This is a genomic window from Gammaproteobacteria bacterium (assembly GCA_013697705.1).
Taxonomy (GTDB): Bacteria; Pseudomonadota; Gammaproteobacteria; order UBA6002; family UBA6002; genus UBA6002.
The window spans coordinates 1-51985 of the sequence record JACCWJ010000023.1 but is presented as its reverse complement, the minus strand read 5'-3'; the positions used below and the strand labels follow the sequence as shown (position 1 = coordinate 51985).

The 51985-nt window shown below is 36.9% G+C and carries 51 protein-coding genes, 2 tRNA genes and 1 pseudogene; 17 read left to right on the top strand and 37 right to left on the bottom strand.

The features are described from left to right. Positions 1–213 precede the first annotated feature (213 nt). Positions 214–1485, top strand: coding sequence for a hypothetical protein (locus tag H0U71_04975; protein ID MBA2654405.1), 1272 nt, complete (start codon positions 214–216; stop codon positions 1483–1485). A 1335-nt stretch (positions 1486–2820) separates the two neighbouring features. On the opposite strand, the gene H0U71_04970 is transcribed toward H0U71_04975, so the two are convergent. The 9 genes from H0U71_04970 to H0U71_04930 form a co-directional block, all read right to left on the bottom strand. Then, a complete protein-coding gene (locus H0U71_04970) occupies positions 2821–3120 on the bottom strand; it encodes a hypothetical protein (protein MBA2654404.1) in 300 nt (99 codons plus the stop codon). A 9-nt stretch (positions 3121–3129) separates the two neighbouring features. Continuing rightward, positions 3130–3477: a hypothetical protein gene (locus H0U71_04965; protein ID MBA2654403.1), complete on the bottom strand. Its 348-nt coding sequence runs from the start codon at positions 3475–3477 to the stop codon at positions 3130–3132. A 22-nt stretch (positions 3478–3499) separates the two neighbouring features. Beyond that, positions 3500–5029 carry a hypothetical protein gene (locus H0U71_04960; GenBank protein MBA2654402.1) on the bottom strand — a complete coding sequence of 510 codons (1530 nt, stop codon included), beginning with the start codon at positions 5027–5029 and terminating at the stop codon, positions 3500–3502. Between the two features lie 209 nt (positions 5030–5238). Then, on the bottom strand, positions 5239–6975 hold the full coding sequence (locus tag H0U71_04955; GenBank protein ID MBA2654401.1) for a hypothetical protein: 1737 nt from the start codon (positions 6973–6975) through the stop codon (positions 5239–5241). Positions 6976–6998: 23 nt separating this feature from the next. Beyond that, positions 6999–7487, bottom strand: a complete 489-nt coding sequence (locus H0U71_04950; protein ID MBA2654400.1) for a hypothetical protein — start codon at positions 7485–7487, stop codon at positions 6999–7001. A gap of 45 nt (positions 7488–7532) precedes the next feature. Continuing rightward, positions 7533–8831 carry an ankyrin repeat domain-containing protein gene (locus H0U71_04945; GenBank protein MBA2654399.1) on the bottom strand — a complete coding sequence of 433 codons (1299 nt, stop codon included), beginning with the start codon at positions 8829–8831 and terminating at the stop codon, positions 7533–7535. Between the two features lie 108 nt (positions 8832–8939). Beyond that, positions 8940–10178 (bottom strand): hypothetical protein, encoded by a 1239-nt coding sequence (locus H0U71_04940; protein ID MBA2654398.1) that lies wholly within the window; start codon positions 10176–10178, stop codon positions 8940–8942. 263 nt (positions 10179–10441) lie between these two features. Beyond that, on the bottom strand, positions 10442–11122 hold the full coding sequence (locus tag H0U71_04935) for a hypothetical protein (GenBank protein MBA2654397.1): 681 nt from the start codon (positions 11120–11122) through the stop codon (positions 10442–10444). A gap of 171 nt (positions 11123–11293) precedes the next feature. Further along, a complete protein-coding gene (locus H0U71_04930; protein MBA2654396.1) occupies positions 11294–11596 on the bottom strand; it encodes a hypothetical protein in 303 nt (100 codons plus the stop codon). 357 nt (positions 11597–11953) lie between these two features. Here H0U71_04930 and H0U71_04925 point away from each other — a divergent pair, with 357 nt between their 5' ends. The 3 genes from H0U71_04925 (at position 11954) to H0U71_04915 (ending at position 14526) form a co-directional block, all read left to right on the top strand. Beyond that, on the top strand, positions 11954–12199 hold the full coding sequence (locus H0U71_04925) for a hypothetical protein (GenBank protein MBA2654395.1): 246 nt from the start codon (positions 11954–11956) through the stop codon (positions 12197–12199). A 516-nt stretch (positions 12200–12715) separates the two neighbouring features. Beyond that, a protein-coding gene (locus H0U71_04920) for an IS3 family transposase (GenBank protein ID MBA2654394.1) occupies positions 12716–13785 on the top strand; the annotation gives its coding sequence in 2 pieces (ribosomal slippage) (positions 12716–12965 and positions 12965–13785; 1071 coding nt in all). 66 nt (positions 13786–13851) lie between these two features. Then, positions 13852–14526, top strand: coding sequence for a hypothetical protein (locus H0U71_04915; protein MBA2654393.1), 675 nt, complete (start codon positions 13852–13854; stop codon positions 14524–14526). A gap of 398 nt (positions 14527–14924) precedes the next feature. Here the strand turns inward: H0U71_04915 and H0U71_04910 are convergent, their stop codons facing one another. The 9 genes from H0U71_04910 to H0U71_04870 all read right to left on the bottom strand — a co-directional run bounded on the left by H0U71_04910 (position 14925) and on the right by H0U71_04870 (position 20563). Next, positions 14925–15596, bottom strand: coding sequence for a hypothetical protein (locus tag H0U71_04910; protein MBA2654392.1), 672 nt, complete (start codon positions 15594–15596; stop codon positions 14925–14927). A 149-nt stretch (positions 15597–15745) separates the two neighbouring features. Beyond that, positions 15746–16249, bottom strand: coding sequence for a hypothetical protein (locus tag H0U71_04905; GenBank protein ID MBA2654391.1), 504 nt, complete (start codon positions 16247–16249; stop codon positions 15746–15748). A gap of 373 nt (positions 16250–16622) precedes the next feature. Next, entirely contained in the window at positions 16623–17288 is a 666-nt protein-coding gene (locus H0U71_04900; GenBank protein MBA2654390.1) for an SGNH/GDSL hydrolase family protein, read from the bottom strand. A gap of 25 nt (positions 17289–17313) precedes the next feature. Further along, entirely contained in the window at positions 17314–17784 is a 471-nt protein-coding gene (locus H0U71_04895) for a GNAT family N-acetyltransferase (GenBank protein MBA2654389.1), read from the bottom strand. 71 nt (positions 17785–17855) lie between these two features. Next, positions 17856–18011, bottom strand: coding sequence for a hypothetical protein (locus tag H0U71_04890; protein ID MBA2654388.1), 156 nt, complete (start codon positions 18009–18011; stop codon positions 17856–17858). Positions 18012–18521: 510 nt separating this feature from the next. Next, positions 18522–19001 carry a hypothetical protein gene (locus H0U71_04885; protein ID MBA2654387.1) on the bottom strand — a complete coding sequence of 160 codons (480 nt, stop codon included), beginning with the start codon at positions 18999–19001 and terminating at the stop codon, positions 18522–18524. A 198-nt stretch (positions 19002–19199) separates the two neighbouring features. Continuing rightward, positions 19200–19598, bottom strand: coding sequence for a hypothetical protein (locus tag H0U71_04880; GenBank protein ID MBA2654386.1), 399 nt, complete (start codon positions 19596–19598; stop codon positions 19200–19202). Positions 19599–19654: 56 nt separating this feature from the next. Beyond that, positions 19655–19966, bottom strand: a complete 312-nt coding sequence (locus H0U71_04875) for a hypothetical protein (protein ID MBA2654385.1) — start codon at positions 19964–19966, stop codon at positions 19655–19657. Positions 19967–20275: 309 nt separating this feature from the next. Continuing rightward, entirely contained in the window at positions 20276–20563 is a 288-nt protein-coding gene (locus tag H0U71_04870) for a hypothetical protein (GenBank protein ID MBA2654384.1), read from the bottom strand. 216 nt (positions 20564–20779) lie between these two features. On the opposite strand from H0U71_04870, the gene H0U71_04865 reads away from it, so the two are divergent. The 5 genes and pseudogenes from H0U71_04865 (at position 20780) to H0U71_04845 (ending at position 24707) form a co-directional block, all read left to right on the top strand. Next, on the top strand, positions 20780–21568 hold the full coding sequence (locus H0U71_04865; protein ID MBA2654383.1) for a hypothetical protein: 789 nt from the start codon (positions 20780–20782) through the stop codon (positions 21566–21568). Continuing rightward, positions 21555–21920 carry a nucleotidyl transferase AbiEii/AbiGii toxin family protein gene (locus H0U71_04860; protein MBA2654382.1) on the top strand — a complete coding sequence of 122 codons (366 nt, stop codon included), beginning with the start codon at positions 21555–21557 and terminating at the stop codon, positions 21918–21920. Before H0U71_04865 ends, H0U71_04860 begins: the two co-directional genes overlap by 14 nt. A 103-nt stretch (positions 21921–22023) precedes the next feature. Beyond that, on the top strand, positions 22024–22800 hold the full coding sequence (locus tag H0U71_04855) for a transglycosylase SLT domain-containing protein (GenBank protein ID MBA2654381.1): 777 nt from the start codon (positions 22024–22026) through the stop codon (positions 22798–22800). 1 nt (position 22801) lies between these two features. Further along, positions 22802–23356 (top strand): hypothetical protein, encoded by a 555-nt coding sequence (locus H0U71_04850; GenBank protein MBA2654380.1) that lies wholly within the window; start codon positions 22802–22804, stop codon positions 23354–23356. Between the two features lie 173 nt (positions 23357–23529). After that, positions 23530–24707: pseudogene (locus tag H0U71_04845) on the top strand (IS256 family transposase). Positions 24708–24808: 101 nt separating this feature from the next. Here H0U71_04845 and H0U71_04840 read toward each other — a convergent pair. The 3 genes from H0U71_04840 to H0U71_04830 are packed head-to-tail and all read right to left on the bottom strand — an operon-like array spanning position 24809 to position 26820. Beyond that, positions 24809–25123 (bottom strand): hypothetical protein, encoded by a 315-nt coding sequence (locus tag H0U71_04840; GenBank protein MBA2654379.1) that lies wholly within the window; start codon positions 25121–25123, stop codon positions 24809–24811. Between the two features lie 15 nt (positions 25124–25138). Next, positions 25139–26014, bottom strand: a complete 876-nt coding sequence (locus H0U71_04835) for a nucleotidyl transferase AbiEii/AbiGii toxin family protein (GenBank protein MBA2654378.1) — start codon at positions 26012–26014, stop codon at positions 25139–25141. Continuing rightward, complete coding sequence (locus tag H0U71_04830; protein MBA2654377.1) at positions 26011–26820, bottom strand: type IV toxin-antitoxin system AbiEi family antitoxin; 810 nt, start codon at positions 26818–26820, stop codon at positions 26011–26013. Before H0U71_04830 ends, H0U71_04835 begins: the two co-directional genes overlap by 4 nt. Before the next feature lie 762 nt (positions 26821–27582). Here H0U71_04830 and H0U71_04825 point away from each other — a divergent pair. After that, positions 27583–27882 (top strand): hypothetical protein, encoded by a 300-nt coding sequence (locus tag H0U71_04825; protein ID MBA2654376.1) that lies wholly within the window; start codon positions 27583–27585, stop codon positions 27880–27882. A gap of 447 nt (positions 27883–28329) precedes the next feature. On the opposite strand, the gene H0U71_04820 is transcribed toward H0U71_04825, so the two are convergent. Then, positions 28330–29343, bottom strand: coding sequence for an IS110 family transposase (locus H0U71_04820; GenBank protein ID MBA2654375.1), 1014 nt, complete (start codon positions 29341–29343; stop codon positions 28330–28332). A gap of 227 nt (positions 29344–29570) precedes the next feature. On the opposite strand from H0U71_04820, the gene H0U71_04815 reads away from it, so the two are divergent. Together H0U71_04815 and H0U71_04810 are read left to right on the top strand one after the other, a co-directional pair. Beyond that, positions 29571–30377, top strand: coding sequence for a transglycosylase SLT domain-containing protein (locus H0U71_04815; GenBank protein ID MBA2654374.1), 807 nt, complete (start codon positions 29571–29573; stop codon positions 30375–30377). Beyond that, positions 30331–30879, top strand: a complete 549-nt coding sequence (locus H0U71_04810) for a hypothetical protein (GenBank protein MBA2654373.1) — start codon at positions 30331–30333, stop codon at positions 30877–30879. The genes H0U71_04815 and H0U71_04810 overlap by 47 nt, the downstream gene beginning before the upstream one ends. Positions 30880–31217: 338 nt before the next feature. Here the strand turns inward: H0U71_04810 and H0U71_04805 are convergent, their stop codons facing one another. Continuing rightward, complete coding sequence (locus H0U71_04805) at positions 31218–31514, bottom strand: hypothetical protein (GenBank protein ID MBA2654372.1); 297 nt, start codon at positions 31512–31514, stop codon at positions 31218–31220. Positions 31515–31577: 63 nt separating this feature from the next. On the opposite strand from H0U71_04805, the gene H0U71_04800 reads away from it, so the two are divergent. Further along, positions 31578–32153, top strand: coding sequence for a GNAT family N-acetyltransferase (locus H0U71_04800; protein ID MBA2654371.1), 576 nt, complete (start codon positions 31578–31580; stop codon positions 32151–32153). 68 nt (positions 32154–32221) lie between these two features. Here the strand turns inward: H0U71_04800 and H0U71_04795 are convergent, their stop codons facing one another. Then, complete coding sequence (locus tag H0U71_04795) at positions 32222–32722, bottom strand: GNAT family N-acetyltransferase (GenBank protein ID MBA2654370.1); 501 nt, start codon at positions 32720–32722, stop codon at positions 32222–32224. Positions 32723–32960: 238 nt separating this feature from the next. Between H0U71_04795 and H0U71_04790 the strand changes: the two genes are divergently transcribed. Continuing rightward, complete coding sequence (locus H0U71_04790; protein MBA2654369.1) at positions 32961–33854, top strand: aminoglycoside phosphotransferase family protein; 894 nt, start codon at positions 32961–32963, stop codon at positions 33852–33854. A 221-nt stretch (positions 33855–34075) separates the two neighbouring features. Here H0U71_04790 and H0U71_04785 read toward each other — a convergent pair whose 3' ends face one another. From H0U71_04785 to H0U71_04765, 5 genes are all read right to left on the bottom strand, one after another. Further along, positions 34076–34474 (bottom strand): DUF4440 domain-containing protein, encoded by a 399-nt coding sequence (locus H0U71_04785; GenBank protein ID MBA2654368.1) that lies wholly within the window; start codon positions 34472–34474, stop codon positions 34076–34078. A gap of 519 nt (positions 34475–34993) precedes the next feature. Beyond that, complete coding sequence (locus H0U71_04780) at positions 34994–36781, bottom strand: ABC transporter ATP-binding protein (GenBank protein MBA2654367.1); 1788 nt, start codon at positions 36779–36781, stop codon at positions 34994–34996. 131 nt (positions 36782–36912) lie between these two features. Further along, positions 36913–37698: a class I SAM-dependent methyltransferase gene (locus H0U71_04775; protein ID MBA2654366.1), complete on the bottom strand. Its 786-nt coding sequence runs from the start codon at positions 37696–37698 to the stop codon at positions 36913–36915. A gap of 402 nt (positions 37699–38100) precedes the next feature. After that, positions 38101–39378, bottom strand: a complete 1278-nt coding sequence (locus H0U71_04770; protein ID MBA2654365.1) for a type II toxin-antitoxin system HipA family toxin — start codon at positions 39376–39378, stop codon at positions 38101–38103. After that, the gene (locus H0U71_04765) at positions 39365–39715 is read right to left on the bottom strand and encodes a helix-turn-helix domain-containing protein (protein ID MBA2654364.1); all 351 of its coding nucleotides are present in this window, start codon (positions 39713–39715) and stop codon (positions 39365–39367) included. The genes H0U71_04770 and H0U71_04765 overlap by 14 nt, the downstream gene beginning before the upstream one ends. Positions 39716–39780: 65 nt before the next feature. Here H0U71_04765 and H0U71_04760 point away from each other — a divergent pair, with 65 nt between their 5' ends. Together H0U71_04760 and H0U71_04755 are read left to right on the top strand one after the other, a co-directional pair. After that, positions 39781–40422, top strand: coding sequence for an SDR family NAD(P)-dependent oxidoreductase (locus H0U71_04760; protein ID MBA2654363.1), 642 nt, complete (start codon positions 39781–39783; stop codon positions 40420–40422). A gap of 595 nt (positions 40423–41017) precedes the next feature. After that, positions 41018–42043: a site-specific integrase gene (locus tag H0U71_04755; protein ID MBA2654362.1), complete on the top strand. Its 1026-nt coding sequence runs from the start codon at positions 41018–41020 to the stop codon at positions 42041–42043. Between the two features lie 13 nt (positions 42044–42056). Here the strand turns inward: H0U71_04755 and H0U71_04750 are convergent. The 8 genes from H0U71_04750 to H0U71_04715 form a co-directional block, all read right to left on the bottom strand. Beyond that, positions 42057–42133: transfer RNA gene (locus H0U71_04750), tRNA-Arg, on the bottom strand. A 5-nt stretch (positions 42134–42138) separates the two neighbouring features. Further along, a tRNA-Ser gene (locus tag H0U71_04745) sits at positions 42139–42230 on the bottom strand. A 165-nt stretch (positions 42231–42395) separates the two neighbouring features. Continuing rightward, the gene (gene csrA / locus H0U71_04740; GenBank protein ID MBA2654361.1) at positions 42396–42641 is read right to left on the bottom strand and encodes a carbon storage regulator CsrA; all 246 of its coding nucleotides are present in this window, start codon (positions 42639–42641) and stop codon (positions 42396–42398) included. A 256-nt stretch (positions 42642–42897) separates the two neighbouring features. Continuing rightward, positions 42898–44157: an aspartate kinase gene (locus H0U71_04735; protein ID MBA2654360.1), complete on the bottom strand. Its 1260-nt coding sequence runs from the start codon at positions 44155–44157 to the stop codon at positions 42898–42900. 28 nt (positions 44158–44185) lie between these two features. Then, entirely contained in the window at positions 44186–46777 is a 2592-nt protein-coding gene (gene alaS / locus H0U71_04730) for an alanine--tRNA ligase (GenBank protein MBA2654359.1), read from the bottom strand. A gap of 109 nt (positions 46778–46886) precedes the next feature. Continuing rightward, a complete protein-coding gene (locus tag H0U71_04725) occupies positions 46887–47342 on the bottom strand; it encodes a regulatory protein RecX (protein MBA2654358.1) in 456 nt (151 codons plus the stop codon). Continuing rightward, positions 47332–48372: a recombinase RecA gene (gene recA, locus H0U71_04720; GenBank protein ID MBA2654357.1), complete on the bottom strand. Its 1041-nt coding sequence runs from the start codon at positions 48370–48372 to the stop codon at positions 47332–47334. Before recA ends, H0U71_04725 begins: the two co-directional genes overlap by 11 nt. A 131-nt stretch (positions 48373–48503) precedes the next feature. Continuing rightward, positions 48504–49010: a CinA family protein gene (locus tag H0U71_04715; protein MBA2654356.1), complete on the bottom strand. Its 507-nt coding sequence runs from the start codon at positions 49008–49010 to the stop codon at positions 48504–48506. A gap of 127 nt (positions 49011–49137) precedes the next feature. Between H0U71_04715 and mutS the strand changes: the two genes are divergently transcribed. Beyond that, the gene (mutS, locus tag H0U71_04710; GenBank protein MBA2654355.1) at positions 49138–51675 is read left to right on the top strand and encodes a DNA mismatch repair protein MutS; all 2538 of its coding nucleotides are present in this window, start codon (positions 49138–49140) and stop codon (positions 51673–51675) included. The last annotated feature ends 310 nt before the right edge of the window (positions 51676–51985 follow it).

The following is a 51985-nucleotide window of genomic DNA, read 5'->3' as shown; positions in this document are numbered from 1 at the left end:
GTGGATAACTCTCGCAAGCTCGAGTTACCCACATACCCACAGGCTCAACAAATATTTTATTAATTTTAAGAGGGTGATATCTCCTAAAATTTAATTGGTTGCTGGTCTAGACATGGGGGTCACTTAACTCTTTTATTTAAAATAATAAACTAACCTAACTAAGAGCTTCTCACTATCATTAAATAAAAATATTTTAATATTGGAAATTTTGTTATGAAAAATAAAAATAGTAGATCTAAAATCAATAATCAATCTTATATATATTGGGCGATTGCAGGTTCGACTACGATGATCTTGCTCGCCGTAATTTATCATCAATATTATCAAAATAACACGACTTTATTACTTCGCTCTGGGGATGAGGATAAAAATATCTTAGCTAATCCAACTTTATTTTCTCAACCAACAAAGGATATATTTTTAACTACCACTGATCAAGATAACAGCACACCAGATACCAATGAAGCATGCGATAACGACTTGCAAATATTAAAATCGCAATCCACTTCTACTCATGAATGGATACAAAACTTTAAAATTTCCATTACTCAAGAGCTAGCAGATCAAAGTTACTTTCCCCAAGTGAAATTGCTCAAAAGAGCATTTATAGATATTCTTAAGGAAAATTCTTATTTTCCCAATATCATTAATCCTAAAACTTTTAAATTAATGTTTCTTTTACAAACCACGATGAATTCTAAGTTTGGCTTGGGAAAATTCGGAGATTATGATTTTCTTTATGATATTATTTCGATAGCACATACCTCGAAAGGAACATTATCAGAATATAAAAAAAGACTGCGCAATGAATTCTTTACTCACCAGATCGTTTTCAAAAATCTTTTAAGCGGTATTCAAGTTCAAGATAAGCTATTACTGGCTACTCCTTTTCTTAATAAGGCTGGTTATGTTGATCAAAATAAAGTTGCCAAATTCGAGTTAGCATTAAAAGAGGGAGAAAAGAGAGTTGACAATTTATTAAAATATTTTGCAGATTCCACAGCCATGCCTCAATTATTTACGAAAGCACAGAAGTTAATAGAGCTTTCTAAAGACTATGAACCCCATACTTCCAATCCCAAGGATCCAAATCATCGTGCCATAGCACTTTTAAAAGAAATTCAGGCGATGAAAAACGTAATCGATCACCACCCTGATTATCAGGGTCAGCTTAGAGAGATACGCCTTATTGAGCAAGCGAGCTATTATGCCGAATTTGATAGTGCTGTCCAGCTACTGCTATTTCCTGAAATGCATGCCTGCATAACTCATTTTTTTTGTGAGATGCCAACAAAAAACAATAATCCTCAACCAGAAAACAAATCCCGGCACTCTTATAAAGCAGAAAATTTGGCTGTAGATCCGGAGGGCAAGTTTAAGTTGATGTTTCATAATGAAGCACAAAAAAAGCAAGCCAAGGATAATCATCCTACTAAACAGAAGCAGGATCATCACGCTTCCCATCCAAATAAAAAATATCGCTGAGGCAACGTTGTAGGCTAATAAAAGAAATGTCACAAATCTGTCACACTCCTCTGCCCTTGCGCTAGGAAGCTATCTGAATTATATAAGTAACCTATTGAATCTAGATCAGAATTTTGGCGCGCCCGGAGAGACTGACTCAGGCCATCCTGGCCTTCGGCCCTTCGGGGCGTTTGCGCTGCAAACGTCCAAAAATGCTTTCCTGCATTTTTGCCGAACTCCCGACCACTGGTTCGTAGTCAGAACGGGCATAAATGTAACTTGTTATTAATCAAAGTCTTACGATACTTTAGAATCATCAAAAGTGCTATAAAGTGACATAAAACAACCGTAAATTGCTTTCACTTTGTCACGATTCTGTCACGGTCATAATTTATAGCGATTGCTCTTTCTTTCTGTATAACAACAATTTTTATTCAATAAATTACTCATCTGTCTTACCTTTTCTGCCACAACATAACCAAGCAGTCCATGATCTGTCACATCAAGATGTATGCCATCTAAACGCTTGAACCGACGATAAGACCAGCATCTATAAATTCACAATTTTCTTCCTTTGCCATCTGCTGATATGACCTTGCTAATTCTTTAGATTTTTGGATAGGCTGGCCGTCGTATTGTGGATGTAGATCAATAATTTTAATGATAGGTTGTGGTGCAATTACTATAATTTTGCGCCAAATAAAAGCGTTTTTAAAGTAATGATGTAGTCAACAAAAAAATCCGGGAGTGTTTAAATAACTGTGACAGCTTTCATAAATTGTTATTATTTTTATAACTTGAGAAAGCTGACATGATGAGTAACAAAAAATTGATTAGCAAATTTTGATTTTAGCCAATTTCAAAAAGAACCCATAGATCAACTTAAATCGGGTCAATCCTTGACCGGAAAAAATGGCGTTCTCACCCCGCTTATCAAGGAAATTCTAGAAGCTGCCTTAGAAGGCGAACTGGATTCTCATTTGCTGGACTGCAAAACGCAAGATCAAACTCTATTATGTCAACCAGCTTATGTTTAGTTCTTCCAATAACCCGGGGGTCTTCTAATGAAGAAAAACAGGTGATTATAGGTTGTGCTATGTCTCTTCTTTTAATATCCTTATCCATCTAAAGCGCTCCTTTTATGCTGATTTTGTTGAACTTATTGGGAGCGCTTTTTTTATTACTTTTTTTTATCTTTGTCTATTAATTCCCATTAATCATGGATTATTTTGGTGCAATCGCCCTGCTGAAAAACTGGGACGAAAATTTGATTCCCCAGCTGTCGTCCCGCGAGCTCGTGCAATTTCTTACTGTGAGGTGATGTGTGCTCGACCACTTTATTTCTAACTTACTTTGTTATCTTTCAGAACTATAAGGCTGGCGGGATAAAGTTAGAATATTAAAACTAACCAGTTGCGTCTTTATTTCTAATGTCAGATTTTCGATCTTAGTTTGATCAAAAAAATGGCTGTCGCTTAAGCGAGGCGTGATCATGACTTTTAACCACTTTGGAAACCCCTGCAGTTCGCCGTCTATTAATTTAACCAAGTTTAAATGGCTGTCTATAATGTTTAATTGTTTTGGAGTCAATTTGCTTGCATTGTTTTCTAGGGAAAAGAAGCCATCCAACCATAGACAAAATTCGCGATGTATCATTTTAAAGCCTTAGGTAGATGTTTCATCATGTGTTTTTTGTAACTTTTCTTTTGAATGAGCTGAGGAATAGCTATCATCAATCACGTGCTTGAAAATACTGGCCAAATTGAGACGTATTGGGTCTTCCCATTGCATAATGATCTCATTTTGGAAGTCATGCATCTCGATATCTTCAATTACTTCTATTAGCCAGGAGGTATATTCACCCAAGGGCTCGTTAATATCAGTCAATTTCTTTCGTATTATATCTATTTTCGACACATCTAAATTCGACAGTTCACTGATCTCAAAATAACCTTGTAACCAATAACAAAAATCTTGATTGGTGAATATGTCTTTATCCTCAACCCATTCCATAATTTACCCTAATTTGTAATGCCTAACATCTCATTCCAGGACCTGGAGTGGAATACGAATTATATGACTGATCAAAATAAGAAGGTGGTCTGGCAGAAGAAGATTCTTTTATAGCCCAATGATCAGGATTTGCATTTTTCTCATAAATGGCCTCGATATCTTTCTGACATTTTTTTAAACTAGCTTTGTATTTATTCTTAAATTCAGCTCTTTCCTTGGGTGAGTTACATGCATAGCTATAGAAGTGAATGGCTTGTGTTAATTTCTCACTTTGATCAGCAATCTCTTTTAAGGGGAGTTTATTTGCTATCGCTTGGCGTAAGTTAGAGACTGCATGAGTTAATTTCAATGTTGCTGCGCCATCCTTATTTGGACGCATTTCTTCTAACTCAATAGTCTCCGAATTATTATCAGGATCTCGGTTGGGTAAGCTAATTTTATATTTTAAAATTTCACCATTTTTAAATAGAGTTGCGCTATTTGCGACCATAGCATTCTCCTGACCCGCTAAGACACCACTCTTGTATATTGATTCCATTAAAGAGGGAACTTTAGGCGCTGTTCTATTGTTCTCATCTAAATAACAAGTCGAATTTCTCTTCGGCAATTTCGAAACAAGATCGGTAAAAACGGTATCCAAAATGGCGATAATTTCTTTTGTTGTTTGGGGTAATACGCCTGAAGCTTTACGATATAACTCAATAGCGTCAGGCTCAGTAATTAATCGAGAATATAGCATTGCGCTAAATTTGCCATAAAGATCCTTAAGAATTTTATTATCGATACGTACTCGTTGCAGGAGTAACTCACCTTTATCAGGTAATTTAACATCCTCCTCAATAATAACGGCTGAGTCCGCAGAAATGGCGTTAAAAAAATCTCTAAATTTTTCGGCATTTTCCACGCTAATTCCCAAATAAAAATCAGTTTTCCTGGGACTTTTACTCGGTTGAAAGCGACAAGTAGTCGTAGGGCTAGTAATCCCTGCTAATATTAAAAATGTTTCCTCAATAAAATCAGTTTTGCTAGCATCAAGGCCCAATTTATTGCCGAGCTTCATCAGTGGGCCCACAAAATCGTCATAACTGACATATCTTGTGAGATGTGGATTACATTGAGTTTTATAATCCTCAATAATGCCAGGATGGGTGAGAGCCATTTCCTTTAGTTTATTTTCAAAATCAGGCAATACTTTAGTGGCCAAAATATGGCTATCTAGTCGAATGAATATAGTGGATTGACCCTTGATCGTTACAGTATTTTCTGTACTCATTGATGCACTTTGATCATTGTAATGGTCACGGAAATATTTGTAAAATTTATTAGCGTCAACATAGGTAATACCTAAGTCAAAATTAGTTAGCGCACCTTGAGTGCTATTGTTCATAGAGAATTGACAGGCAGTAGGCTCGCTAGTGATTCCAGCCATTTTAAGCAATGTTTCTTCAAAAACATCACATCTTCCAGACAAATTAAACTTGTCCAATATAGTATCAAGCATTTCCTTCATATCTGAATATTTCAAGCGTTTCTGTTCTTCATTTTGTTGCATTATTATCTTCCTCTTTTAGTAAACAATAGAAGGGGTCACCATCTGGCTTTAAGTTTAGTATGTAACCCTAAGCATCCCAGAAAACTATGAGTGTCATGCTGTGGCCAATTTGTTTACACAGACCATTGATACCTTTCGGTTCAAGACCCTTCGTGGCTCACAACATGGCGTATCAGTATAAACTTTCTTAGCGTGAATTAAAATAATAGTCAGGGAGTAATGGTTGAGCTTTTTCTTTCTTCTACTAGGAGGACATCTTCGAACTCCTCGTCTTGGTTGACACAATTACGTGGCTGATTCTCGTCATTTTTAGCAAAGAAAGCTATTCTACCATCCGCAGGTGTAGGAAAGAAATTGCTATAAAAAGAAGAAGGATTTTTAATGCTTAATGCTAATTGAATTATAAAAGACGAAATCAATACCGAAAAAACTGAACTTAAAAAAGTTTTGGGAGATATACTTTTATTAAGGATAAAGTCTAAAGTGACAACTATTGCTAGGCAGAGGAAAAATATTATGGTTCTTTGCCTAAATTTATAGGGCAGAGACAATATATTATGATTAGCCATATTTATAGCTCTGTCATTAAACATGGTTACAGCATTCTTAACAATGCTATTACTAGATTGATAACGGTAGATATTGCTATAAGTTTGATGCGATCCAATCATATCAAAGATAAATTTATTGGCAATTTCTTGACTATCACTATTCTCAATATAAGTATTTCGCCAATGGAATATTTTCTTAAAAAAAGTAGACCCGTGGGGTATTAAAACTTGCTGTTTAAGAAATTGATTTATAACATCACCATAAGATAAATCATCATCGTTTGACAGGAGAGTCCAATCATTCTCCTTGTTGTTACTAGCCATAGAATGGAGTATTGGAGGTAAATGTTCTTGGAAATGGGATGTAATTTCATTCCAATCTTCAGCATCTATCTCTACCACACCTTCGGAATTCACTGCCATATTGGCTATTAAAGTATCATCATTAACCTCACCATTATAAGGCGTTTTAGCCAGCTGCCAATATCCGCTAATTAAGTTTAACCTCGGTGCTTTAGTAGGATTAACTTCATCAAAATCAGCTCTAATAATGGCTCTTGCTTTTGCAAGAAAGGACTTACCTTTAAATGGTATTAATTTAGATTGATGGCATGCTTGTATTAACATACCACTTAAATGAAATCGCGAACATGCGTCCCGCGAATAACTTCCATCTAAAATTAGTCCTATAACATTTAATAGATCATCTTTCGCTACAGTATGTACATGCTCTGAATGCGTGCCATCGGTCGGTTTGATAACATAATGATTAGCTTGACTGGAGGTTATAAATTCACTCACCTCTGATTTTATTTCTTCCTCTACATAGTAACGGTCGAAATCCAGGCATAGGGTTTTTGGATAGATTGGACTATGATACGCAAAATCATGCAATATCCTTTTATTATAAAATGATTGATGTAAAGTGCGGGAATAGTAATTAATCAGTTTAAGTTTATGATATTCATTGAGACCGGCAGGTATCTCATCAAAAATCTTGGGATGCCCCACCGCGATTACTAATAAACGGCTTTGTTCGGAGCGATTTACTGCATTTTGGATAGTTTTTATAATAAGATTGACAATAGTTGGAAAGGAATTGGATCTATGTTGAGGAGAATCATTAAATATATCTTCTTTGTCATAAGTTAGCATGGAAGTATTGTTTTCCAAATCGTCAATGTTCAGACCTGATGGAAGCACCTGCACCAGAAGTGCATTGGGATAACGTTTCTTTAGATCATTGATGAAATAAGTATAAGGAGATGATTTTTCTTTGCCTAATTTTTTTCCTGGATAATCAGAGTTAAAAGCATCCCCCAGCTCAAAAATTTTTACCGGATTTGGATGGCTCGGGTTATATGAAAAATCTGAAATAAAATAAACAGAATGCAAATTTTTATCCTCAAGTCATAACTTTACGTAAATTTAATTCTTGGCGAATGGCTTTTGGACTCCAAGTTGAATTCATTCAATCTGCTTTTAAATAACATAAGTCTTTCCAATTTTTTCTGAGTCGTTGTTTGATTATTATCATAAATAACACTAGCTCCAAAAGTAGTTATGCCAGCAGCGATACCTTGTGCTAAGGTGAATATAGGTGACAATTTTTGTGGTGAAAAAATATAATTAGCTATAATCATTACGCAAGCCAAGACACCCACTCTTTTCAACGCTTCACTACCATGTTGTAAAACTACGATGATATAAGGAGGAAGGCTTGTTGGATCAGGATGACATATAAAATGAAATTCGTTATCGATTCTTCTTTGCATATCAACTAGTTGGTCTTCTTCTAGCTCATCCAATTTCCCAAGAATGTTTTTGACATTCTTCTCTTTAGTCATTTTGGAAGTATGTATAAAATCTGTAACGTCACAATAAAACTTTTCGAAGTCCACTTGCATATAAAGCCTCAATTAGCTGTTATAAATTAAGTTATCAAGTAATAATTACGGAATGTTAATGCTAAGCTGTGAATTCTGATCAGAGCATTTATTCTCCAGAGCTTGTAACTCCCTCTCAATAGAGTTTAAGTTCGCAATTTGCAGGGAACGAGGACCCTCGGGTGCAAAAAAACGATTATGTTTCAGTAACTCATTCACTCTATCAGTTTGCACGCCTCTTTGCTTCACTTCTGCTTTATATGCTACCTCAGTTAAACATTGCCAAGCAAACATAGCAGATAGTGCGCCGACTAATACAGCAATTAAAATATCTTGAGCTGAATATTGAATTAATAGAAAAGAAACCAGCCCAATACCTACGCTTTGCTTTGTTATCTTAGCAAGCTGATCAGTGATAATCCCATATTTAAAACTCCAGGGCTCTGGTTTCTGCGAGGATATTATCCTCTGTAAATCATGCCACTCATTCTCACTTAGACTATCTAAAGAGGTGAATATTTGCTTTAAATTTGGGTAGCCGTAAGGCGTGGTTCCTTTCGCCACATGCTGACTTATCGCATATTCAAGCCTAAATACAGGGTAGTCTATAGGATGCGTTATAATAGTTTTAAAAAAGAACTGCCCCGTTTTATCAAACCGTATTCGTTCTAAAGTGTATAATTCTTGTTCCAAAATTGTTCTTACTTTATGCGCATAATTAGGTGCAGCGGTATAGGCAGTTAATCTTTTACCTATCATACTTTCAATCTTCAATGGAGCACCCAACTTTGCACAGACATATGGAGTTAATTGTTTCTTATTTTTTATTTTTATATCTGCACAATGTTGAATCAAATAAGTGGCAACTTCTTCGTGAGCGCTGCCAAAACTGCGCTTATTCACCGGATACGAATCCCCATAAACTACTTGATGTAAAGGCGTATTTCCATGCATATCTTGAGCATTTAAGTTTGCTAATTTTACCTCAGCTAAATAGCGGACTAAATCGATATGTCCATGAAATGCAGTAATACCTAATAAAGTTTTGCCATTGTCATCATCATTTTCAGCGTCAGCAGTTACAGAGGTTTCAAACAGAAGAAAATCATTTATATCATCAAGCTGGTTTAAGCTAAGTAACTGATGTAGTTCGGCGCCCATATTTAACTCAGCTGCTGTTTTAAGCAGAAAATGGACACACCGTTTTGAAGACTCGCTATCTCCTTCCCTAATATTACCAAGATAGCTATCCATCTTTCGGTTAACTTTGTCAACATCAGGCCTCACTATTAAATGATCTAAGAACATTTTATCCTGTAGTTTAGTTTTAATTTCAATAATAAGCTTCTCGATTGGTTGTTTCACAAGTCCGGCTCCAATAAGTTATATTTTCAATTTGTCAAAAATCAACAATGAGGGCAATCAAATCCAAGGCACAGCATTTATTTGGGTATTTTTTTCAAATTCCAATAATTAGGTTTTTTTATTATTGGTATTTTGATCATGATTTTTTTTATCAGACAATTGCTCTAGAACATTTATCCAGTCATTAAGCTTTGGCAAATTTGTCGACCTGAGAATGTCCAGTTCTTTTAAACCTAATTGGCCAACACGGTTATCACCGTTGCCTTGTATAAGACCATTTTTTGTATGAAGAAATGTATTATTACCACTGGCTGAGACATTAGCAACATCTGGCACACCCATAGCGAATAAATTATTCGATGATTGTCGATTTGCATTTCCCAATTGTCCATATTGATTATTTCCACAAGTAAAAACAGAGCCGTTTTCTAATTGAAAAACCGTATGTGAAAATCCTGCTGCCATTGCCACAACACTTCCGATAAACGTTGCAGTGGGAATTAATACTTCTTTTACATTATATAAACTCAGTTGACCATATTCATTACTACCACATACTTCAATTTTATTATTACTCTTAAGAAAGATGGTATAGCTATTGCCGACAGCAACATCTATCACTTCTGAGTAGCCAGGAATTTGAGTAGGTTGTTCACGATATTTTGTGTCACCTAGACCAAGCTGCCCCTCAAGGTTGCCACCATATACAAGGACTGTACCATTTCTTTTAAGAAGGATCCTATGAGTGTCACTGGCAGCGATATTAATAATGTCTGCTACGTTAGGCAGCTTAGTGGGTACTGAGTGAGGATTTTCATCACCCACTCCCAATTCTCCCCATTTATTTGCTCCACATGTATACACTGTGCCATTTTCCATAAGGAACAAACTAAAATTTTGGCCCGCAATAACTTTTATTACTCCTCTAAAATCAGGAATGAGCTGGGGTGTTGAATAATTTGTTAAGTTACCCATTCCAAGCTCACCATTTTGATTACCTCCCATCATGCAAACCGTGCGATTTTTTTTAAGAAATAGCAAATGATTCTCACTACCAGAAATTTGCTGAACATCATTTAATTTCAAAACCTCAAGAAAAATGCTATTTTTTGTTGATATATATTTATCAAAATTTCCTTTTAGAAAAACAGTGCCATTTTCTCGTAAATAAGCAACATAAGAGTGCCCCGCTACTGCTTGTATAATTTTTCTCTGTTTGATATGGTTCGATACATTTTCACAATAAAAATTATTAAAAAATCTACAACTTGCCTTTACGCTATTTAAATCGGGTAACGATAAATATGAACCTATGCCTTGTAGCAAATCAACTGGTAATTTTTGCATTTTATTACTCTTAAAGTGAAATTAATCCGTCAGGAGTCATTCCTATAATTTTGGTCCGGAAATTTGATGATATTTTTAATTTGAAGAAATAACATTAAACGTAGCTGAACTTTGAATGCCTGGTACAAATTGTACTATACAACAAATAGGCAAAAAGAGGTAGGCGCCATATGTAGTTTGAAAACAGAATGTGAAAAGGGGTCTGTTTACAAACACCTCCCCAACTGCTTTTTGACAGGAATTGAGGAAGTAACTTATTGAATTTACTTGAGTTCAATCCCTAATTTATCTTCTCTATTTTCTGCCATTTTAGCAATGGCGTCACCTAATCGATTTGTTTGTGCAATAGTAAAGTGATAAGGAACAGGTTGCTTCTGAGAATTCCAAAGAACATAATTATCACCGAAAACTTTCTTGGAATAGGCGTTCAATTTCTCTTGCATTTGAGGAGATAGCCTTATATTCATAATTGCATCTCTATTAAAACCGACTGTATTTGCTTTTGAGATTGAACCTTCAGACAATTTGACATCCTCTGTATTGCAGGTAGCTACCAGCTCGAAATCGTCTGGAGTAATTTCAAAATCAATGACTTCACCATGTAAAGATTCTGCAATGGCAACTTTATTATGGTCCACATCGTTAGCAATATTACGATCCAAACGAAAATCTGGGAAATTACCTAAGGCAATGTTGGAAATATCTTCCACATTTGGAGGAAGGCGCATTGCTTCGAAAAGGTCATTAAGGACTTGGCTTTGAACCATAACTTGTGGGAAAAAATCTCTCAAAGCTAAGAAGGCGTCTTTTGTTGTTTTGATTGGTTGCTCACCGATTTGTAGTATCTTAAGCGCCAAAAAGTAATCATTTTCGACTTTTTTAGTTACCCATAGCTCTTTTCTTCCCGAATCTTTAGATAAAATTATTTGACCTTGAACTTTCATTATAAGACCCTTCTTATTACAAAAAATATAATCTACGCTTGAATTTCATTTGATATCCAAATAAAATTTTTATTCGCCTATTTAACGATTTCAAATTATAACCCGACATCTTATTTTCATTTTATGACCCAAAGCGAATGGGCGCCGCCTATAAGTGAGAATTCAGGATTATTATGCATGTCCTTTATGCGGACTTAGAATATGTTTTTCCTCACTTGGGGAACCAAGTTGGCCAACAGTTCGCAAATCTTCGGGCTTAGGATTTAAAGCTAATTCTTTGAGTTTAATCCTAGCCATTTCTAAACATTTGGATTGCGTTTCGGCATGTGCGATAAGCTGATTGTTCCAGAAATATATAAAAGTACCTTTAGGTAAGCCTAAATTTCTTACTTCTCTTATTTGTATTGGATTGAGAGGGATACCACTTAACATATATTCAAATTGTGGTGTTACCGACGTTTTAAGAAATGCCATTCTATTTATCCTATTATAAAATTCAATGCTTAATACATTAAAAATTGTTGCAGGACAATTTAAAATAATTTATTCCGCATTAATTGAATGCTACAAGCTAGACTATTGATTTTGTGATTAACCCTGCAACCTTACTAGAAATAATTCGAGCTTGATAGCTTACCAAAGCATTGCTTCAAAATCAAACCTGGAAATCATGACCAACGCCTTATTACAAGCTGCATCAAATCACTAAGAACCTTGATTTCACTGCGTTGACTCAAGGCTACTTGTGTATTTTGTAGCCTTGAGTCAACGCAGTGAAATCAAGGAAACCTAAAAGGATTTAAATTTACCATAGTATTTAATGCAATCGCCATGTGTGAACCGCTCTGCGTGCAATTTCTCATTGAATTCGCGAATCCGCACACTAAAGTAATAGCTGATATTTTAGAAAGTAATTCACTTAAAAAGCTAATCAAGCGCCCTATGAGGCTTGGCTACTTAGCTTGCCATGGGCAAAACTCTGCCGCTAAGAAAATTATTGCAAGTCATTATGCCAATGAAATCATGTTCTATTTTAAAATTGCACCGAGACGTTCAGATGCCGAAACTCAAGATTAAAATCATTTTTTGCTAGAAGCATAGCAGCAAATAATAGCGGGATTAATTTTTATCAAGGTTTAATAACAGGAGGACAATTGAGTTATTATGATGCGCGTATAATAATAGAGGACGATTTCAATATTATACGACCCGCACTCAAAAAATTAAGTATAATAAATCCTCAAGTGATTTTTTCACATATAGATGAAAATCAATGCATTTTACGAAAGTGGACAAACAATCTTCCTAAAAATGAAACTAACCCATTCACTAGCCCAAAAAATCTCTATTTTAAATTGGATTGCCTCTGTTAATTATTTGTGCGATACTTTTAATTCAATTTGGTGTTAAATCACCTCCTGTAATTGCAGCCGTCCTTCTCGTTACATTATTCTTACCCCTAGCCCCCTCTTTATGAATTTACTAACGCTTAATGTTAAGTTACAACAAGCTGCTGATGAAATTGACCTGCCCCGGGATTTTCAAACCAAATTAAATTAGAGATAATGCTTCTTCCACTAAAAAGGAAAGAACATGAAAAAGTCTCGTTTAAAAGAAGAACAAATTGTTAGGATATTGAGAGAAGCCGACAGGGATCCTGTTGGTGAGGTGGCAAAGCGACACGGAATCTCTGAACAGTCAATCTATGCTTGGCGCAAGCGTTTCAGTGGGATGGATACGGATGATGTAAAAAAGCTAAAAGCACTTGAAACAGAAAATTCGCGTTTAAAAAAGATTTTAGCAGAACGCGACCTAGAAATTGAAATTATGAAAGAGATCAATTCAAAAAAGTGGTAAGCGTACAAGACCGTAAAGAGCAAGCAAAGTTGGCAATTAGTCTTGGACTGAGTCAGCGTAGAGCTTGTACGCTTTTAAAAATTAGTCGATCAATTTTGCATTACAGCCTAAAGATGCCGGAGAAAGATAAATCTGTTATTGAAGCTATGGGAGGTTTATCTAGCCAATATCCAAGATATGGTTATCGTCATATTCATATTTTTCTTCAACGAGAAGGAATAAAAATCGGCATAGAACGTTGTGGTCGATTATGGTCAAAGTCAGGATTTCAAGTACCTAAAAAGAAGCGGCGCAAGATAATAAATTCAACCGAACGTCCATGTAAAGCAATCGGTCCTAACTCTGTATGGTGTTATGATTTTGTTCATGATATGTGCGCCAACGGCCAAAAGATAAAATGTCTAACAGTAGTTGATGAGTATACAAGGGAATGTTTAGCGATAGAAATTGCAGGGTCAATACGTTCAAAAAATGTGATTGAAACTCTTTCCAGATTAATGAGCATACATGGCGTTCCTCGCTATGTTCGCTCCGACAATGGCCCCGAATTTGTTAGTAACGCTTTGTTGGAATGGGCTAAAGAATCACGACTTGAAGTTGTCTTAATAGAGCCGGGCAAACCTTGGCAGAATGGGACAAATGAAAGTTTTAATGGTAAATTTAGGGATGAATGTTTGTCAATGGAGTGGTTTAGAAATAGAGTAGAAGCGAAAGTTGTGATAGAAGACTGGATGCAACATTATAACAATATCAGGCCTCATTCAAGTTTGAATTACTTAACGCCTAATGAGTTTAAATTTTCATAGGGTAATGTAACAACTGGAGCATTTATTTCTATGTAGTTTTGGTACGAAAAAAACAGGCAGGTCAAAATGATTGAACTTGATATTGGGATGAGGCAACCAGAAGCATCGCTTAATCTTCATAAAAAAAATAAGTATAAGGGAAAGCAACCTAAAGAAAATTCTGAAGTGGCAAATATTACGCCTGTTAGCTATTTGTTTAAGAACGAAAATTCTTCTCACAACCAAAATAGCACATCAACTGAAAAAACAATTTTTATATTAAGAATAAAATCTGCTTCCATACATAAACAAAAGAAAATTGATCAGCTTAGAAATAACCATCAAAATAAAATTGAAACTTCGATTACACGGCCCGTTTTAACAATTGATAAAGTACGTGCTTATTCAAAACAACGGTTTGCTAATCTAAGAGAGGAATGTCTTGTCAAATTGGAAAGTCAGCGTGCCGGGTTGGATGAGAAATCTAATTTATATGGCATATGGGATGAGTCCTCAATTTTAAAAAACACCAATCAGAAGAAACATGAATTGATTTATTTGGCACTTTTCTCAATCTTTAAAAAGCATAAGATAGTAGGTCCAACTGGGGAAACTGGGATTAAATATCTGCCTAATATTAAAGCCTATGAAGTTAAGCTAACCACAGAAGACCCTCGTGTCATCTCAACTGACCAAATCAGCATTGAAGATAATAACTGCATTATATTTAACCAATTTGAAAAACATGGTCTCGGACACTAAAATGATATTTACCCGGCATCTTCTTCTAATCGATTAACTTCGCTTTTCAGTCTCGCAAGCTCCGCTTGCTGCAGTTTTTGTTATTCCAATGGTTGACCACCCTGACGTTGCTTAGCACGCCAGGAATAAAGCATTTGCTCCGGGATGCCCAGATCTCTCGCGGCTTGGAGAATCTCCTCTTTGCCGCATGCTCTAGGGCTTGATCTTGAATTGGGGGCTATGTTTCTTGCAAATTGGTCTTTGCTTCTTCGGATTAGTTTCGTTCATGTCTCCACCTCATTTTTGAGAATTCCACTCTTTTAATGGGGTGTCCGTGAAGTCGAGGCCAGATCAAAATTATACTCTCATAGCCAGCTGAATTTTTAGATTATTTTGAATAAAGAACGAAAAAGTTTACCTTAAATTAGACAACATGAATTTTCAGATGAGACATCAGTTGATATATCTTCTTCTTGCAGAAAAACATCTTCATCACCTTCATCATCACTGTTTGCTGGTGATGCTGTGGAGGGCGTAGGAGATCTACCATAAGTTATGTCGGCAAGTTCTTCCTCAAGGGTTTCGATAATAGCAATCGCTTCGTTGGTATAATTATTATTATTTTTAAGACCGTTTACTACCGTGTTTATTTGTGTTCTTACAGCTGCAGATACATCGTAGCCATAGTTTTTATGTAACTTGAGGGTAAATTGCATTAAACTAATAACCGCTAGCTCATGGCCAAATGAAAAAAGTTGCTGATATAATTTAAACATATCATTTATCATTTCTTGAGACTTCGATGACGCTAATTGAACAGTAAGCACAATTTGACTCTGTTTCAAGTTTATATTATGACAGATGGAATAAATTTTTTTAAAACTCAACGCAGGGGCTGAGACGTCCACAGACTGAAATAAATTCCCGGGAAAAATTTTATTTATTCTTGCCCTCCAATATACTTCATCATTTGTTAATTCATAATGCAATTTTGAAACTTCTGATAAAGGGGCTAATTCTCTTATTGTTAAGTTATCCATTACAATCAGAGCAACATCCATACTAAGAAAGCCAAAATATTTATCTATCATAAAAAACCTCATAATGAATCAGTTAGTAAATTTACAAGGAATAAATAATTATAATTAATAATCTATTAATTTGGGACTCATCTCAATTAAAAAAATTTGATATTATTTTATTTTTAGACAAAGTATCAAAGAAAATACCAGAGCGTCTATTATATCATTAACTGCGACATTACATCACTGAGATTAGATGTTTCTACCCTAGTCTCTTTTGAGTAATGCAAACATGCCTGATTTAAAAAATTATCAATCTTTAAATGCGTCAATGGATGATCTAAATTACCAGTTCTTATATTTTCATTAACATGGAAAGAATACTCCCCTTTTTTATTAACAAAGATAATTGTGGAATCATCGATATGCCAGACCGGGTATTCGTCATCACCGATACAACCTTTCTTAGCAATTTTTATTTGATAGATCATTCCTGATAGAGCATCATAATTTTGATAGCTATTGACACGTTGTATAGCTAAGGCACTTCTTCTGGGAGTATGCTTGGCATTCCCGTTCTCATCTCTAACTAAATTCAATAGTTCGTCATTAGTGATGTAACGCTGATAGTTTGGATCATTTTCAATTTTACGACATGAATAAATAAAATTTTCAAAAAAATTAAATGGAAAAAAATAAGATGATTGATTACGATGAAGCATTTTCTCTCCTTAATAATATTAGAATTTTAATTTACTTTTGCAAAAAAGTTGATTCTATGAGCTATTTTAACCTTACTATATTTTAATTGAAAAAATCAACCAAACCTTAAATTCAAAAGCCCTTGTGAAAAAAAATTCAGCCAATACCCCACGTTTTTCTTGCCAACGCCACCCATTAGAGTAACCTGTTTTCCTTGGCAAACTGAAGAACTCTCTATTATATTAGCAAGGTATGGGGAGGGTCACCAGTGCTTCTTGCTCATTTGATATTATTTTGAATTTCTATGCTAATGCTGCTTATTCAATTATTGCCTGCTACAATAATTGCAAAAGTCACTGCCTGCTTTTTCTGACTTTGAGTCTACAAAAATTTTTATTTCAATAAATTACTCATCTGTCTTACCTTTTCTGCCACAGCATAACCCAGCAGTCCATGATCTATCGCATCAAGATGTATACCATCTAAACGGCTTGAACTGACGATAAGACCAGCATCTATAAATTCACAATTCTCTTCCTTTGCCATCTGTTGATATGATTTTGCTAATTCTTTAGATTTTTGGATAGGCTGGGCGTCGTATTGTGGATGTAGATTAATAATTTTAATGATAGGTTGTGGTGCAATTACTATAATTTTGGGAGGTGCCGAAGCCGGACCTTTGTCACCTGTCTTGACTATTTTTACTAATTGTCTCATTCCCTCAGTAATTTCTTCCAATGTTCGATTAAATTGTAATTTTGTATCATTCGTTCCGAGCATAAAAATAACAATATCAATTGGATAATGAGATTCAAGACACACCGGTAGTTGTGTTAGACCGTTTCGGTAGGGTCTGCCCGGAATTTTTTCATCAAGTGTTGTGGTCCCGCCGTTAATACCTTCCTCAATTATATTATATTTCTCACCGAGGATAATTTGCAGCAGACCTGTCCACCGTTTGTCTTTTTCGAACCGATCTGATAGACCAGTACTTTCATTAAATGTTCCAGGAATAAATCCACGTAGATTTGAATCCCCGTAGCACAAAATTGTCTTCATTTATAATCCTTCTTAACCTATCCTTTTAAAGGCTTATGGCCATAATGAGGATACCCGGATCATTATCAGCGATACCGATTTTTTGCCAGCCTAATTTTTTATACCAGCTAGACAAGGCATCATCTGATAAAAGATAAAGTTCTGAGTAGTCTAATGTTCTTGCCTGTTCTTTGACAATAGATACCAATCTTTCACCTACTTTTTTTCTACGATAATCAGGATGAACCACAAGCCCGCCTAGCCATGGTGTTAAATTATCTAGAATTCCTTCTGTAATACGCAGACATATCATGCCAATAGGATTATTTTGATATATAGCAGCATATGCAAGCGGCAATTTTTCTTCATTACAATGTTCAATAAATCGTTGTATTACATGTTCAGTCCTGGGTCGTGGATCAGAATCTTTACCTACTTCATCAAGCCATAACTGAGCAAGTACAGAGGTATGTTGTTTGCACTTGGCAAGTAATTCTATTTTTAAATCCTCTATCATCTATACCTTCGAATCAATTATTTGTATATTATTGGACCCTTTATTTAACGAACTTGCAAAGGTAATATTTTTTAGCAAGAGAGGTGCTGCTTCAAGAATTTCTTGAATAAAAGGGTAAGAACACCATTTTTTCCGGTCAATGATCGCCCAGATTTAAGTTTATCAATGGCTTCTTTTTGAAATTGGCTGAAATCAAATTGATTAGAAAATTTTTTGTTACTCATCATGTCAGCTTTCCAAAGTTATAAAATTATAACAATTTAAGAAAATCTGATACAGTTATTTAAACACTACCCTATTTGCTGCGTGATATTGAGATTGATCATGTTGATCAGTGTGGAGTACGGACATCACTTATATTCGCATGCAACATGGCTTTGCTTATCTTGTTGCAATAATAGATTGGTTAGCCGTTATGTGCTAGGTTGAAAACTAAGTGTATCGTTAGAGGCAGATTTTTGTATTGATACGCTAAAACAGGTGCTTTCTGCCGGGGTAGGTGAGATTTTTAATACAGATCAAGGCGCACAATTTACAACGCCGCAATTTACGAATGTATTAATGGCGCGCGGCATTCAAGTGGGTAATGTTAAGATTTAATTAATAGGGTCACACTTGACGTGAACCATCCGCGAAAACAAATTCTCATTCGAACAAAGGGGGTACATCTTGAAATGTGAATTCTAATGCTAAGTTAAAATTTAAATTTTAAGATGCGACCTCCTTTATTCTTTATTTTACAAAGATAGACAATTTAATGACTTATAATATAGAACGTCCTCTTCTTGTACCCTTTGTTTTAATTCAGGGCTGTCTTTTAATAGCTCCTCTTCATACAATTGCAGAACATTTTGGCTGTCTTCAATTGGAAAATAATTATTTTTCTTAACAAAAAATGTTAGATAAGGATTAATGAATTTTTTTAGCTGCTTAACAAGAGTAGGATTTCTAGTAAATAGCGGATGTTGAAGAGCCGCATGAAGTAAATTAAATTTTTCCTCTGTACTTAGTTTTAACTTAGGCAGAACCTGAACAATATTACAAGCGATACCCACACATAAAATTCCCGTATAAAAGCTTTCATTCTTCTTAATTGAACGCCACAGTGTATCAAGCGCTTGTTCCAAACTATGGGGGTCTTTGAATGCATTTACGGATAGAAAATAAGTGGGTTCATCATCTATTTGAACTGCACTCTTATTAGCTTTGATCCCCATGAGCATATTGTATGTTTTTAATGAAAGGACCCAAAAAAAATTCTCAAGATTAGCATTAATAAAAAATCCGCCTCTTAACCTGACAAGACCTTCTAAAGCAGAGTTTAAATTGGATTCCGATAGGTCTACAAATCTTAAATCAACCCTATCGCCAAAACGAACCCTTTGTAAATTAATTCCACCCAGGTTAATAAAAGTTTAACTGCCAGGTATATTTTCATCCCCTCTACCTGCTTGATAGGAAAGTCTATAATTTAATTCTTGCGTAATAGCATTCTTGCGCTCAGGGTTATTAGTTATTTCGGAAAATTCAATTGCTAGTGACGTTATGATGAGACTATCAATAATACCTGTAGATAGTTCATTCTTAGTCTGTATGTTTTTTATGACCCTATTTAATTCTGTCGATGTAATTTTATATGTATCTTTTGGATCTCGAGTTAGGACAAAACAAGTAGCTTCAAGATCTGACATCTCATTAAATGAAATTTTGGCTAGTTCTGAATAACTCTCTTGAGTACGATAATATGACAGAAAACGCATTACCTCTAAAGGATCAATCAAATCACAAATAGCTTTAATTACTCTAGAAGGCAAAAAAGCCTCATAAAAAAACTGAAATAACATATTTTCTCTATATCTTTTCGATACGCTTAACTGAGATATTTTTTCCTCTTGGGATAGGTATGAAAAATTTTTTGTAATATCTCATTAGGCATATTAAGCAGATTAAACCTACCAGCAAATCCCATATTATTCATTATTTCAATAAAAAGTATTGCCGAAGCTATTTGGACAGTTAGTAACGTACTAAAATTGAAATCCAGGAATTGAGATAACTTAAGCGTAACCTGTTCTTTATATTGACTTGCACTTCTATCTTTGTATTTCATAATTTGTGCTGCTTGCTGCTCTCTATGACTATTATTGTTATTATTCTCATCTGTGCTTGATAAATCAGGCATACCTTATCCTCGTAATTAATTACGCCATTAACAATTGAAAAAAAAAATAAAGGGGGTCTCATTTCAAGAAATGACCCTCTTTATTTATGGCTAGTTACATTTTTGAATGAGCACCAGCTGAGAAGCATCCACATTATAATTCACCACATCGGGACATGAACAGCCAATTGTCTTTAATTTTATCATAAAATATTTTTTGAGCATTCAATTCATAAGCACTGATAAAAGATCTTTTATTCGAAGCTAATGTCTTGACCTTCAGCAGTCGAATTTGCGCGGGTTTTAACATGTTTTTTTGAATTATCCACACTAGAAAACTAGAATTATGGGCGCCACGGCCCACCAATTGGATAAATATGAATCTATTTGAGCAAAGCGAATACCGATCATAATTAAAAAAACCTGGTCGTCTGTAGATTGATCTAAAAATATATTCATAAACGCAGGCTCTCCCACTTTATCTTTTACAATAGCCCAAGCGCCGGAAAGATTGATTCGGGCCGTCCTGGCCTCCCCCTTCGGGGCGTTTGTGTTGCAAACATCCAAAAATGCTCCTGCATTTTTGTCGAACTCCCGCCCCCCTGGTTCGTAGCTCATTTGCCTATTTTTATCTTATTGATTTTATTATTTTTTTAAACCGTGCGTCCATTACAAATAGCACAACTGAGCATAACGAAGCACACCTCACTCCCACAAAATCCCACACATTACTTTAGGTTCTACATCGCATTTTTCATTTAATAATTTTTGCATTAAATTTATTGATAATAGACATTAATCGATTATCATAAATGAAAATGCAAAAGGTCGCCCATGTCTACCACACTTATCAATCAATTTTTTGCCTATATTCAAATGAAAGAGATAGAAATCCTTTATTCAGGAGAATTGCAGATTGCATTTCAAATTAGCTCTAAGCAAAAACAAGACCTTTTGAGCAAACTATCTAAAAGAGGGTCCATAATAAGATTAAAAAGAGGCGTTTATTTAGTGCCTCAAAAAATTCCTCCTGGGGGTAAATGGCAACCCGACTCCATTTACATTATCAGCCATTTTATGGAAATTATAGGAGCTAACTATTATATTGGTGGACTTTATGCTTTCAATCATTACGGTTTGACAACACAACTTGCCAATCAAATAACAATTTATAATGATCGCTTATCAGCAAAAAAGAAGCTGGGAAATCTATCAGTTCAGCTCATAAAAATTGCTTCACATAGAATTGGTGTACCAGTAACTTATGAGATTAAAGAAAAACGCAAAATAAATATTAGCACTTTACCTCGCACGGTTGTCGATGCTTTTATAGATTGGAATAGATACAATACTTTACCTATAGCCTTTGATTGGATTCAAAGATACTTGAAAGATTCTTATTTTTTATCTGATTTAATCACCACCACTACTCAATATGGAAATATAAGTAGCAAGCGACGTATTGGTTATTTTCTTTACAAACAGACTCACGATGGAAAACTTGTTAAACCTATTGCAAAAACTATAAAAAATTCTAAAGGTTGGTTGCCATTAAATCCACTTGGTGGAACAAAAGGTATTACAAATAAAGAATGGAGAATAATAGATAATGTCGACACTTGATTTTCATTTGGATAAAAATCAGTTTATTTCAGCAACCGAATATACTGCTGCCGAAACAAATTTTGAACCCGGATTAGTTGAGAAAGATTATTTCTGTACAGTAATTCTTCATTGGCTTTCTTCTCAAACTACAAATGCTTTAGTTTTTAAAGGCGGGACGTTACTTGCAAAAGTCCATGCTGGTTTTTATAGATTAAGTGAAGGTTTAGATTTTAGTTTACCGATTTCTTCCCTTGCAACGCGGAAACAGCGCAGCGATATTATTAAACCTATTAAATTATTAATTAACCGAATACCTGAAAAACTACCAGACTTTAGCATTACATCCGAACTCAATGTTTTTAGATTTTGACTTATATGAAATCATTAACAAATTGCGAGATATTTCAAAAACACTTCATACGAACTTTTAAATATTACACGATTCATTATTTTAGTTAAAAAGGAGTTAACCGATGACTGATAAAAATACTGAAATGGACATTATGGAAGAGGATATGGAGCTTTCCTCAGACTTCGATACAAAAACTCATCCTTGGCGAATCTGTCCCATAGGAACTCATCTAGTGCGAACACATGATCTTCACATACCTCCAAGCAAGAAGCACCCTGAAGGATCACTCACAACTAGGCATAAACATTGTGCTGCCAACCCTTCCAAAAAAGATGTGTTATCGTTTGAAGAAATTCAAGAAATGACGAAAATGAATTTCAGTAATTTGAGCGCCCCTCCTACTCCAAATGTTTTATCTGAGTTCCCGCGCGCAGATGAATTCGATCAATATATTTGTGGATGGGTTCGCTATTGGAACGACATTTTTAATCCAAAGATGCCTCTTGATTCCAATTTGGTTAAAGCACTTATTGCAACAGAATCTGGATTTGACCCAATTTCAGAAAATATCGTTGGAAAAACCCATGCTCGTGGATTGATGCAAATTATCGTCCCTACCCACGAAGCAATTGGTGACCACCATGGAGAGCTTAAAAACTATCTTATTCATGTTAAATTAACAGACCTATTTGATCCATCTACTAGTATCTGCATTGGGGTTCGGTGGCTTTTCCGAAAAAAAGAAACCGCATCCTCGAGATTACATCGCGAAGCAACATGGATTGAGGCAATTGAAGATTACAAGTCATATTTAAAAGATATGATTGCAGATAAAAATTATATTCCGAAACCAATTAGCCACTTGCAAGAGTACTATATACGTCTACGAGAACACTAATATGAAAAAAACCCTGTACTTAATTTTATTATCAGTAATCATTATTCTAAGTAATACAGTTAATGCGCTTGACTCCAAGGTCAAAAAAAAATATTCATTTCTGTTGCTCACCGAAGATCACGAAATTCTTAATCAAAAAGACTTAGCCCATCTTACTAAAAATCTGAATTATGAAAAATTTTCAGAAAAAAGCAGCGGACTAATATATTGGCAATGTTTTCCTCGAGAAAATATTTCAGTCACACTCGAAGATATGGGTTATTCTGCGGAAGAATTTGACCCTACCGACACCATTGCTGATTTAAAAATCACCGCGTATACAAAGCCTAATATTTTTCATACTTATTATATGCGGCGAGCTTATCCTATTAGTGCTTACCAAGAACACTTCACACGCTGGCAAAGACTAATGAAAGGTCAAAAATATGTCTGCATTGCAGGCAGCTTTGGTGATCATAAAGAAGAAGTAATACATGGAATAAAAAGAGAAGAAAATTCTTGGACCTTTGATAGAATAAAAACAAAAAAAGGCATGGATTCTTATTTTATTAATTAAATTAAAATTATTGTTTCACCGTTTTTGCTCCTCTTTGGCGAAGAAGGGAGTGTTTAAATAACTGTGTCAGCTTTCATAAATTGTTATAATTTTTATAACTTGGAGAGCTGATAATGAGTAACAATAAAATTGATTTAACTAATTTTGATTTTAGCTAATTTCAAAAAGAAGCCATAGATAAACTTAAATCGGGTCAATCCTTGACCGGAAAAGATGGCGTTCTCACCCCGCTTATCAAAGAAATTCTAGAAGTTGCCTTAGAAGGCGAACTGGATTCTCATTTGCTGGACTGCAAAACGCAAGATCAAACTAATCGCCGCAATGGCAAACTACGGAAAAGGATAAAAACTGATACGGGGTCATTTGAGCTCGAAACTCCACGTGATCGCGAGGGTAGCTTTGAGCCGGAAATTGTAAAGAAACGCCAGACAGTTTTGAATGAGTCTCTGGACAATAAAGTCCTCTCCTTATATGCCGCCGGGATGAGCTACGCAGCAATAACAGAACATTTGACAGATATGTATGGTCTTGAAATTTCTACTGCTAAAATCAGCTTAATTACCGATAAATTAATGCCTGTTATTACAGAGTGGCGTAATCGTCCCCTGGAACCGGTTTATCCAATTGTTTTTTTAGATGCTATGCATTTAAAGTTCGTGAAGAAGGAAAAGTCGTAAGCAAAGCATTTTACTCTATTTTAGGGGTAAACAAAGAGGGTCGAAAAGATATTTTAGGCCTGTATCTTTCAGAAAATGAAGGCGCCCATTTTTGGCTGAGCGTGTTGAATGATCTGCATGCTCGAGGCGTTGAAGACATCTTAATTGCGAGCATTGACGGCTTAAAAGGATTTCCTGACGCCATTGCGCAAGTATTCCCTAAGACAGAAATTCAGCTGTGCGTAGTGCATCAGATTCGTAATTCGCTAAAGTATGTTGTAAGCAAAGACCAAAAAGCCTTTATGTTAGATTTAAAACTCGTTTATAAAGCCACCAGCAAAGATTTAGCGGAGCATCGCTTGCTAGAGCTAGGGGAGAAATGGGGCAAAAAATATCCCGCTGTAATTAAATCTTGGCAGGCTAATTGGGATTCTTTGTCGCAATATTTTAAATACCCCGAAGAGCTTCGTCGCATTATATATACCACCAATATTATCGAAGGATTCCATCGTCAGATTCGTAAATATACGAAAAGTAAAGGTGCATTTACCAGTGAAAACGCGCTGCTAAAATTAATATACTGTGCTTGCCAAAAAATTCTGGAAAAATGGAATCAACCGATGCACAATTGGGCATTGATAATTTCTCAGCTGCAAATATATTTTGAGGGGCGCCTAACTTTGGAGCTGAGATAATTTTATGCTGACACACTTAAATGAACGCTCTCGCGAAGAACATTAGTAACACCTCTTTTGATCGTGTAAGTTTATCAAATTTGGTGTCCAATAGAGTAGGGTCAGATCATTTCTAAGATTGCATAATCATAGTTCTGTGGATCAGATCCATACCTCAAACTTTTATGAAATAATTCCAGAGGAAATTTTTTTATTTCCTTACGATCAGGTGATTCTATATTTGCTTGATATGCTAAAGTAACTATTGAATCTGCAGGTGCATCCTTCAACACATTGTTATCTGTGATGAGGCATCCATTTGACACAAATGCAGAAGCGGATGCTTTTCTATTTTCTTCAACCCAAAATTCAATGTGTATGACCCCAGAGCAAACCTTTTTAATCAAATCATGGATTGAGTTATCTGCTTTCTGCATTTTTTCACCCTATATTTATTTCGGCAAATGCACTAATATTTTTTTTCTGATTTCTTCCGCGGAGTCTACTAAACTCCATCCTTCACTTACTGGCGGGCCTTTGCTTTCTGTCACAGTAAAACCGCTATCATTCGTTATGAAAGAAGAGGACAGAGTCTTTTTTAGATCAGGTGATAATAGCGGCCCGATATCATCTAAGAATGAATGCTCCTTCAATTTAAGATCAAGATTTTTTTCAAATAGTTCTCGCGTAATAATTTTATTTTCTTTTTTCATGTAATGTTCAAACACCTGGATGGTATTAGTAATATTTAAGTCTTCTTGATTTAGAGCCAACCATAAATCAAATACATCCCGACCTTTACTTCTCTGATACAAAGCGCGTAATTTTGTAGCTATCAACTCATCAAATTGGAAAGTATTAATCTTTGTACTACCTAAAAACCAATCAGACTGTACAGAAAAAATTTTCGATAAGCGATCAAGTACCGCGAAGTTTTCCTGGATATTGATTTCTATCTTGATACGTAACCGTGAAGTTGGCAAATTTTCTGGGTTGAAATAAAACATCATCTTAAAGCTGCGGATCGTTCTTACAGTTTTTGGTTTACCTAGCCAAGGTTCGAGGCGCTCTCGTAATGCATCAACAATATCGGTAATGGGCCCTTTGCTTGTTCGCACTAAATCGATATCTTCACTATACCTGGCTGGAGGAGAAAAAAATAATTTATGTAATGCTGTTCCACCTCGAAATGCAAGCTCCTTATTAAGAAATGGATCAGAGAAAATTTCTACGAGTATGCGCGACAAAATTAAATCTTGTTCAACTTGCATATCATCAGGCCAAGGAGCAACTGATCTCCACTGTGTAATTTGTGCAACTGGTATCATTCGTCAGGTTCCACTTTTGTATTAACAATAATTTTCCATTTTTTATCTCGTAATAAAGGTTTATACGACGCATGAGATACTAAACGAACCCAGTGTAGTTTTTTATCGGTAAGAATTTTTGTAATTTCATTAGCAAGTTGGTCAAACTCTAAAAATTCCAACAAATACCCTAAACGTTGAAGCCAGAATAATTCTGGATTAATCTGAGTTAGCTCTATTATCTTGGTTATATTAATTTTCTCAGCAAGCTCCATCAATACCGTAGCAACATTGCTAATTCCTGCTGCATGTCGTGGCATACTAACTATATCATTAGCAATCTGTTCTGGAGTTGCTACCTCTATCACTCCTGCATAGGTGTTAAATTTTTTGGTGGGCATTTCCCCAGCTTTTTTATTCGCAATAAACTCAATATAGATACGTCCACAACGGATGGGGGGTCGATTTTTGAGCGTTACAACTTGAAATCTCTGTGGCTTTTGGTGGGCAGCACCATAATACTGTGCAGCACTGAGAAAACCGACATAGTAAGGCTGGTTTAGGTATTTCATTAAATCTGGAATAAACATATCTGCAGGCAAACAGCCAAGTACTTGATATTCTGGCGGCAAAATCAAATAAAACCCCCTGGCCGGGCTAACTACGGATTTATTCAACCGCAAACGTCTGATCGCATTTATAGTTGCTATTTTAGTAAGCGCTAAGGCTTTTTCCGCTTCTTTAATAGTGAAAAAATAACGCCCTTGACTTCGAAGATCATTTATAAATTCTTGAGCTTTCATAGTATCTTGTGTTAAAACTCTCATAATAAATCGATTTACGTTATATTGCAAAAGTTTTAACACAGACCATATTCATTTTAGGTTACATTTCTAATAGAGTGAGTTGAAACTTCTATAATATATTGGTTTTCGTTATATTAAGAGACTTTTGACTCAGAAGCTATTAGATACTTAATTAACTTCTGTCGTTCGTGGATTTTGAGGGGCAATAAAAACCAGATAGTCGTTCTTTTATTAGCTATTAATTTCAATGATTTGTCTTGGGAAAAAGTGGGGAGCTGAAAAATTTGTCACGAAAATGTCACAAATCTGTCACACTCCTCTGCCCTTGCGCTAGGAAGCTATCTGAATTATATTAGTAACCTATTGAATCTAGAACAGAATTTTGGCGCGCCCGGAGAGATTCGAACTCCCGACCACCTGGTTCGTAGTCAGAATCGTCTTTTGGCCATTTCCTCTTTAATCAATGCCTTACGATGCTTTAGCACCTTTCAAGTGCCCAGATAAACCAAGTAAAACACAGTAAATCACAAATAATCTGTCACAAAAATGTCACACCCCTAATTCAGTCATCTGGGTTCTTTTCTAGGCAAAAGGAGATCGTTATGTGCATGCTCTCAACGCTGGGGAAAAAGTTTATTCTCTGATGGACATTTCTGATAGACATTAATGTTTAGTTAATCTTTGCTAGTTAAGATTAAGATGTATTCAAGCTTAAGATATCTCATATCAATGGGCTATTTTGGAAATGTAAGTCAAATAACTGTAATGAATGAGAAGATACAAATGAAAAAAGATCAGCCATCCAATATGTTTACAAAAACAAGAGAACTACCCGTAAAAGCCTTCTTAATAAAAGGCGCCTCAGAAGAGGACAGGTTGAAAACAGCTCACCAAATCATAAGTGATGTGACTAAGACTAATCCTAGATTTGTATATGGATGCTATGGCGGAGATGATGCATTAGCAGTTATTTTGACTAGAGATCCTTCATACTTATGGGCAATGAGTTTTCAGGAAGCAGAAGAACGAGCTGAGGCAGATGGAGAAACTATCGACGCTGGATCTCAACTTAAATGCGTTTAGCGATCACAATCTTTCAGGGTCACCCATTAGCTCCCAAGTTTCAAGAGGCAATACAAATTTTTAACGGAATCCTCGAAATTTCCGTTTTAAATTTTTAACTATCCTTGGAGAGAAACTAATCGCACCCGAGTTTTCGTTTGGAAGTGTCAGCTACTGAGCCGCACCAGTCACCCATCTGGCTTTAGATATTGCATAAACCCAACGGTTAATATCTGCATATCCATTGATGCAAAGCATCCCAGAAAACTATTAGTGCCATGCTGTGTCCAATTTGTTAATAACAAACCTGTGGATACCTTTCGGCTCCAGACCTTTGTGGCTCACAGCATGGGCGTATCAGTATAAACTCTCTTATAGATAATTAAAATAAAGGATGGAACAGTGGCCAATCAAGTCTCCTGGTTTTTAACCAACCCCTTTACGGGTTACACTGTTCCAGCCAACTCTTTACGTGAATGACTTATTCACATCAAAATCAACTCCATCGCGAATAATGTAATAGCAAGCACGCGCTAGTTTGTGCGCTATTGTTTTAATTGCAACAATCCTATTTGTCTTTTTACATTTTCTTTGATAGTAACGCTTTATTACTTCATTATTTCGAATAGCAAAATTTGCCGCCTCAATATACGCCCAGCAAAGATATTTATTACCATTTTTCTTATTATTCTCACCTTTCTTTTTACCATTGCTTTTCCGTTCACTGTCAACTAAGCGGCAATAGGATGAATAATTTCCAACTTGAGCAAAGCGAGATATTTCACCGGTCTCTAGCATGATGGTAAGGGAAAGGATTTTTCCAATACCATCCACAGTGCATAATTTCTTATACTCCTGCGTTAACTTAATTTTGTTATAAACAACTTTTTCAACTTCCTTAATTTGCTGGTCAAGTAATTTAGACATTAATAAATTACTTTTTGCTGCTAAATATATATGTACATCTTTTAAATATTCGCTTAATTTTTCTTCGGTTAACTGCTTAATTTGATTTGCACTTAGGCGCATTGCTGTGGTGCGTTCAATCAGTGTCTGCATACTCAGTATATGTGTTGTGCGATGCTGTACTAATTGACTTCGTTTTCTCAGTAAATCACGAACGCTTCTAGACTCCTTAGGATAAATATAGCCTGCATTTAAAATACCTAATCTATTTAAATCCGCTAACCAACGCGCATCCGTTTTATCGTTGGTATGTTTGATACCATCATATTGTTTTATTGCATTTGGATTTGCTAATTTAACTTTATAGCCTTCATCCATTAATCCATCTCCTAGCCAATACCAGTTATAGGTAGACTCAACTACTAAACTATCAATTCCTTCGAACTCACCTAGCTCTTTACGAATAACATCCATATCATTGAGTAGCCTTTTTTTATAATTTATGCGTCCAGCTTCATCGATTAATACCATATAACTATTTGTTGAATGAAGATCGATTCCACCATATAGTTTCATTGCTTCCTCCGTTTGAGTTTTTGTTTCCAAGAACAAATATTTTACACTCTTATGGAGGGAGCTAGATGATTATCAGATGTCAAAATGCAAATTAGAGAATAGCAAAAGTAATTGCATTTTGACATCTGACCCCTTGCTTCACTTTAGTAAGGAATTAAATAGAAAAGAAGCTTGTATTAAATTTTTTTTAGTGTACATTTTTGAAAATCTTATTCAAGGAAGGAATAATGTCAAATTCTATCATTAGTGAAACACCAGCTGATTTAGAGAAAAAAGCACATCCTTGGCGTCGATGTCCTCTAGGCAAGCACCTTGTTCGGGAGCATTCTGTTAATATCCCTCCCAGCAAAAAGCACCCTAATGGTATTATCTCAATCAGACATGAACATTGCGCTGCTAATAAATCTCATAAAGATGAATTATCCTATGATGAAATTCAAAATATTACTCATACCTACTTTCCTTTTTTGCAAGGATCGCCTACTTCAAAAATATTAATCAATGAATATTCAAAATCGGATAATTATGATATGGAAATTCGAGGTTGGACTAAGTACTGGAATGAAGTATTCCAACCTGATGAACCTCTTGATCCAAACTTAATAAAGGCACTTATTCTTACTGAGTCTAGTTTTGAAATAGACCCTAAACCAAAGCTAAATAAAGATGCTCATGGATTGATGCAAATTTTGACGAAAACTCTCCATTACCTTAGTGATACAAAGGGAGAGCTAAAAAATTATTTAGTTTGCCTTACAAAAGAGCAATTGCTAAATCCTTCGGCTAATATATGCGCAGGTACTCGGTGGCTCTTTAGGAAGAGAGAGACTGCAACGAATAAATTAAAACACAAGGCAACATGGGTCGAGACGATAGAGGATTACAAAAGTTTTCTGGATCAAAAACTAGAAAATAAGCCTTACAATCACGAACCAATGGATAGGATAAACCATTACTATCATCTTCTACGGGAAAATAATAATAACAATGAAAACAAAAATCCTGCTTCTCATATTATGCTTGAACCTTTCTAGTAATGTTCTAGCCGTTAGCCTAACAGCTAAAAAGAAATACCCATATTCTTTAATTACGGGTGATTACGGAATACTAAGTGAAGAGGATTTAGGTCATTACAATAAAACCTTTACACCAAAATCTTTCTCTAAGGAAAATAGAGGCGGGTTTTATTGGCAATGTTTTCCTCGTGAATTAGTTAATATCACCTTAGAAGACATGGGTTATTCATCAGAAGACTGGGGATGGACAGACACAGCTGCTGACTTAAATATTAAAGTATATATAAAGCCAAATATTATCCATCACTATTATATGCGACGAGCCTTTCCACTAGCTACTTATCAAGAACGTTTTACCCGATGGCATAAATTGATGGCTAAACAAAAATATGTTTGTTTTGGAGGTGAATTTGATGGTAAAAAAACCGAACTTGAAAATGAATCACAAAGACAGGTTTATTATTGGACTTTCGAGAAAATTAAAACAAAAAAAGGTAATGATTGTCTTCTTGGCATTTGAAAGGATGATTATTTTTGTAGGGATCTACTTTTGTCTTGCGGCGCGCTCAGAGAGATTATTCGCTTGGATGCGTAACCCTTCAAGCTGTCGCTCCGCAAATTTGCAATCCTGAACAAAAGTTACCTTACTAGGTTAAAAAAATCTTCGCATGGGAACATGTGAGATTCAAAAACTTTTTCAAAAAGGCAAGGGGTCAGATGTCAAAATGCAAATTAAAGAATAGCAAAAGTAATTGCATTTTTACATCTGACCCCTTACCTTTTATTTATAATACTGCGAATTTAAAATATGCAATTTCTATTCTTATAGAGGCTCAAGACTGCCACCATTATCTTTGTCTACATCACTAATCGTTGAGTTTGTTTTAATGCTTTTTTTACATCATCTGCTGACATATCGCCTTTTCTAATCTGGTCAGCTATATTTTCATACTCAGGGTTTTGCTCAACAACTTTACGTAAAAGCTTTTCACTCATTTTTATTTTTCCATGCTGAAACTCTCTGGCTGCTCGAATGATTTGCGCTTCTGGGTCTCCAGCCTTCGCTGCGTTTTTTAATTCACGTTGAGTTTGTGGGTCTTGTTTGAAAAATTTAGACAAATTGACATTGGATGCTGAAATAATATCTTCCAGCATATCTACTGGGTTTACTATGCCAGTTGTTACTTGTGTATAAACCCGATTTTGATGGATTTTCCAGTGCCAATTAAAACATCACGTTTAGTCTTACGGCCACCACAAATAGGTGATGAGAATGCTTTAAATGAAGCTATTTTGGAATCGTATGAAGTACTGAATAAATCTATGCTATGGGCTGATCACAAACCTACAGCTGAAGAATCAGAAATGCAGGCAAGGCTCGCAGCAGCAAATTGGATTCTCAAAAAGAACGATGAGCCATATTTACCGGTGTTTATGTTTGACAAATTAACTGATCAATTTATTGGCGCTACTGGGTATCATCATTATAATTGGGAAGTTCCATGTCTTGAAATAGGATACTGGATTCGAATATCATGCGCTGGGCAAGGGTTTATGACGGAAGCTGTTAATGCATTGACGCAATATGCTTTTAAACAACTAGGGGTAAAGCGCATCGCAATTACTTGTGATGTTGATAATATTCCAAGCAAAAGAATTCCTGAAAAACTTCATTACTGTTTGGAATCAATTGTTAAATCAAACCGGCTTAATTCAAAGGGTGATATCACTGATACTTTAGTTTACGCTAAATATGACTTATTGAATTTGCCGAATTTAGACGTTAATTGGTAACAGGAAATTTAATTTATAGTTAGCAGTATAAGAATTAAACTAGCAATTAATAAATTGCTTACACGATATTACATTTTTTTTACAAGCCACAGTAATAAGTCATCATCCACTATCACATTAGAACCATAATGAACTGTATCACATTTATAAAATAACCCACAACCATCTGGAATATAGCCAAGTTGGACGTAGAGTCGCTGCGCATTGCCATAGTCTGCAGTCATCCCTACTCCAATACCAATTTCTGCATGGCCACGATCTTGAACAATCTCTTCGCAAGCAACAATAAGTGCAGATCCAATCCCTTGCTTTCTATAGCAGGGCAATACATTCAAATCAGAGATTTCAGGAATATTTTGCTTATAAAAGCCTGGGTAACTCGATTGCCATTTGATCGTTACATATCCACAAAATTTTTCATCCTGCCTTGCTATTAAAACTGTGCGAAGGTTATTCACTTGTTCGGTTAGATAATTTTCATATAAAGTCTTTGGCTTATGCCAACTAATCGCTTTAAAAGAAAAAACTATTTCGTCAATATCATCTTGTTTTAAAGAGAGAATTTTTATTCTATTCATATGCCAAGCAAACGTTTAAGTAATGAATTATAATTTTAAAAGTTGTGGTTTTTAAAAGCGATTATATGCATTATTCAGATACAACAGAAGCTTTTCCAGAAAAGAATATTCCTGGTTTGGTAAATCATGACTAAAAAAGGTTTGTTTAATCTAAGACTCTTAAAGGTGTAAAGCAATTTTACTTTTGAAAAATAGCCAATGATTATGTGCAAAACTTAGCGAATAAATTATGACAAAGATGCATGAAAATGAATTTGAAATAGACGAAAGTCTTGTGCGTTCCCTCTTAGAGAGCCAGTGCCCTCAATGGGCAAATTTGTCTCTAAAGCGGATATCTTCAAGTGGTACGGATAATGCATTGTTTCGCTTAGGAGATAACTATGTTGTCAGACTACCGAGGCTTAAGGGCGCAAACAAAAATATTAATAAAGAATGCAAATGGTTGCCTCGACTAGCTGATTATTTAAAAATGCCAATCGCCAAACCTTTTTTCAAAGGTAATGCTAATGAAAAGTATCCCTCTCTTTGGATGATAACAAAATGGAATGAAGGTCATAACCCAGAGTTTGAACAAGAAAATGAGCATAAAATACTTGCAAAAGATTTAGCTGACTTTTTAAACGAGCTACATAGTATCCATCTCTCTGACGGTCCTTATTCAAGACGTGGGGTCCCGCTGAAAGAGGTCAATGAGGAAACAACTAAAGCTCTAGGTCAACTACATGGAGAAATTGATGTTGTGCTAGCGTCTGGTCTTTGGCAAAAAATTATGGAAATTCCCAATTGGGATAAAGCACCTGTATGGGTCCATGGCGATTATTTGCCTGGCAACATCTTAGTGCAAAATAGTAGGCTAAGTGCAGTATTAGATTGGTCTGATGTTGGCATAGGGGATCCTGCTTGTGATCTTGTTATCGCTTGGAGTCTGCTTAATGAAAAATCGAGAGATATATTCAGGTATAATTTACGGAATATCGATAGTCACACTTGGGAAAGAGGACGTGGTTGGGCACTTTCCATTGCTCTCATCTTGTTACCCTATTACAAACATACCAATCCTGTTCTAGCAGCACTTGCGAGACGAATGATTGCGAATGTATTACGTCATTACATACCTGATTAAATCCGCAAGCACTTATTGAAATACTTACAAATAGAGATGTAATTACTTCGCTTGATCTTCGTGAATTTTTGCCCGATGATGAACTCGCTTTCTTAGCGATGAAAGCTAGCCAGAGTTTACATCACCTTGGTAAAAGCACTTACTATAAAAATAGAGAACAGCTCTATCGAATTACAATGAAAATAATCTGATTCAAAATAAACTATTCACATTATTATAAATTATTTCTCAATAATTGTTCCTTGGTGATAGAGTATTTTCCATTCGCCAGCAAATTTACGCCATATCGTACTACGCCTTGTGATTCTAGTTTTGCCTTGAATAAGAATATAAGTCAGTAAATAACTATCATGACATATTTCCATAAGCTCAAAGTTTTTAGCTTCCCAATCGTCTTTATAATCGGGATCCTTATAGCGCTCAACTAATACATCTAAAACATATTGTTTGGTATAGACATTCCCAGATGCACCCACTTCCCAAAACTCATCACACATCTGATTTAAAATATCTTGTTCAGTCTTTCCGAAACTATCGGAATGATGGAATATAGGCTCACGTTTTTTTAGCTCATTTAAAATAGGCAGCAACTTTTTTTCTGTGACCAAGTTTTTTTTCATAACCTATATTGTCCTCAAAATAAAGTAATACAACGCATTATAACTTTTTTAGTAGTCAAGGATATTAGTTCTTAACGAAAAGTATAAATTTTAACTATTCTTCCTTAGAGTTAGAGCTGATCGGAGAATCCATTTCTGCAATGGCAACTCAGGTTTGATTCCCACCTTCTAATACCGATATCTGTATAGTCACTATCTATCGCATGCAACAATAAATACAGATCTAATCTCCTGCTTCCTATAAGTAGAACAATACATTCAAATAAGAGCTTTCTGAAACATTTCTCTTATAACCCAGGTTAACTCGGTTTCCATATGATTGTCAGAGCTCCACAAAATTTTTCATCTTGTTTTGCTATTAGTGCTGCGGGGAGCTATTCGCTGCTTAGTTAAATTTCATAAATATTTTTTGGCTTATCCCACCAGTCTCATTAAAGGAGAAAATAATTTCGTCAATATCCTTTTCTTTCAAAGAATTGCAGATTACTTCATGTGTCTGAAGTTTCCTATTTTAAATTATCATGTCCCCTTATTTTCATCTTCTGTTTCAGGCAAAAATCCACCGGCTTGCATTTGCCACATTCTTGCATAATGTCCAGCTTTTGCTATCAGAGCTTCATGGGTACCATCCTCAATTATTTGACCATTATCAAAGACTAAGATCCTATCCATTTTAGAAAGCGTAGATAATCGATGCGCAATAACAATGGTGGTTTTATCTTGCATTAATATTTGCAGCGCATCTTGAGTATATTTCTCCGTTATAGAATCCAAAGCTGACGTTGCTTCATCTAAAATCAAAATGGGTGCATTTTTCAACATAGCTCTTGCAATTGCTATGCGTTGACGCTGGCCTGTAGATAATTTTATTCCTCTCTCACCCACCATAGAATCATAACCTTGAGAAAGTTGAATGATAAATTCATGACAATGAGCTTTTTTTGCAATCTCAAACACTTCTGCGTCAGTCGCATGCGTATTTCCAAAACGAATATTCTCCATTAAAGTTCGATGAAAAAGCGTAATATCTTGCGGTATTAAGGCAATTTGCTCTCTTAAAGATTTTTGAGTCACCTGATTAATGTTTTGATCATCGATGGTAATTTCTCCAGACTCAACTTCAAAGAGTCGCAAAATTAAATTTACAAAGGTACTTTTCCCGCTGCCTGAAAATCCAACAAGCCCTACTTTTTGACTCGGCTCAATTACGATATTTTTATTTTTAAATAAGTGCGCACCTTCATCATAATGAAATGTCACATTATGAAATTTAATTTTTCCCTTTGAAATAATAAGGGGTTTTGCATCAGGAACATCAACAATCTCATGTGGCAATGAAACAATGGAAAGCGCTTGCTTACATATTCCTATTTGCTCTGAAAATGACACGAATTGACCAGCAATAAACCAAAGATTCCACAAAATAGTAATTGATAATGAAATAACGAAAGCAAAATCACCGATAGAAACCTTATTTTCACCATACATGTGAAGTAAAATAAAAAGATTTAGACTCATTAACACGATGATACTGATATCCCAAAATATACGCATTTTGATAATTTTGGTTTGCATCGTTCTATCTTTTTGCACAGCATCTTTGATGCTCTGGTTAATATACCGATTTTCATCTGCATGCCTTACAAAGAGCCTAACATTAATAATGTTGCTGATGCTATCTACCATTTTCCCAACAGCAGACGTCTTACTCTCTGCAAAAACGTGAGAAAGCTGTTGAATTGGTTTTAGAAAAAGAAAAGTAATTAAAAGAAATGCGAAGGCCCATCCCAATAAAATCGCTGAAAAAATAGGATGGATAAATAACAAAGTGATAATAGCGACACTTAAACCAAGCGTTTGTGCATAAATATCGTCCAGGTTCATAAAGATGTCGATCACACCACTTTGCATGTCAGTAATTTTATTTATTAAACTTCCTGAAAAATTATTCTGAAAATAATGATGCGAATGTTGATTAAGATACTTAAACATCTTGGACATGACAGCTTCTCGAACATTTGGAAATAATTTTAATTTCACCCAATCCAAAAGGCGCATATTAAGACAAAGCGCTATCCAAAGAGCGATATACCCATAAATATAGGGCTCGGTTGTCTTAAATAAATCTGTTTTATTCCCTTTAAAGTCCACCACGTGATCAATGATAAGTTTAAGCATATAGGGCATAAATGTGTTGATTAAAGCCCAAAATAAACCTATGAGCGCCATTATAGATAACAGTTGCTTATAGGGCTTTATCACATTGATTAAGAAGTGTCTTAAAGAGGGAGTCAGTTGGTTTGTCATTGTCGTCTACATTTATTAGTTTAAAGATTGCTCAATTATATCATTGTTAGAAATACAATTCGCTTAACCTGCAAAACAACAGTTGCGGTTAACTTAAATTCTTGGTTGTTATTTATCTCTGTGTTTAAGAGTTAGCCACTTTTCTTTTTCGCCACGGTTAAGATATTCAGACTTTTGTCAGCCACAAACTCACTTCCATCCATGTCATATTGATTTATAACTTTAAATCCGTTGCGCTTAAGCATTGCTTGCAATTCTGCGAAGGTATAAATTTGTAGACTGAAACTATTCGTGTGTATTTCTGGCTCACCGTCGCCTTTAGAAATTGTGTAATGATCATGGGAAATCAGAAGACCATTTTCTTTATCAATCTCAGAATGTTGAATATTGCGTATATTGACGCCCTTCACAATGCTCTTAACATCCATTGCAAAACTATCAATAACGTCATCCGTAATCGCTTGCAGATTAAAAATATCAAAAATATATATTCCGCCCTCTTTGAGATTAGCGTGGATATTCTGTAGTGCCTTTTCAAAATCCATTTTAGTGAGATGGCCAATGGCATTAAAAATAGTAATAACCGCATCAAATTTTCCTACTTTTATATTCCGTATATCACCGTCAATAAAAGTAAGATCACGATTCATTTTTTTGGCTTTACTTCGAGCTTGTTCAAGCAAAGCAGGACTGAAATCAGTACCCATGACTTCATAGTCTCGTTCGGCAAGATAAAAAACTTGCGAGCCTGTTCCACAAGTCATATCCAGAACTGTTTTTACTTTTTGCTCTCTTAGCAGTTTCTCAATCAGAGCATTTTTAGCTTCAGTGTGTTCACTGATATTATGCGCATCGAAATATTCCGACATTTGTTGATATTCCAATGGCAGCCCAAGCTTGTGTTCTGTATTGCTCATTTTTCTCTACCTCTATCAAAGGAATCACATGACTCAAATTACCTGGCAGAATTGTACTGGCTCTTTGTTAATCGTTCGAGGGGATATTGTAGTTTGTTGCAGTTTTTTATCTCTTAGTGCCCAAGGGTGCTCCACGAAGCTTCGGCTATGAAAGGGCAATCTTTCGGAATCCTCAATGACAAATGCCGGAAGGCGGAATCGAAGCGCCGACCTCCTGATTACGAATGGGGTGGCTGGATGGTCTAAAGATTCCTGGAAATTGCTTAACTATTTGATATTTGCTGGTTTTTGCCTCTAGCTTGTTCTTTATCATTCTCTCATTTACTGGCAAAAATCTTTTCTTCTTGGCATGATTACACAGGGAATTACACAGAATTTATCTGCTGAAAATATGAAAGAGTTTCAAATAAATTCATCTGCAATTCGAAAAGCACGGGCCATACGGTCTTGCTGACTTGTCGATACTTTTAGCATACTGGCTTCTTGACGCCATTGCTTAACCACTCTAATTACTTCAGAAACTATCTTACCAGCTTGGTCAGTCTTCAATCGAAAATACTCGGATACTTCTAACGCCAACTTAATATCTTGCGAGTTATCAGTTTCGTTTATATTAAGTTTCAATCCATTTCCACTCGCTACTGGATTTATGTCGTATGCTGGGGATAATACCCAACCATCGGGCTGAAGAATAAAGCTGTGGTTTCTTAAATGATCGTCAGTATTAGATATGCAGATAAAGAAAATAATTCTTCGCCATAATTGTTCTAGGTCTTTTTTTGCGTGCGATCCATTTTGTATCAAAAATTCAGCAAGCTCTAGATAGCTCGCACCTAAAGCAGCATCGTGCCCATCCCTGCGCTGTAACAGTGTTAATGCCGAAGCGTAATGTATCCGTTCACCTCTTCCTGTTCGATCAAAACGTTTACTAAGAAAGGTATGATGTGAACCATTAAATCGTCGCAAAGTTGCTTGTGCAGTGATAATTCCAGCTCGTTGTGCAAGATTGTTTACCACCATTTCCCAAACACCAATATCAATGTCGTCATGAGAACTCGGAAATTTCGCAATCCACAAATGTTTATCCTCATCAATAACGCTTGCTTTTGGACGAGCACCGCCCAAAGAAGAGCCTGGTGTAATTAACATTTGTAGCCATTTTGAATAATTTGAATTATTTACTGCATCTTCTTTCTCTAACTCCCAGCTTGCTTGCTCCAATTCACGCAGTGAAGTCCAAGGAGGCGAAGCTAGTTCTTTATTATTATCTAGAAAATCATCTCCTCTACTTGTACGAAACCGAAGGCCCCCTATTCGATGTTCATCATAAACACCTAAAAGATAATCTGATTCCAAAAGATTACGGTTTATTCTTCCTTCTTGCCGAGCAAGTTGCGCTTCTCGGCGGTCCATTAAAGTGCGACCCCATCTATCTGGAGAAGAATCAAGAAAAACACTGAAATTTTGGTTTTGGGGTGCATATTGAATACCAGAATAGAGTTGCAAAGAGGGATCTAAGTTATGAGCTTGGTCGCTTCGGAGCCAATTTTCATCATATTCAAATGAGAAAACTTCTTCTCCTCGAGAAGGTGTAGCATATAAAATGCCCATGAAGGTTGGTTCCGATAAACCCACCCAGTGTGCATAAACTTCAATATCTCGTCGCTTAGTCTTTGTCATTGACTTTCTTACTCTGGCTTTCGCGCTTTAATCGTGGTGCACGCGCTTTTATAGGCAAATCAGCATCTTGAAGTTTTCGGCCTAACTCATCGTCTCGCCCTACTAGGCGCAGGTCCTTTTCAAGCCCCAGAGAAAATAGCACGTTTACATATGCACCCAGCGTTACACTTGGATCCCCTCGCTCAATCGCTCGCAATGTATTACGCGCCATTCCTGCTCGTTCTGCAACCATGGCAGCAGAAAATCTCCTGCGTAAACGAGCCAGATGGATATTTTCTCCAAGCTCTTTCAAAAGACGCTGCAATGACGGCAATGATTTTGTGGTTTTTCTGCTCATAATGATCAATATTTTAACCAATAATTAGAGTTAATGCTCATAATAATCATCATTATAGCAGGTTAGTGAGAGAAAAAACAGGTAAAGGCCTAGGTATAAATATCGATAATTTAAAGGCCTTGCATACAACCTATCCTGACCTAGTTGTTCCTATCAATTTGGATGTGACTGATATTAATAATGTTTTAGAGTGTCAGAAATTATGTGGTGATACAGACATTTTATTCAATAACGCTGGAGTTGAATGTGCCACACGTTTTACAGATGAAAAATCACTTCAAGCGGCTCAATTTGAAATGGCTGTTAATTATTTCGGCGTTCATAATTTATGTCATGCCTTTTGGGATGCCCTAAAATCACAACAATCCGCTTGTATCGTTAATATACTCTCTGTTGCAAGTTTTACTTTAATTTTGAAATTAGGAACCTATTGCGCATCAAAATCAGCTGCTCATTTTCTTACACAAGCCCTCAGAAAAGAAAGCGAAGGAACTAACTTAAAAATTTATGGTGTTTATCCAGGATATGTTGATACTCAAATGACAAAAAATATTGATGTAGAGAAAGCAACACCGCTGCAAATTGCTATGGAAACTTGTGATGGCATAGAAAGCGGCGTATTAGACATATTTCCAGACAAAATGGCAAAGGAGCAAGCAGCAACTATGAGCTATCAAAATCACATTTTTTCTGCTTTTGATAAATAGGGATTAATCTAAGCGTTCAGCTATACGCATGATTGAGCTTTTACAAACTTCTTTAGCTTGAGGCTTTCTCCCCACCAAGAAGGAGTATCTTCTTTCTAGCTATGTTGTTCCGAGGCACTATATTAAATTGGGATTTTTTAACGAAGCAATGGTGATACAGATGTTTCGAGCTCTCATTTACAACTTAGAGCGTTTCGCCAATTATAATCATGCTATTAACAGTTCAAGTGGTATTCGAGATATCCTCCTGCTTGTCTAATGGTATTGGCATATCCTTACTTATCCATGTAATTCACAACAGATTTTACGTAATCCACAACACATGTTGCGTCAAGTTTTGGTATAAAGCTCATTTTGAACCACAATTTTTATAGGTTTATTACAATGAGCATTAAGACTCTTGACTTAAAGGAAGCCGCTTTTTTTTGAAAATGACACCGAGCGCGCTCAGAAGGAAAGTTGCCAATGGCGAGGTGCCAGGAGCCAAGCCAGGAAAACGTTGGTGCTTTTGTGAAGATGATCTTGCCGAATACCTCCGATCCCTTTATGCTTCTCCTGCTAAAGTATCGTGGGGTGATCCTGATAGGAGAAACCTATGTCACTCTACAAACGAGACAATGTCTGGTGGATTAACATCTGCCACGAAGGAAAAAGAATACGAAAATCAACTGGGACTTCAAACAAAACAGCGGCACAAAGGCTGCACGATCATATAAAAGCTGATGCATGGAGGAAAGACTTCCTCCAAGAAAAGGCAGATCATATTTGGTTGGATGCTGTAATTCGCTGGTTAAATGAGTCTCAACATAAAAAAAGCCTTGATGATGATAAAGCGCATCTTCGGTGGCTGGATCCATTTTTAAGAAATAAAAAGATGCGAGAAATCACCAGAGGTATACTTGATAAAATCACATCTGTGAAGCTGAGTGAAGGTGTCAAGCCCTCAACAGTGAATCGGATGTTGGAAGTTGTCAGAGCTATACTCAGAAAGGCTGAACGTGAGTGGGAGTGGATAGATCGGGCGCCCATTATCCGCATGCTTAAAGAAGATAATCGACGCATAAGATGGATTACCAAGGAAGAGGCTCAAAAACTGATCCAAAATCTTCCATCGCACCTTGCAGATATGGCAGCTTTTGCCTTATCTACGGGGTTAAGGATGTCTAATATCACTGGGCTGCAATGGGGCGATATCGATTTAGTCAAACGGCATGCTTGGATACATCCCGATCAAGCAAAAGCTAAAAAGGCTATTCCAGTTCCATTGAACAGTGACGCAGTTGCAATCATACGCCGGCAATTAGGCAAACATAGTCAGTATATTTTTGTCTATAAGGGAAATCCAATTTCTGAATGCAATACTAAGGCCTGGAAGAAGGGCTTAAAGCGAGCAGGAATTGAAAGCTTTCGATGGCATGATTTGCGCCATACTTGGGCAAGTTGGCACGTGCAACACGGCACCAGCCTCCAAGAGCTTCAGCAGCTAGGAGGATGGGCTTCATTTGAAATGGTATTAAGGTATGCACACCTTAGTAGTGACCATCTAAAAGAAGCTTCCGAAAGAATAAGTGTCACGATTTTGTCACAGTCAGGAAATGAGGAGGTTCGGAATGTTGGCTAAGTCATTGATTATATGGCGCGCCCGGAGAGATTCGAACTCCCGACCACCTGGTTCGTAGCCAGGTACTCTATCCAACTGAGCTACGGGCGCATTTTTGGCGGAGAGAGAGGGATTCGAACCCTCGATGGAATTTTACTCCCATACTCCCTTAGCAGGGGAGCGCCTTCAGCCGCTCGGCCATCTCTCCAATGGCAGGAGATAATATCACTGACTTGATCAGTAATAAATACTCTACCTCAATTTATTAAATTTAGAAGTACACAATTCTTAAAGAAGGCTATTTCAGAAGTCAAAGATACAGACAATTAAGGAGGGTTCCTTAGAAGATAGCATATCTAATCCATTCAATAGATTATTCTGAATCCTTATCCTTGTCTTCAGTCTTTTCATTGGAGCCAGTATCAATTACTAATGGCTCGCTGTCATTGGGCGTTTGTTCTTGTTGGATTCGTCGATAAATCTCTTCACGATGGACGGATACTGTTTTAGGCGCATTAACCCCTAACCGCACCTGGTTGCCCTTCACTCCTAGTACGGTAATCGTAATATCATCTCCAATAATGATCGATTCTCCAATACGTCGTGTTAAAATAAGCATTACAAATTCTCCTATCAATTCCTTTATTTGCTTCTAGCTAGAAACAAATACGTCTCTATTTAGAATTTTAAACACACTATCACGAGTAGTATAGACAAAAAAACTTAAGACTTTCTTAAAGTTCCGACTAAAAGTCCCTTTTTCAAACAGATTAGTAAAAAAATTAACTAATTTTAAGTATGAACTGGGGCAAGAATTTTTAATTGACTATATTGTAGTCTAGATTTCAAAAATTTTTGCCAGGGAGGGCAGAATTTTAATTGCTATTGTCTAAAAACTTCACAAGTTCCTGCTTGGTATCAAGGTGTAAGCCAAAAGCTGAGTGCAAACACCTTGTCCCTGTTTCTAAGTGCTTTTCATTAACCACTACAGAAATTTTAATTTCTGAAGTTGAAATAAGCTGAATATTGATTCCCTCTTCTCCTAACGCTTTAAACATAGTGGTGGCAACGCCGGCGTGTGAGCGCATCCCAACCCCTACAATAGACAGTTTAGCGATTTTATCGTCACCAATAACACCCTTGGCCCCGAGCTTAAAGGAAACTTCTTTAAGTATTTCAAGCGCCGAAGAAAAATCATCTCGCTGAATCGTGAAGCTGAAGTCAATTGTTTGATCCGCTCCAGGGACATTTTGCACAATCATATCAACATCAATATTATTTTCGCTCACCGCTCCTAATATATATCTCGCAACACCGGGAGCATCTGGAATTCCGAGCATTGTTATCTTGGCTTGATTCCGATCAAAAGCTATTCCTGAAACAAGTGCTTGTTCCATAGTGGTATCCTCAAAAGTAATTAATGTCCCCGGTCCATCTTTGAACGTTGATAAAACCCGTACTGGAACATTATATTTACCAGCAAATTCTACGGCTCTAATTTGGAGCACCTTAGCTCCTAAACTAGCCAATTCTAACATTTCCTCAAATGTTACGATTGGCAATCGTCTTGCCTCAGGAACGATACGTGGGTCAGTTGTATAGACACCATCAACATCGGTAAAAATCTGGCACTCTTTCGCTTTAAAAGCAGCAGCAAGCGCTACCGCAGTGGTGTCAGAACCTCCACGACCCAGCGTGGTAATATTTCCCGAACTATCTACTCCCTGGAAACCAGCGACTACTGGGATTTTTCCCTGGGACAAATCTTTTTTAATACATTGGCCATTTATTTTGGTAATCCTAGCTTTTTTATGCGTACTGCAGGTTTCAATGCCCGCTTGCCAGCCGGTATAGGATCTCGCTTCAAATCCGCGCGCTTGTAGTGCTATGCACAACAATGCAATAGTAACTTGTTCCCCAGTCGAAACTAAAACATCATATTCACGGGGGTTCGGCCGCTCGTGTATGGCTTTAGCTAATTGGATTAGCCTATCAGTCTCCCCTGTCATAGCAGAGAGGACTACAATGACATCATGTCCCTCTTCTTTTGCAGTGATAACTTTTTCTGCGACCCCTTGAATTCGATCAAGGCTGCCAACGGAGGAGCCACCATATTTTTGTACAATTAAAGCCATAATATTTACATCGATTGTTCTTTAATAACTATAATCTCGCCTTGACCCAAGGTACGACCGAAGCAAGTGCTTTGTCTAAATTCTCTAGCTCCGCTCCTCCTCCTTGCGCCATATCAGGTCTTCCACCACCTTTACCACCGACTTGTTGTGCAACAAAATTCACTAATTCACCTGCATGGATTTTACTACTGCAAGTTTTAGTGACGCCTGCGTTTAATATGATTTTATCTTGATCTATAGAGGCCAGCATAATAACACCGTTCCCTAATTGATCTTTTAGATTATCCACAGCATCTCGCAAAATCTTTGAATCAGCACCTTCTAATGTGGTGGCCACTACTTTAACACCATCGACGTCAACAATATCAGAAAGAAGGTCTTTACTTCGAGTTAAAGCGAGTTGTTGCTTGAGCTTTTCTACCTCTTTTTCTAAAGATCGACTATGTTGCAGGGTTTGATCTAATTTCTCAACTATATTTTCACGCGGAATCTTTAAAATATCCGCAATTTTGTGCAGATCTGCATCAGATTTACACAACCATTCGAAGGCTTTTTCTGCCGTAAGCGCTTCTACTCTGCGGATTCCAGAAGCGACACCTGTTTCTGAAATGATCTTAAAAAGCCCAATTTCAGCAGTATTATTAACATGGGTCCCACCACATAGCTCCATAGAAAACTCACCTAAACTAAGGACTCTAACTTCTTTCCCATATTTTTCGCCAAATAACGCAACCGCGCCTTTTTTAACAGCCTCATCGGGGGTCATAAACTCAATATTTGCAGATAAATTAGCCGAAATTTGTCTATTAACCAATGATTCAATCGTATAAATCTGTTCAGAAGTGAGGGGTTCATAATGAGCAAAATCAAATCGCAAACGATCGGCAGCGACTAATGACCCTTTTTGAATGACGTGCTCGCCGATTATTCTTCTTAGCGCTGAATGTAATAAGTGCGTTGCGGTATGATTGACCATAATGGCTTTGCGTGATGAATCTACTTCCGCATTCACTTTCATGCCAACGCGTAAAGTGCCGGATTCAATCTGCCCGTGGTGCAAATAAACCAATCCTCTCTTTTTTGTGTCGACAACTTTGAATGAACCGCCTTCAAAATAGAGATATCCACAGTCTCCTACTTGACCACCTGCTTCGGCATAGAAAGGCGTTCTATTTAAAATAACGACGGTCTCTTGCCCTGTCTGTATTTCTTGTACCGCTTCATTGGCATTAAATAGCGCAGTGACCGTGGATTCGTCACTCAGCTGTTCATGGCCAGTAAATTCTGTTTCACCCTCCACCTGCAAATCTTGACCTGCTTCCATAGAAAACTTACTGGCGTCTTGAGACTTTTGTCTTTGCAGGGTCATTTCTTTTTCGAAACCTGGAAAATCGACAATGAGATTTTTCTCACGCGCAATGTCTCCAGTAAGATCTGGAGGGAAACCATAGGTATCATATAGTTTAAATACCACCTCTCCAGGTAAAATGTTATTGGGCAATTTTGCAATCTCTTGCTCTAATAATTTCAGCCCCAGTTCAAGCGTATTTGCGAATTGTTCTTCTTCGCGGTGCAGTACATGTTGTGTATGTTGCTCTGCTTTTTTCAACTCAGGATAAGCTTGACCCATTTCTGCGACTAACACGGGGACTAATTTATAAAAAAAAGGTTCTTGTATTCCTAATTTATTCCCATGACGAATTGCTCTTCGTATAATGCGACGTAAGACATAGCCACGACCTTCATTTGATGGCGTTACACCGTCAACAATTAAGAAAGCACAAGAACGAATATGATCTGCAATTACTCTAAGCGAGGTATTATCGGTATCCTTCCTGTGAGCAATTTTTGCGACTTCCGAAATAAGGTGTCTAAATGTATCAATGTCATAGTTGTTGTGGACATTCTGCATAATTGCCGCAACTCGTTCTAGGCCCATTCCCGTGTCTACAGCAGGTTTGGGTAGAGGCGTAAGTTTTCCACTTGCATCTCTATTAAATTGCATGAAAACAAGATTCCATATCTCAATGTATCGATCGCCATCTGCTTCGTGAGACCCCGGGGGACCTCCCGGTATTTCAGGACCATGATCATAAAAAATTTCCGTACATGGACCACAAGGACCCGTATCTCCCATCGACCAAAAATTATCGTTTTCGCCACAGCGTGAAAATCGATTAGGATCAACCTTTATGTCTTTAAGCCAAATATCGGCAGCTTCATCATCATTCACATACACCGTTACCCACAGTTTTTCAGGGGCTAGATTTAATTCTTTGGTGAGAAAATTCCATGCATAGGTTATCGCTTCTTTTTTGAAATAATCTCCAAAGCTAAAATTCCCCAGCATTTCAAAAAAAGTATGATGTCTTGCGGTATAACCCACATTTTCAAGATCATTGTGCTTGCCACCCGCGCGCACGCATCGCTGCGCACTTACCGCTGCCAAATAGGGAGGCGTTTTTTTCCCTAAAAAATAATCCTTAAATTGCACCATTCCGGCATTGGTAAATAATAAACTAGGATCTTCTTCGGGCACTAAAGCACTGCTTGCAACAACCTGATGTTTTAATTGCTGAAAATAATTTAAAAATTTATCTCGTAATTCATTACTATTCATATAGATCTCAATTTATATTACAAATCTTCCCGCTACCAAGTTTAACACGGGACAATTAGGCTAACAGTCGTGGTGGATAGTTGTTCACGGGACGACGGAATATCCTTATTTATTCAGGACTCAAAGCTTCTTTAATGAGGGTAAAACTAAAGCCTCTACTTTGAAAAAATCGAATGTGTTTTGATTGCTCTTTTAAACTTGAAGTTGCAGTAGATTTTTTTCCAAATTTTTTTAAATACAGCTGTTTAATGATTGTCTGCCATTCTTCGCTATATTTACCTATCTCTCGCTGAATTAAATGCTCGGTAATTTGCAATTTTATTAACTCATTAGAAATATGTAATGGGCCAAAGCCTTTTGCTACTCTTCTTCGAACATAAGATTCTGCAAAGCGCTCATCGTTTTGCAGATCTAATTCTATGAGAGCTTCTAGTACTTGGCTGATGATGGGTTCTTCAAAACCGCCTTTACGAAGTCTTTGTTTTAATTCATGGAACCCATAATCTCTGCGAGCTAGTAATCTTAAAGCAGACTCCTTCGCTTCAAAAAAATTTTTAAGCTTCAATATCTTCTTCAATTTGGGATGCAGCACTCACACTTCGTGTCTGAGGATTAATTAATTTGCCTCGAATTAATGTTTCAATTTCCTTCGTAATCTCTGGGTTTTCTTTTAAGAAATTACGCACATTATCTTTGCCTTGACCAATTCTTGTTCCGTTATAGCTATACCAAGCACCGGATTTTTCAACAAAACCATGTAGCGCACCCAGCTCAATAATTTCACCTTCTCGAGAAATACCTTCCCCATACATAATATCAAATTCAGTTTGCTTGAATGGGGGCGCTACTTTATTTTTCACCACTTTAACTCGTGTTTCACTTCCTAAAATTTCATCGCCTTTTTTGATTGCACCAATTCGACGAATATCGAGGCGAACAGACGCATAAAATTTTAATGCGTTACCGCCCGTTGTGGTTTCAGGGCTACCAAACATGACGCCTATTTTCATCCGGATTTGATTAATGAAGATAACCAATGTATTTGACCGTTTTATATTAGCGGTAAGTTTACGCAACGCTTGTGACATCAATCGTGCTTGTAAACCCATATGTTGATCACCCATTTCGCCTTCGATCTCAGCTTTTGGAGTTAAAGCGGCTACCGAGTCGATAACAATTACATCTATAGCACTAGAGCGCACTAACATGTCGGCAATTTCTAAGGCTTGTTCGCCAGTATCTGGTTGAGATACTAATAGTTCATCTACATTTACCCCGAGTTTTTCAGCATAAGAAGGATCTAGTGCATGCTCTGCGTCGATAAAAGCAGCGGAGCCTTTTCCCTTTTGGCATTCGGCAATGACTTGGAGAGTTAATGTGGTTTTACCAGAAGATTCAGGACCGTAAATTTCAACAATTCGACCTCTTGGTAAGCCACCGATGCCCAATGCAATATCTAACCCTAACGAACCCGTGGGGATGGCATCTTCACCTTCAATAGGTTTATCGCCAAGTCGCATTACCGCGCCTTTACCAAACTGCTTCTCGATTTGACTTAACGCAGCACCCAACGCCTTTTTTTTATTATCATCCATCACAAACCCCCAGGTAAATTTTAAAGATGCTTATTATTCCATAAATCATGGCCTTTGACATACAGTAGTCATAAAAAAAGTGGCTAAAATAAAGGTCAAGTCACGGAACAACGCGGGTGGACCTGGAACGACTAAAAATGGGTTTTAACCAAGGTTAAAAGTTCCTGCAACGAAAATAAGATAGCCTGGTTTCGTACTTGCTTACGCCCACCCGAAAATAGTTTTTCTTTACTGATTGTTCCAAATGCCGTTCCTGACCATCCAAACCAACAAGTGCCCACCGGTTTTCCCTCGCTATCACCCTCTGGCCCCGCAATTCCCGTAATAGAAAGGCTAATATTGGCATCACTGAATTGGATGGCGCCTTCGGCCATTTGACGAACAACCTCTCGGCTCACTGCGCCCCATTGCTCCAGAGCACTCTCCTTCACCCCTAACATTTGAATTTTTGATAAATTGCTATAAGTCACAAAACCTCTTTCAAACCAACCAGAGCTTCCAGGGATTGAAGTCACCTCGTAGGCGACGCCTCCCCCGGTACAAGATTCTGCCGTCACCAGCATCAAAGATTTCTGTGGAAAAATTTGCGCCAGCTCTGTTAAAACTGTCTCTACTTGCGATCCGCCATTCTGATTCATCTTCCCACCTTATTTTAAAACACCTGAAGCTGAGATAGTTTAAAAAAAACTAGAGTGATTGTAACCTCTTCGTTAAAATCCCTTGATGGACGTACAAAAAAAACAAATGACCAGCTCCCACACTCCCATGATGCAACAGTATTTACGCATTAAAGCGGAATATCCTGACACCTTGCTCTTTTACCGTATGGGAGATTTTTACGAACTCTTCTTTGAAGACGCTACTAAAGCAGCACGTCTTCTGGATATCACACTCACCGCACGAGGACAATCATCGGGTCAGCCCATACCCATGGCTGGCGTTCCTTATCATGCTGTCGAAAATTATTTAAGCAGGTTAATAAAGAGTGGGGAGTCCGTTGTCATTTGTGAGCAAGTGGGTGATCCAAATGCCTCAAAAGGTCCCATCGAAAGACAGGTAACACGTATTCTTACACCGGGAACCGTCAGCGACGATGCTTTACTTGAAGATAAAAAAGATAATTTGTTAGCAGCAATCCATAAGGACGCTCATCAATATGGCCTTGCGTATTTAGATGTGACGAGCGGGAGATTTTCGATCCAAGTCTTAAAAGGATATGAATCGCTGTTAAGCGAACTCGAAAGACTTAAACCTTCTGAAATTTTAGTAAATGACTCAAGCGAACTCCTGTCGAATTTAATATCACATAAAGGTTGTCGATCACGACCTGCGTGGGAATTTGACCTTACCATTTCTCGAAAGCTGTTATGCGAACAATTTGATACGCAAGATTTAGCGGGTTTTGGTATAAATCAGTTACACGACATCGCTTTATGCGCTGCAGGATGTCTTCTGCAATACGTTAGATATACTCAAAAACAAACGCTGCCTCATATTCAGGCATTAAAAATGGAAAGCCGAGAGGAAGCTGTCATTATTGATGCAGCCTCTCAGCGGAATCTTGAACTTACTGCGAATCTCAGGGGCGGACAGGAACATACCCTGCTCAGTATTTTCAATCAGACTAAAACAGCGATGGGGGCTCGACTATTAGTACGTTGGTTAACGCGCCCTATCCGAGATCATGAAGTACTCAAATTACGTCAGCAAGCAGTGGGCTATCTTTTAGATAATTATTTGTTCGAATCCGTGCAACAGCTCCTCACCCAAATGGGGGATATTGAACGGATTGTCGCAAGAATTGCACTTAAAACCGCCAGACCTCGAGATTTAGCGCAGTTACGCGACGCGCTACATTTATTACCACAAATTAAAGTCCTGATGAATACTAGCCTTGAGAATTCCTCTCCTCTTCTAAGTGGACTTCATGACCGAATACCTTGTTTCAAAAATCTCTATGACATCTTGTTGCGCGCAGTGGTGGAATGCCCTCCAGTTGTTCTAAGAGAAGGTGGCGTTATTGCTGCACTCTATGATTCAGAACTCGATGAACTTAGAAGTCTGAGCGAGGATTGTAGCCAATACCTGATCGACCTTGAAACAAGGGAAAAACAACGGACTGGCATTTCCACTCTCAAAGTAGGTTTTAATCGAATCCATGGATTTTATATTGAAATAAGTCGAGGCCAAGCCCATCAAGCTCCCCCCGAATATATCCGAAGACAAACCATAAAAAATGCAGAAAGATATATTACTCCTGAGTTGAAAGTTTTTGAGGAAAAAGTACTCAGTAGTCGAGGCAAGGCATTAGCACGTGAAAAATTGCTTTATGACGAACTAATAGACATTATCTTTCAAGAAATAAAACCCCTACAGGATACCGCTGAGGCAATAGCTCAAATTGATGTCTTATGTAATTTAGCTGAACGGGCATTAAACTTAAATCTAGCTTGTCCCACCCTTACCAACATTGCAGGCATAACAATCCATAAGGGTCGCCACCCGGTTATTGAGCAAGTAAATAAAGACCCCTTTATTCCCAACGATTTGTCTTTGAGTGATTCACAAAAAATGCTCATTATTACAGGGCCGAATATGGGGGGTAAATCGACCTATATGCGCCAGACCGCGTTAATCGTATTACTTGCCTACATAGGTAGCTACGTACCCGCTCAGGAGGCCATTATTGGACCCATTGATCGTATATTTACTCGAATTGGGGCAGCAGATGACTTGGCCAGTGGTAAATCAACTTTCATGGTTGAAATGACCGAAGCCGCAAATATTTTACATAATGCTACTGCTTCAAGTTTGGTATTACTCGATGAAATAGGCAGGGGCACTAGCACCTTCGACGGACTGTCTCTTGCCTGGTCCTCAGCCGCCTATCTAGTGGAAAAAATTAATGCTTTTACCTTATTTGCGACACACTATTTTGAACTCACTTCCTTACCGGAGATGTATCCCTCTATTCAAAATGTGCATCTAAATGCAATTGAACATGACGATAAAATTGTTTTTCTCCATCATGTTGCAGAAGGACCAGCAAGCCAAAGCTATGGCTTGCAAGTAGCAGAACTCGCAGGCGTTCCCAAACAGGTAATACATTTGGCTAGGCAAAAGTTGGCAGAATTAGAAAGGCAACCTTCTAACCACTCTGTCGCACCGCAACAATTGAAGTTATTTGAAAATAACAGCTCATTAATCATCCGAGATCGATTAAAAGCATTGAATCCTGATGACCTAACTGCAAAAGAGGCTCTTAATATACTCTACGAACTTAAAGAATATATTAAAGAATAAATCTTCTCGAAGTGGTTCTGCAGAGAAGTAGGATTGTTGCAGATTTTTAAGGGCCCTCACCCCAGCCCTCTCCCGCGAATGGGCTGATGAGATAGTCCTTTACGCGGGAGAGGGGGAAATGTATACAGGGGATTTTCGTAGCGCAGAGTTTGATAAAAAGTTCTTACCCTCTCCTACATAAAATTTTATCGTAAATTCTGACAATCATGCATCCGTATTTCCCCTCTCCCACGTACATCATTATCGTAAATTCTGGCAATCATGCATCCGTATTTCCCCTCTCCCACGTACATCATTATCGTAAATTCTG

What these genes read in the sequence shown, in the direction of transcription:
- H0U71_04930 (MBA2654396.1), bottom strand. Translation starts at nt 11,596, where the DNA reads ATGGCATTTCTTAAAACGTCGGTAACACCACAATTTGAATATATGTTA.
- H0U71_04860 (MBA2654382.1), top strand. Translation starts at nt 21,555, where the DNA reads ATGTCGACACTTGATTTTCATTTGGATAAAAATCAGTTTATTTCAGCA.
- H0U71_04770 (MBA2654365.1), bottom strand. Translation starts at nt 39,378, where the DNA reads ATGACAAAGACTAAGCGACGAGATATTGAAGTTTATGCACACTGGGTG.
- H0U71_04850 (MBA2654380.1), top strand. Translation starts at nt 22,802, where the DNA reads ATGAAAAAAACCCTGTACTTAATTTTATTATCAGTAATCATTATTCTA.
- H0U71_04805 (MBA2654372.1), bottom strand. Translation starts at nt 31,514, where the DNA reads ATGCTGGAAGATATTATTTCAGCATCCAATGTCAATTTGTCTAAATTT.
- H0U71_04815 (MBA2654374.1), top strand. Translation starts at nt 29,571, where the DNA reads ATGTCAAATTCTATCATTAGTGAAACACCAGCTGATTTAGAGAAAAAA.
- mutS (MBA2654355.1), top strand. Translation starts at nt 49,138, where the DNA reads ATGATGCAACAGTATTTACGCATTAAAGCGGAATATCCTGACACCTTG.
- H0U71_04840 (MBA2654379.1), bottom strand. Translation starts at nt 25,123, where the DNA reads ATGCAGAAAGCAGATAACTCAATCCATGATTTGATTAAAAAGGTTTGC.
- H0U71_04915 (MBA2654393.1), top strand. Translation starts at nt 13,852, where the DNA reads ATGATTGAACTTGATATTGGGATGAGGCAACCAGAAGCATCGCTTAAT.
- H0U71_04755 (MBA2654362.1), top strand. Translation starts at nt 41,018, where the DNA reads ATGTCACTCTACAAACGAGACAATGTCTGGTGGATTAACATCTGCCAC.
- H0U71_04765 (MBA2654364.1), bottom strand. Translation starts at nt 39,715, where the DNA reads ATGAGCAGAAAAACCACAAAATCATTGCCGTCATTGCAGCGTCTTTTG.
- H0U71_04870 (MBA2654384.1), bottom strand. Translation starts at nt 20,563, where the DNA reads ATGAGCTACGAACCAGGGGGGCGGGAGTTCGACAAAAATGCAGGAGCA.
- H0U71_04975 (MBA2654405.1), top strand. Translation starts at nt 214, where the DNA reads ATGAAAAATAAAAATAGTAGATCTAAAATCAATAATCAATCTTATATA.
- H0U71_04925 (MBA2654395.1), top strand. Translation starts at nt 11,954, where the DNA reads ATGTGTGAACCGCTCTGCGTGCAATTTCTCATTGAATTCGCGAATCCG.
- H0U71_04810 (MBA2654373.1), top strand. Translation starts at nt 30,331, where the DNA reads ATGAAAACAAAAATCCTGCTTCTCATATTATGCTTGAACCTTTCTAGT.
- H0U71_04855 (MBA2654381.1), top strand. Translation starts at nt 22,024, where the DNA reads ATGACTGATAAAAATACTGAAATGGACATTATGGAAGAGGATATGGAG.
- recA (MBA2654357.1), bottom strand. Translation starts at nt 48,372, where the DNA reads ATGGATGATAATAAAAAAAAGGCGTTGGGTGCTGCGTTAAGTCAAATC.
- H0U71_04965 (MBA2654403.1), bottom strand. Translation starts at nt 3,477, where the DNA reads ATGGAATGGGTTGAGGATAAAGACATATTCACCAATCAAGATTTTTGT.
- H0U71_04960 (MBA2654402.1), bottom strand. Translation starts at nt 5,029, where the DNA reads ATGCAACAAAATGAAGAACAGAAACGCTTGAAATATTCAGATATGAAG.
- H0U71_04970 (MBA2654404.1), bottom strand. Translation starts at nt 3,120, where the DNA reads ATGATACATCGCGAATTTTGTCTATGGTTGGATGGCTTCTTTTCCCTA.
- H0U71_04875 (MBA2654385.1), bottom strand. Translation starts at nt 19,966, where the DNA reads ATGCCTGATTTATCAAGCACAGATGAGAATAATAACAATAATAGTCAT.
- H0U71_04885 (MBA2654387.1), bottom strand. Translation starts at nt 19,001, where the DNA reads ATGGGGATCAAAGCTAATAAGAGTGCAGTTCAAATAGATGATGAACCC.
- H0U71_04780 (MBA2654367.1), bottom strand. Translation starts at nt 36,781, where the DNA reads ATGACAAACCAACTGACTCCCTCTTTAAGACACTTCTTAATCAATGTG.
- H0U71_04775 (MBA2654366.1), bottom strand. Translation starts at nt 37,698, where the DNA reads ATGAGCAATACAGAACACAAGCTTGGGCTGCCATTGGAATATCAACAA.
- H0U71_04950 (MBA2654400.1), bottom strand. Translation starts at nt 7,487, where the DNA reads ATGCAAGTGGACTTCGAAAAGTTTTATTGTGACGTTACAGATTTTATA.
- H0U71_04890 (MBA2654388.1), bottom strand. Translation starts at nt 18,011, where the DNA reads ATGATGAGTAACAAAAAATTTTCTAATCAATTTGATTTCAGCCAATTT.
- H0U71_04900 (MBA2654390.1), bottom strand. Translation starts at nt 17,288, where the DNA reads ATGAAGACAATTTTGTGCTACGGGGATTCAAATCTACGTGGATTTATT.
- H0U71_04735 (MBA2654360.1), bottom strand. Translation starts at nt 44,157, where the DNA reads ATGGCTTTAATTGTACAAAAATATGGTGGCTCCTCCGTTGGCAGCCTT.
- H0U71_04865 (MBA2654383.1), top strand. Translation starts at nt 20,780, where the DNA reads ATGTCTACCACACTTATCAATCAATTTTTTGCCTATATTCAAATGAAA.
- H0U71_04820 (MBA2654375.1), bottom strand. Translation starts at nt 29,343, where the DNA reads ATGAAACTATATGGTGGAATCGATCTTCATTCAACAAATAGTTATATG.
- H0U71_04910 (MBA2654392.1), bottom strand. Translation starts at nt 15,596, where the DNA reads ATGATAGATAAATATTTTGGCTTTCTTAGTATGGATGTTGCTCTGATT.
- H0U71_04830 (MBA2654377.1), bottom strand. Translation starts at nt 26,820, where the DNA reads ATGAGAGTTTTAACACAAGATACTATGAAAGCTCAAGAATTTATAAAT.
- H0U71_04790 (MBA2654369.1), top strand. Translation starts at nt 32,961, where the DNA reads ATGACAAAGATGCATGAAAATGAATTTGAAATAGACGAAAGTCTTGTG.
- alaS (MBA2654359.1), bottom strand. Translation starts at nt 46,777, where the DNA reads ATGAATAGTAATGAATTACGAGATAAATTTTTAAATTATTTTCAGCAA.
- H0U71_04785 (MBA2654368.1), bottom strand. Translation starts at nt 34,474, where the DNA reads ATGAAAAAAAACTTGGTCACAGAAAAAAAGTTGCTGCCTATTTTAAAT.
- H0U71_04940 (MBA2654398.1), bottom strand. Translation starts at nt 10,178, where the DNA reads ATGCAAAAATTACCAGTTGATTTGCTACAAGGCATAGGTTCATATTTA.
- csrA (MBA2654361.1), bottom strand. Translation starts at nt 42,641, where the DNA reads ATGCTTATTTTAACACGACGTATTGGAGAATCGATCATTATTGGAGAT.
- H0U71_04905 (MBA2654391.1), bottom strand. Translation starts at nt 16,249, where the DNA reads ATGCTTCATCGTAATCAATCATCTTATTTTTTTCCATTTAATTTTTTT.
- H0U71_04895 (MBA2654389.1), bottom strand. Translation starts at nt 17,784, where the DNA reads ATGATAGAGGATTTAAAAATAGAATTACTTGCCAAGTGCAAACAACAT.
- H0U71_04825 (MBA2654376.1), top strand. Translation starts at nt 27,583, where the DNA reads ATGAAAAAAGATCAGCCATCCAATATGTTTACAAAAACAAGAGAACTA.
- H0U71_04835 (MBA2654378.1), bottom strand. Translation starts at nt 26,014, where the DNA reads ATGATACCAGTTGCACAAATTACACAGTGGAGATCAGTTGCTCCTTGG.
- H0U71_04715 (MBA2654356.1), bottom strand. Translation starts at nt 49,010, where the DNA reads ATGAATCAGAATGGCGGATCGCAAGTAGAGACAGTTTTAACAGAGCTG.
- H0U71_04935 (MBA2654397.1), bottom strand. Translation starts at nt 11,122, where the DNA reads ATGAAAGTTCAAGGTCAAATAATTTTATCTAAAGATTCGGGAAGAAAA.